This window comes from Bradyrhizobium sp. MI1.7 (assembly GCF_055811795.1).
On sequence record NZ_JBVVPO010000028.1, the window covers coordinates 1 to 44,629 of the forward strand.

The 44,629-nt window shown below is 62.6% G+C and carries 44 protein-coding genes and 2 pseudogenes; 17 read left to right on the forward strand and 29 right to left on the reverse strand.

Annotated elements, in window-relative coordinates; translation table 11 throughout:
* Positions 1 to 159: 159 nt before the first annotated feature.
* The gene (gene radC, locus AC0L3X_RS23935) at positions 160 to 873 is read left to right on the forward strand and encodes a RadC family protein (RefSeq protein WP_354131628.1); all 714 of its coding nucleotides are present in this window, start codon (positions 160 to 162) and stop codon (positions 871 to 873) included.
* Positions 874 to 1,151: 278 nt separating this feature from the next.
* Complete coding sequence (locus AC0L3X_RS23940) at positions 1,152 to 4,076, forward strand: autotransporter family protein (RefSeq protein WP_245328525.1); 2,925 nt, start codon at positions 1,152 to 1,154, stop codon at positions 4,074 to 4,076.
* Positions 4,077 to 4,522: 446 nt separating this feature from the next.
* On the opposite strand, the gene AC0L3X_RS23945 is transcribed toward AC0L3X_RS23940, so the two are convergent.
* Complete coding sequence (locus AC0L3X_RS23945; RefSeq protein ID WP_135215889.1) at positions 4,523 to 4,768, reverse strand: hypothetical protein; 246 nt, start codon at positions 4,766 to 4,768, stop codon at positions 4,523 to 4,525.
* 835 nt (positions 4,769 to 5,603) lie between these two features.
* On the opposite strand from AC0L3X_RS23945, the pseudogene AC0L3X_RS23950 reads away from it, so the two are divergent.
* Positions 5,604 to 5,765 (forward strand): annotated as a pseudogene (locus tag AC0L3X_RS23950) (JAB domain-containing protein); the annotation flags it as partial.
* A 27-nt stretch (positions 5,766 to 5,792) separates the two neighbouring features.
* On the forward strand, positions 5,793 to 6,581 hold the full coding sequence (locus tag AC0L3X_RS23955; protein WP_063980707.1) for a bestrophin-like domain: 789 nt from the start codon (positions 5,793 to 5,795) through the stop codon (positions 6,579 to 6,581).
* A gap of 29 nt (positions 6,582 to 6,610) precedes the next feature.
* Here AC0L3X_RS23955 and AC0L3X_RS23960 read toward each other — a convergent pair whose 3' ends face one another.
* The 3 genes from AC0L3X_RS23960 to AC0L3X_RS23970 all read right to left on the reverse strand — a co-directional run bounded on the left by AC0L3X_RS23960 (position 6,611) and on the right by AC0L3X_RS23970 (position 8,439).
* The gene (locus tag AC0L3X_RS23960; protein ID WP_231143808.1) at positions 6,611 to 7,474 is read right to left on the reverse strand and encodes a DUF1444 domain-containing protein; all 864 of its coding nucleotides are present in this window, start codon (positions 7,472 to 7,474) and stop codon (positions 6,611 to 6,613) included.
* A gap of 105 nt (positions 7,475 to 7,579) precedes the next feature.
* Positions 7,580 to 7,900 (reverse strand): hypothetical protein, encoded by a 321-nt coding sequence (locus AC0L3X_RS23965; RefSeq protein WP_063980706.1) that lies wholly within the window; start codon positions 7,898 to 7,900, stop codon positions 7,580 to 7,582.
* Positions 7,901 to 8,064: 164 nt separating this feature from the next.
* A complete protein-coding gene (locus AC0L3X_RS23970; RefSeq protein ID WP_063980705.1) occupies positions 8,065 to 8,439 on the reverse strand; it encodes a hypothetical protein in 375 nt (124 codons plus the stop codon).
* Between the two features lie 267 nt (positions 8,440 to 8,706).
* On the opposite strand from AC0L3X_RS23970, the gene AC0L3X_RS23975 reads away from it, so the two are divergent.
* Positions 8,707 to 10,095 (forward strand): peptidoglycan-binding protein, encoded by a 1,389-nt coding sequence (locus AC0L3X_RS23975; RefSeq protein ID WP_063980704.1) that lies wholly within the window; start codon positions 8,707 to 8,709, stop codon positions 10,093 to 10,095.
* Positions 10,096 to 10,109: 14 nt separating this feature from the next.
* On the opposite strand, the gene AC0L3X_RS23980 is transcribed toward AC0L3X_RS23975, so the two are convergent.
* The 7 genes from AC0L3X_RS23980 to AC0L3X_RS24010 form a co-directional block, all read right to left on the reverse strand.
* On the reverse strand, positions 10,110 to 11,390 hold the full coding sequence (locus AC0L3X_RS23980) for an RNA polymerase sigma factor (protein ID WP_063980703.1): 1,281 nt from the start codon (positions 11,388 to 11,390) through the stop codon (positions 10,110 to 10,112).
* Positions 11,391 to 11,523: 133 nt separating this feature from the next.
* Positions 11,524 to 11,931 (reverse strand): YciI family protein, encoded by a 408-nt coding sequence (locus AC0L3X_RS23985; protein ID WP_063980702.1) that lies wholly within the window; start codon positions 11,929 to 11,931, stop codon positions 11,524 to 11,526.
* Positions 11,932 to 12,030: 99 nt separating this feature from the next.
* Positions 12,031 to 12,723, reverse strand: a complete 693-nt coding sequence (locus AC0L3X_RS23990; RefSeq protein ID WP_063980701.1) for an AprI/Inh family metalloprotease inhibitor — start codon at positions 12,721 to 12,723, stop codon at positions 12,031 to 12,033.
* Entirely contained in the window at positions 12,723 to 13,712 is a 990-nt protein-coding gene (locus AC0L3X_RS23995; protein ID WP_063980700.1) for a 2-hydroxyacid dehydrogenase, read from the reverse strand. The genes AC0L3X_RS23990 and AC0L3X_RS23995 overlap by 1 nt, the downstream gene beginning before the upstream one ends.
* Positions 13,712 to 14,530, reverse strand: coding sequence for an ABC transporter permease (locus AC0L3X_RS24000; protein ID WP_063980699.1), 819 nt, complete (start codon positions 14,528 to 14,530; stop codon positions 13,712 to 13,714). The genes AC0L3X_RS23995 and AC0L3X_RS24000 overlap by 1 nt, the downstream gene beginning before the upstream one ends.
* Positions 14,527 to 15,342: an ABC transporter ATP-binding protein gene (locus tag AC0L3X_RS24005; protein WP_063980698.1), complete on the reverse strand. Its 816-nt coding sequence runs from the start codon at positions 15,340 to 15,342 to the stop codon at positions 14,527 to 14,529. Before AC0L3X_RS24005 ends, AC0L3X_RS24000 begins: the two co-directional genes overlap by 4 nt.
* Before the next feature lie 10 nt (positions 15,343 to 15,352).
* Entirely contained in the window at positions 15,353 to 16,375 is a 1,023-nt protein-coding gene (locus AC0L3X_RS24010; RefSeq protein ID WP_063986037.1) for an ABC transporter substrate-binding protein, read from the reverse strand.
* Between the two features lie 139 nt (positions 16,376 to 16,514).
* Between AC0L3X_RS24010 and AC0L3X_RS24015 the strand changes: the two genes are divergently transcribed.
* The 6 genes from AC0L3X_RS24015 to AC0L3X_RS24040 all read left to right on the forward strand — a co-directional run bounded on the left by AC0L3X_RS24015 (position 16,515) and on the right by AC0L3X_RS24040 (position 24,582).
* Positions 16,515 to 17,321 (forward strand): creatininase family protein, encoded by an 807-nt coding sequence (locus tag AC0L3X_RS24015; protein WP_063980697.1) that lies wholly within the window; start codon positions 16,515 to 16,517, stop codon positions 17,319 to 17,321.
* A gap of 139 nt (positions 17,322 to 17,460) precedes the next feature.
* Complete coding sequence (locus AC0L3X_RS24020) at positions 17,461 to 17,724, forward strand: hypothetical protein (protein WP_063980696.1); 264 nt, start codon at positions 17,461 to 17,463, stop codon at positions 17,722 to 17,724.
* Positions 17,725 to 18,120: 396 nt separating this feature from the next.
* Entirely contained in the window at positions 18,121 to 20,088 is a 1,968-nt protein-coding gene (locus AC0L3X_RS24025; RefSeq protein ID WP_063980695.1) for a carbohydrate porin, read from the forward strand.
* Between the two features lie 28 nt (positions 20,089 to 20,116).
* Positions 20,117 to 21,850 (forward strand): ABC transporter permease, encoded by a 1,734-nt coding sequence (locus AC0L3X_RS24030; RefSeq protein ID WP_354131630.1) that lies wholly within the window; start codon positions 20,117 to 20,119, stop codon positions 21,848 to 21,850.
* Between the two features lie 13 nt (positions 21,851 to 21,863).
* Positions 21,864 to 23,177: an ABC transporter ATP-binding protein gene (locus tag AC0L3X_RS24035; RefSeq protein WP_063986036.1), complete on the forward strand. Its 1,314-nt coding sequence runs from the start codon at positions 21,864 to 21,866 to the stop codon at positions 23,175 to 23,177.
* A gap of 109 nt (positions 23,178 to 23,286) precedes the next feature.
* Positions 23,287 to 24,582 (forward strand): hemolysin family protein, encoded by a 1,296-nt coding sequence (locus AC0L3X_RS24040; RefSeq protein ID WP_063980693.1) that lies wholly within the window; start codon positions 23,287 to 23,289, stop codon positions 24,580 to 24,582.
* A gap of 73 nt (positions 24,583 to 24,655) precedes the next feature.
* Here the strand turns inward: AC0L3X_RS24040 and AC0L3X_RS24045 are convergent, their stop codons facing one another.
* From AC0L3X_RS24045 to AC0L3X_RS24060, 4 genes are all read right to left on the reverse strand, one after another.
* Positions 24,656 to 24,895: a PilZ domain-containing protein gene (locus AC0L3X_RS24045; RefSeq protein WP_063980692.1), complete on the reverse strand. Its 240-nt coding sequence runs from the start codon at positions 24,893 to 24,895 to the stop codon at positions 24,656 to 24,658.
* Positions 24,896 to 24,996: 101 nt separating this feature from the next.
* Complete coding sequence (locus AC0L3X_RS24050) at positions 24,997 to 26,622, reverse strand: FMN-binding glutamate synthase family protein (protein WP_063986035.1); 1,626 nt, start codon at positions 26,620 to 26,622, stop codon at positions 24,997 to 24,999.
* Between the two features lie 202 nt (positions 26,623 to 26,824).
* Entirely contained in the window at positions 26,825 to 27,736 is a 912-nt protein-coding gene (locus AC0L3X_RS24055; protein ID WP_187387907.1) for a patatin-like phospholipase family protein, read from the reverse strand.
* Positions 27,737 to 28,043: 307 nt separating this feature from the next.
* Positions 28,044 to 28,817 (reverse strand): ferredoxin--NADP reductase, encoded by a 774-nt coding sequence (locus tag AC0L3X_RS24060; RefSeq protein WP_354131631.1) that lies wholly within the window; start codon positions 28,815 to 28,817, stop codon positions 28,044 to 28,046.
* A 374-nt stretch (positions 28,818 to 29,191) separates the two neighbouring features.
* Between AC0L3X_RS24060 and AC0L3X_RS24065 the strand changes: the two genes are divergently transcribed.
* Positions 29,192 to 29,989 carry an ATP-grasp domain-containing protein gene (locus AC0L3X_RS24065; RefSeq protein WP_354131632.1) on the forward strand — a complete coding sequence of 266 codons (798 nt, stop codon included), beginning with the start codon at positions 29,192 to 29,194 and terminating at the stop codon, positions 29,987 to 29,989.
* Positions 29,990 to 30,401: 412 nt separating this feature from the next.
* Entirely contained in the window at positions 30,402 to 30,602 is a 201-nt protein-coding gene (locus AC0L3X_RS24070; protein ID WP_354218177.1) for a hypothetical protein, read from the forward strand.
* A gap of 280 nt (positions 30,603 to 30,882) precedes the next feature.
* Here the strand turns inward: AC0L3X_RS24070 and AC0L3X_RS24075 are convergent, their stop codons facing one another.
* A complete protein-coding gene (locus AC0L3X_RS24075) occupies positions 30,883 to 31,521 on the reverse strand; it encodes a response regulator transcription factor (protein ID WP_354218176.1) in 639 nt (212 codons plus the stop codon).
* A gap of 142 nt (positions 31,522 to 31,663) precedes the next feature.
* Between AC0L3X_RS24075 and AC0L3X_RS24080 the strand changes: the two genes are divergently transcribed.
* Positions 31,664 to 31,819 carry a hypothetical protein gene (locus tag AC0L3X_RS24080; protein ID WP_473316861.1) on the forward strand — a complete coding sequence of 52 codons (156 nt, stop codon included), beginning with the start codon at positions 31,664 to 31,666 and terminating at the stop codon, positions 31,817 to 31,819.
* A 221-nt stretch (positions 31,820 to 32,040) separates the two neighbouring features.
* Here the strand turns inward: AC0L3X_RS24080 and AC0L3X_RS24085 are convergent, their stop codons facing one another.
* Positions 32,041 to 32,316, reverse strand: a complete 276-nt coding sequence (locus AC0L3X_RS24085; protein ID WP_473316862.1) for a hypothetical protein — start codon at positions 32,314 to 32,316, stop codon at positions 32,041 to 32,043.
* Between the two features lie 188 nt (positions 32,317 to 32,504).
* Positions 32,505 to 34,088 carry an MASE4 domain-containing protein gene (locus tag AC0L3X_RS24090; protein ID WP_354132924.1) on the reverse strand — a complete coding sequence of 528 codons (1,584 nt, stop codon included), beginning with the start codon at positions 34,086 to 34,088 and terminating at the stop codon, positions 32,505 to 32,507.
* A 125-nt stretch (positions 34,089 to 34,213) separates the two neighbouring features.
* Between AC0L3X_RS24090 and AC0L3X_RS24095 the strand changes: the two are divergent.
* The 3 genes and pseudogenes from AC0L3X_RS24095 to AC0L3X_RS24105 all read left to right on the forward strand — a co-directional run.
* Positions 34,214 to 34,336: pseudogene (locus AC0L3X_RS24095) on the forward strand (SOS response-associated peptidase); the annotation flags it as partial.
* Positions 34,337 to 34,524: 188 nt separating this feature from the next.
* Positions 34,525 to 35,967 (forward strand): SMODS domain-containing nucleotidyltransferase, encoded by a 1,443-nt coding sequence (locus tag AC0L3X_RS24100; RefSeq protein WP_473316863.1) that lies wholly within the window; start codon positions 34,525 to 34,527, stop codon positions 35,965 to 35,967.
* A gap of 6 nt (positions 35,968 to 35,973) precedes the next feature.
* Complete coding sequence (locus AC0L3X_RS24105) at positions 35,974 to 37,086, forward strand: SAVED domain-containing protein (protein ID WP_473316864.1); 1,113 nt, start codon at positions 35,974 to 35,976, stop codon at positions 37,084 to 37,086.
* Between the two features lie 349 nt (positions 37,087 to 37,435).
* On the opposite strand, the gene AC0L3X_RS24110 is transcribed toward AC0L3X_RS24105, so the two are convergent.
* From AC0L3X_RS24110 to AC0L3X_RS24160, 11 genes are all read right to left on the reverse strand, one after another.
* Positions 37,436 to 37,744: a hypothetical protein gene (locus AC0L3X_RS24110; protein ID WP_473316865.1), complete on the reverse strand. Its 309-nt coding sequence runs from the start codon at positions 37,742 to 37,744 to the stop codon at positions 37,436 to 37,438.
* A gap of 477 nt (positions 37,745 to 38,221) precedes the next feature.
* Entirely contained in the window at positions 38,222 to 39,388 is a 1,167-nt protein-coding gene (locus AC0L3X_RS24115) for a hypothetical protein (RefSeq protein ID WP_473316866.1), read from the reverse strand.
* An 85-nt stretch (positions 39,389 to 39,473) separates the two neighbouring features.
* Positions 39,474 to 39,815, reverse strand: coding sequence for a hypothetical protein (locus AC0L3X_RS24120; RefSeq protein ID WP_473316868.1), 342 nt, complete (start codon positions 39,813 to 39,815; stop codon positions 39,474 to 39,476).
* The gene (locus AC0L3X_RS24125) at positions 39,812 to 40,189 is read right to left on the reverse strand and encodes a hypothetical protein (protein WP_473316870.1); all 378 of its coding nucleotides are present in this window, start codon (positions 40,187 to 40,189) and stop codon (positions 39,812 to 39,814) included. The genes AC0L3X_RS24120 and AC0L3X_RS24125 overlap by 4 nt, the downstream gene beginning before the upstream one ends.
* An 88-nt stretch (positions 40,190 to 40,277) precedes the next feature.
* On the reverse strand, positions 40,278 to 40,481 hold the full coding sequence (locus tag AC0L3X_RS24130) for a hypothetical protein (protein ID WP_473316871.1): 204 nt from the start codon (positions 40,479 to 40,481) through the stop codon (positions 40,278 to 40,280).
* Between the two features lie 28 nt (positions 40,482 to 40,509).
* On the reverse strand, positions 40,510 to 40,740 hold the full coding sequence (locus AC0L3X_RS24135; protein WP_473316873.1) for a hypothetical protein: 231 nt from the start codon (positions 40,738 to 40,740) through the stop codon (positions 40,510 to 40,512).
* Entirely contained in the window at positions 40,737 to 41,132 is a 396-nt protein-coding gene (locus tag AC0L3X_RS24140) for a hypothetical protein (protein ID WP_473316875.1), read from the reverse strand. The genes AC0L3X_RS24135 and AC0L3X_RS24140 overlap by 4 nt, the downstream gene beginning before the upstream one ends.
* 11 nt (positions 41,133 to 41,143) lie before the next feature.
* Entirely contained in the window at positions 41,144 to 42,313 is a 1,170-nt protein-coding gene (locus AC0L3X_RS24145) for a hypothetical protein (RefSeq protein WP_473316876.1), read from the reverse strand.
* Positions 42,247 to 42,495: a helix-turn-helix domain-containing protein gene (locus tag AC0L3X_RS24150; RefSeq protein WP_473316877.1), complete on the reverse strand. Its 249-nt coding sequence runs from the start codon at positions 42,493 to 42,495 to the stop codon at positions 42,247 to 42,249. Before AC0L3X_RS24150 ends, AC0L3X_RS24145 begins: the two co-directional genes overlap by 67 nt.
* Positions 42,496 to 42,521: 26 nt before the next feature.
* Positions 42,522 to 42,776: a hypothetical protein gene (locus tag AC0L3X_RS24155; RefSeq protein WP_473316879.1), complete on the reverse strand. Its 255-nt coding sequence runs from the start codon at positions 42,774 to 42,776 to the stop codon at positions 42,522 to 42,524.
* Positions 42,777 to 43,144: 368 nt separating this feature from the next.
* The gene (locus tag AC0L3X_RS24160) at positions 43,145 to 44,341 is read right to left on the reverse strand and encodes a site-specific integrase (RefSeq protein WP_473316881.1); all 1,197 of its coding nucleotides are present in this window, start codon (positions 44,339 to 44,341) and stop codon (positions 43,145 to 43,147) included.
* Positions 44,342 to 44,629 lie beyond the last annotated feature (288 nt).

Here is a 44,629-nt window from a genome sequence, read left to right on the forward strand (position 1 = left end):
CCCCCGGGGCCATTGGCGGGGGGGTGGTCTCCCCCCCCGCGGGGGGGTGTTGGGCCGTTTTTCCCCGCGGGGCCCGGGGGGCCGGCCCAATTGCCCCCCCCGCGGGGGCCGGACACTTCCCGGTTGCAAAACGCGCGCCGTACGGCATGGTTAGGCCTGATGCCCGCCAAGACCGACCACGACAAGGCCAAGCCCGAGGACGCGCCGCACTATCACGGCCATCGCGAACGGCTGCGCGAGCGCTTCTACAGCGCGGGCGCAGATGCGCTCAGCGATTACGAGCTGCTGGAGATGGCGCTGCTTCCGGCGCTGCCGCGGCGCGACACCAAACCGCTGGCAAAGACGCTGATCAAGACCTTTGGCTCGTTCGCCGAGGTCGTCCATGCCCCGGTGGCGCGTCTGCGCGAGGTCGGCGGCATCGGCGAAGCCGCGATCCACCAGCTCAAGCTGATCGCCGCGGCAACGCATCGCGTCGCCAAGGGCGAGGTCAACAGCCGCAACGCGCTGTCGTCCTGGAACGAAGTGATCGACTATTGCCGCTCCAGCATGGCGTTTTCAGACAAGGAGCAATTCCGCCTGCTCTTCCTCGACAAGCGGAACCAGCTGATCGCCGACGAGGTGCAGCAGACCGGCACCGTCGACCACACCCCGGTCTATCCACGCGAGGTGATCAAGCGCGCGCTGGAGCTGTCGGCGACCGCGCTGATCCTGGTGCACAACCACCCCTCAGGCGATCCCTCGCCGTCACAGGCCGACATCCAGATGACCAAGGCCATCATCGACATCGCAAAACCGCTCGGTATCGCCGTGCACGACCACATCATCGTCGGCAAACGAGGTCACGCCAGTCTGAAGGGACTGAAGCTGATCTAAACGACGTCGCCTCTTGGGGGCTAAAGCGGACCTTACCGCGAACCTCGCAAAACGACGCGATTGCCCCAGAGCAGTCATCAGTCCCGCTGGCAACTCGAGGTTGTCCAGAGAGCACGGCGTGGATCCGTTGGATCAGCATTGTTGTCCCATGCGTGACTCGTAAGCGACAGTGGTCGGGATAATGGATTGCTGCCGCGATCGCCACAGATGCGGCGTCTTCGCACAACAATTCTGGTGCTCGTTGCCTTTCGCGATCGCGTGTGATCGGGCGCAACAAAATGGAACTGCGCAAGCCTTTGCGATTACGTGCCGGTCAGGCGCCGCGTCGGCACCCTCTGCGAGCACGGGTGCTTTCCGTTGTTCTGCCTTGCGTGATTATCATCGCCGCACCGCAAGCGGCCCGCGCTCAATGTACAACTGATCCTGTCAACGGCGGCATCCTTCAGAACGGCGGAACCTGCGTAGCCAATAATCCGGTGAGCACCGGTTTCAACATCGCGGTCAGCGCGTTGAACGGCGCAAACGTGACGACCAATGGCACGGTGACGGCCAATGGTGGTGGAACAGGAATCCAGGCCACCACCAACGCCACGGTCACCGCAAACGCAAATGTAACCGCCGCCAGCACTGGCCTGATTGCGAACACCGGCGGCACGATCATCATTAATGCGATCACCCTGGCGAATTCTGGCGGCGGCGGCGCGGCCATGATCGCCACCACCGGCACGATCATCGCGAATAGCACGACCGTGAATTGGAACGGCGGCGCCGCGGTCGGGGTGGGCGGGGTAGTGCAGGCCACGGCGGGAGGTCTGATTCAATTCACACCTGGCTCGTCGATCAATCTCAGCGGTGGCTTCGGCAAGTTGATGACCGCCGACGGTGCGACAAGCCAAATCATCGCCAATGGTCTTTCCGTGAACATGGGTGCTTCGGGCGGCATGACCGCGGCTACGGCGCAGAACGGGGGGAGTATCCAGCTTGCGAGCGGCAGCAGCATCACGTTCGCCGGAGGCGGCGGGAATACCGGCTTATCGGCAACAGGGACCAACAGTTCGATCACGGCGACCGATCTGAGCTTGTCGGTAGGTAATGGCGGTGGTGATGTCGGTGTGAACGCCGCGTCCGGGGGCCAGGTGACGTTGACGCGCGGCTCCGTTACCGTTCCGGGCATTGGCGGCGGGGAGATAGGACTTCGGGCGACGGGGGCGAACAGCCTGGTTACCGCAAACGATGTGGTCGTCAGCGTGACGGGAGGCGGTGGAAACGCTGGAGTGAATGCGACGACTGGCGGCACCGTTACGACGAGTGGTGGCTCGGTGTCCGTCGTCAACGGCGCGGGCGGGCTGCTGCAGAACGGCGGCAACGCAACCATGACCGGAACCGACGCGACCGCGTCAGGAAATGGCGGCTTCGGCTTTCTGTTCAACGGTAGCGGAAACACGTTGCAGTACAGCAACGCCACCATCGTGGCCAGCGCCGCCTCCTTCTCGGTGCAGGGCGCCGCGGCCAACATCAGTCTTAGTAATGCCGTCGCAGTAACAAATAACAACACCCTGCTCGAAACGGTGTCTGGAGCCAGCACGACGTTCAACGCACAGGCATCGACCTTGCGAGGGGTGATCACGACGGCGGCCGGCGGCATCAGCACAGTCACCCTTGCGCAGAATACCGTCTGGACGATGACGGGCAATTCGAACGCAACCAACCTGACCAACAACGGCAGTGAGATCATCTTCACCCCGCCGACCGCGGACCCCACACAACTGTCGAGCTACAAGACGCTGATTGCGAATAACTATGGGGGCGCAGGCGGCTTGATCACGCTCAATACTTTTCTCGGCAACGACACTTCGCCATCCGACAGGCTGGTCATTAACGGCGGCGCAGCGACGGGCTCGACAACGCTAAGAGTATTGAACACGACCGGTCCCGGCGATCAGACCGTTGCGAACGGCATCCTTTTGGTGCAGACCGTCAACAACGCCACCACGGCGCCCGGCGCTTTCTCGCTCGCCGGCGAGGTGCGCGGCGGCGCCTATGATTACTTCCTGTTTCGCGGCGGCATTAACGGCAATGCGCCCCAGGATTGGTTCCTGCGCTCGACTTTCGATTCGGGGCCGACACCCCCGGACCCGCCGATTATCCCGCCGCCGATCCTGCCGCCCGATCCGCCTCCGGACGGGCTGCCGCCCGGCTCCTACCCAATCATCGGGCCTGGACTTGCAACCTACGGGTCCGTTCAACCTATGGCCCGGCAAATCGGCCTCGCCACGCTTGGTACGCTCAACCAGCGAGTCGGCGACACGATGACATTGTTGAATGCGGGTACCGACCCTGATGGCTGGGGCCGGTCGGACTGGGCGCGCGTTTTCGGTCAGCAGATCAACGGCCACTACCAGGCCTTCGCCGACCCGCGCACCGATGGCTGGCTGGCGGGCTTCCAAGGCGGAATCGATCTCTGGCGCGGCAGCACCATCCCCGGTCACCGCGACTCTGCTGGACTTTACTTCGCCTATACCCAGGCGCGGGCCGACGTGACCGGGCTGGTCACAAACCCGGCCGCCACTGGCTACATGCTCACCCACACCGGGACCAACGACATCCAGGCTTACTCGGCCGGCGGCTACTGGACGCACTACGGTCCGACCGGCTGGTACCTCGACGCGATCCTGCAGGGGACGCTCTATCGCGGCAACGCGACGACGCAATTCACGCAATTGCCGCTCACGGGCGCCGGCTTCGTTGCCTCGCTGGAGACGGGCTATCCAATCCCGCTGCCGCTTGGCCCAGGCTTCGTGCTCGAGCCGCAGGCCCAGATCATCTGGCAACGGGTCTCGTTCGACGAAGCCAATGACGGTCTGGGCCCGGTCGGGCTGGGCACGACGTCGGGTCCGATCGGACGGCTCGGCCTGCGCGGGCAGTGGAATACCACGAGCAGCAACGGGATGCTCTGGCAGCCTTATGCAGGCGTCAATTACTGGCGCAGCTGGGGCGCGGGAGCGGACACCACTTTTGGCATCGATCAAGTGCTGCTGCTGCAGAAGATGCAGACGGTCGAAACCTTCGTCGGCTTCACCGGCAAGCTCGACAAGAGCTATAGCGTCTATGCTCAATTCGGTTATCAATTCGACGTCGGCAGCACGGTCAACGCGGGCCCGCAAGGCGCCAAAGGCACCGCGGGCATACGCTACAGCTGGTGAATAGGGTTCCATCAAGCTGCTTGCGATCTCTACGCGCAGCGAGGCCCGCATTCCGCGGCCTGCCGTATACACTATGTGCATGTCCGGATGCGGCCCTGTTTGAGACATGCCGACCGACCTTGAGAATGTCCGCGAACCGAGGAAGACCGGAAGTGGCCAGCGCACAAGGCAGGCCGCTTCCATGCGGCCGTCTTCGCTTGGTCACGAATGACCCGGATTGGCAGCCTACAACGCGCCGATCGCCTCGGCTAAAGCATGATCCGGAAAAGTGCGCAGCGGTTTTCCCTCGCGACAAACGCGGAGCGCGTTTGAGCGGAGATCATGCTCAAACAACAACCTAAAGCGCGATGACGATTCATCCCAATCTCATCGCGCTTTAGGCAAGATGACTGGCCAGCCGAAAGGTCTCTCGGCGAGCTCGGCAGGGCGGGCCGATGATCACTTCCTTACGGCAGCGACCCTCTAAGGTCCGCGACACCAAAATCTACCGTGGCCCCGCCACCGTTCTCAGAAGTCGTCTGGGTGCGGGCCTCGCTGTGCGCTGACACAGCGATGACCCGGTCGCCTTTCTTCTCCGCCAGTCCGACATTTCGAGCGAGGATCGCGCCAAGCAAAAGCATCGTGACCATCAGCCCGCTCACGGACGCAGTCACATAAACATTGGACCAATTGCGCATCACTACACCACCCATGCGCATCGCCCCGGCCCGATGCAACATGCGTCGTTGAGTCGTTAGGCGATTTGGTGGCGCGGCAGTGGCGTTCTGGAGTTCACCTCACTTGTTACGCGGTGGCGGCACTCGTTGCAGGTTCGTGGCGAGCGGATTGCTTTGAGCAGCCTTTCCTGTGGACCGCCGCACTTCCATCACAGGAGGCAGCATGGACTCAGGCATACTCCGAAATTGCGCGGCTTGCTCTCCCGGCCGCGCGGATCTCGCCTGGAGCCCCGGCTGGTACGGTCGGGGCTCTCTTTGGAGCGGCTCTCCGAGACCGTTCAGCTTGGCCTCGGGCGGCGGTCTTCGTGCTGCCAGTCGCCTAAGCACTAACCCGATCACTAGCTCCGTCAGAACTGCTGACGTTGCTATCCGCTTCCGGGATTTCAGCGCTGTTCGTCTGGATCAGAATAGCTGTTTCTGCATCTCGACGAGGCGCGCGCGGCTATATTGCCACCGGATAAAGCCGCAGCCGCGCCGTGCTAATTGTTGCGCGCAGCTCAAATGACGACCATTCCGGGCTGCATCGTGCGCGTCGGACTGAAGCATCACTTGCGCTGATCTGTTTACGGCGACTTCCGCTTCTGGCCCGTCTCGGACCTCACGACGCCGAAGCAGAATGTCCGCCACTGAGGTCAGAGCTGAAGTCCGCTGATGGTCCCTGGTGAGTGAAATGGCTTATAAAGGCGCTTCCACGTGTTAACGTGATCATCACGAACGATCACTGCTTACAGTCCCCTGTCTACGTCCCCTGCTACTACCCCACCTAAAAAATCTATTGTGTGTTCAACGCATTACGTGAAGCGATAGATTCATCCACAACCACCCCTCGGGCGATCCCTCGCCCTCGCAGGCGGACATCCAGATGACGAAAGCCATCATCGACATCGCAAAGCCGCTCGGCATCGCCGTGCACGACCACATCATCGTCGGCAAGAGCAGGCATGCCAGGCTGCGCGGGATGCGGTTGATCTAGAGCCTCAAATCAGATGACAAGGACACGATGAGCGACTGGCTGCACAATCTGCCGGTGCCTGCAATGGCGCTGGTGATCTTTGGATTCACGTACCTGCTCGCCGCGGCCATCTTCGCAGGCATCGCGAGGGCCGCGACGGAGGAGCGCGCGAAGTCGCTGAAGGCGATCTCGCCGGGCATGCTGCCGGTGCTCGGAATCATCTTCGGCCTGTTCGTCGCCTTCATCGCCGCGCAGGTCTGGGGCGACAGCGACCGCGCCAGCGCCGCGGTGAGCCGCGAGGCCAGTGCGCTACGCAGCGCCGTGCTGCTGGCCGCCGGCCTGCCGGCGGAGCAGGAGACGAAGCTCCGCGGCCTGGTGCGCGACTATGTCGGCCAGGCCGTCGCGGTGGAATGGCCGATGATGGCGCATCAGGAAGTGTCGCTGAAGGTCACGCCGCCGGCCCTCGCCGAAGCCCTGCAGTTCGTCGTCGCGATGACGCCGCAAGGCCCGGGGCAGGCGAATGTGCAGCGCGAGCTCATCGCCGCGCTGGAGCAGGCGCTGGACGCGCGGCGGCAGCGGATCATCGTCAGCCTCGCCGCGGTGAACCCGGTCAAATGGTGGTGCCTGTATCTCCAGGCGGCCTGCGCGCTGCTGGTGATCGGCCTCGTTCATTGCGACAACCGGCTGGGATCGGCGATCGCGATGGGCCTGTTCGCCACCGGCGTCGCCACCTCCGTCCTGCTCATCGCCGCGCATGACCGGCCGTTCGCCGGCCAGATCTCGATCCAACCGGAGCCGCTGCTCCAGATCATGCCGGCAGACCCCGGCAAGAGTTGAGCAGAGCGGCCGCCCCGCGTGAGAGCATCTCACCGGACGAGCTGCCACCCCTTCGGCGTCCAGCGCAGCAGCGTGCCGGACAGCGGCTTCGGCGCGCGCGCCATCATGTTCCTGGCCAGCGTCCGCAGCGCGTCGATCGCGGCACTGCTGTCTTCGCTTGCATAGAGCACGAGATCGGCCGACGGCGCCGCGACGATCAGGACACCGCCCTGGGCCTGCGCGAGCGGCGCCCAGCTGTCGATCAGCGCGAGCCGGCTGGTCTGATAATAGTCTCCCGTCAACGTGCCGAACTGTCCTGATGGGACCGCTTTTGCGACGGTCGTGAACGGCTTCACGCTGCTGCGCAGATTGGCGATGGCGATGTCGAAGACCTGGTCCTGCGTCAAGCCGAGCGCGGCACGATCCTTGTCGTTGAACACCCTGACCGCCCGCGGCGAATCCAGCACCGGGACGATCACCAGCCCCTCCGCCAGCGGCCGCGTCAGCGCCGGGCCGCGCGCGTCGACCTCCCGAAGCGCCTGCCGCATGTAGTCAGCCGAGCGCACGACCACGCGAAGGGCTGCTCGGGTCGGCGGATCATTCCGGCTGCTCGCCGTTGCCTTGACGCCGCTGACATAGGCGCCGATCTCCCTGGCGCAGCCGCCGGTGTTGGCCTTGCAGAAGGCGTAGATGCGGTCGAGGTTGGTTTGCAGAGGGCCGACCGACAGCGTCAGCGGTCCCTTGATCACGACCGGGGTGTCACGAATCTCGGCGCGGATGCGCTCGGCCACGAAAGCCGTAAACGCGGGTTCGTCGGTTGGAATCTGTTGCGCCCGGGCAGCCCCGGCTCCGACGAGATCGCCGGCCACGATCGCGGCGATCAGCCACCGGCATATGCGAGATCGGATGCTCATGCGAACCACCAGCTCGGGAGAGCGGCTCGCCGGCCGATACTCACCCCTCCGCGTCCAATCTACTGCCGGGCGCCGTCAATCCTGTGGGCGCCGGCGGTTGATCGATCAATAGCAATAGCGTTGGCTGACCCGGACGTAATAGCCGTCGGGACGCTGCACATAACAGCCGCGCTGATAGGCGTAGTAACCGGAGCGGCGGCGCTCGCCCTCGGAAGCGATCGCAGCGCCCGTGCCGGCACCGACGACGGCGCCGATTGCGGCGCCGCGGCCTCCGCCGAGCGCACCACCGAGGATCGCCCCGCCGACACCGCCGATGATCGCACCGCCGATGGCATCCTGGGCTGCAGCCTCATGCGCCGGCATCGCCATCGCGACCGTCAGACATGCCGCGATTCCAAAACTTCCAATGCGAAGACCTCGAAGCATGCTCGCCCTCCCTGTGATGAGCCAGTCATAGCGCCGGAAGCGGATTCGGACCAGACAAATAGCCGGCAGCGCGGCTCGCGACGCCTACGCGATGGCGCCGGAGGCGCAGCGCGAAGACGGCTCAAACCATGCCGCGAGCGACGCACAGGCCGGCCAATCGGACGTCAGGGATAGATCCAGCGCTGCACGGCCTCGGCGGTGTCGGCCGGCGTGGAGTTGAAGCAGATCGCGGCGTCAGGCGCCAGTTGATGGACGAGGTTGAGCACCTTCTCGAACAGCAGCGGGCGCTCTTTCGGCTCGCGCAGCCCCGCGCCGATCACGATGCAGTCGAAGCGCTCGTCGCGCAGTGCGGCCGTGACGCCGGCTTCGGCGGTCGCGTCGAGATCGATCAGGCAGCTCGTGACCTCGTAGCCGAGATCACGCAGGCGCAGCAATTGCGCTTCGATATAATGGCGCATGAGCTCCGGCGTGAGCTGCGGAAATGCGCTGTAATCCGCATTGCCGGGTTCGATGCCGATCGCGAGGACGCGCTTGGCCATGCAGGGCTCCCTACCGCATCGTCTAAAATGCTAACGGACGAACGACCATGCCGGTTCCCCCACTGGCGGGTCGCGCTGCCGGCGAAGGCGCGGGTCCGGCCCTGCGGCGCATTTTCGCGCCCAGGCTGTAAGCCATTTCACATGCGCCGGGCCGGCAACCTGCCACATTTGCCGGAGATCACGTTGGAGTCACACCCGATCACGGCACCTGGTCCATATCTGACTTGCACGAAATTTCGATAATTCATCAATTTTCGGGAGCGGAAGATGGTCTCATTCGAGAGTCTGAAAAGCGAGTACGAGCGGAATTGGGCCGATCTCGAGATCCGGCCTTCCCGCCTCGGCGACGCGAATGGCGTCGCGCGCAAGGCGATCAACGGCAAGGCGACCTATCAGCAGATCGAGCGGTTGACCGGAGTCCCCTGGTATTTTGCCGCGCTCTGCCACTACCGCGAATCCAACTTCGATTTCGACACCTATCTCGGCAACGGCGAAACGCTTCATCGCGTGACGACCATCGTTCCGAAGGGGCGCGGCCCCTTTACCACGTTCGTGGACGGCGCCGTGGACGCGTTCAGAATCGAGAATTTCATCGGCGCCCACGACTGGGGCATCGCGCGGATGCTGTTCCGGCTCGAGGCGTTCAACGGCTTCGGCTATCACTCGAAGGGCTGCAATTCGCCCTACCTCTATGGCGGTTCGACACTGTACGGCCCGCCCGAGGCGAGGGCCGGCAAATTCGTCCGCGACCACGTGTTCGACTCGAACCACGTCGATTCCCAGCTCGGCACGGCGGTGATCCTGCATGCGATGATGTCGCTCGATTCCTCGATCACCCTCGACGGCAGCCCGCAATTCGCCGGCCGCACCGAGCCCGAGGACGATGCGGCGTCGACGATTGTTCTTATGCAGCAGGCGCTCAACAAGCTCGGCGCCAATCCGCCGCTCGCCGAGGACGGCATCAGCGGACCGAAGACCGGGGCCGCGGTCTCGCAGTTTCAGCAGCAGAACGGCCTGAGGGATACCGGGCTTCTCGACGGGGCCACGGTCGCGGCGCTCACGCGTGCAACGCAGGCGGGAGGTTCCGTGCAGAGCGGCGATCTGTCCAAGATCCTGAAGCGGCTGGAGGACCTCGCACACTTGCTGCGACCGTCAGCCGGCGGCGTAACACCGGGAACGACGACACCGGGCAACACGCTGCCCGCCACCAACGATCCGATCAACCTGTTCGAACGGCTCTTCTCCCTCATCAACAAGACGGCGCCCGTGCCAGGACCGGTCAGCCCGACCAATCCAGCCCCCGTCGATCAGTTGAAGCAGGTCGTCGACCTGCTCAGCACGCTGCTCAACAAGGACGGCAAGCCGGTGCTCGGCCAGGTCAACGGCGCGCTCGGCGAGACCATCGGCAAGCTGCTCGACGGCAAGAAGACGGCACTCGGCATCGGCGGCTCGGTGCTCACTGCGCTGCTCTCTTCGGTGACCGCGAGCCCGAATGCAGGCGGTATTGCCGGACTGCTCGGAACGATCGTATCGGCGGTGCCGGGCCTCGGCCAGTTCGCGATGCCGATCTCGCTGGCGCTCACGGCCTGGGGCGTGCTCGGCAAGTTCGAGAAGTGGGCGCAAGGCACCGCGCCGCCGCCGAAGCCGACGACGTAAAGCCGTTTGCGTCTTCAGCCGTCGGCATCGGCAATGGCTGCCGCTCGCCGCTCCATCAACACGCGCTCGCGCGCATTGTTCGTGAGACGCGCTGCGGTCTCGAACGATCGTCGCGCCTCGGCGAAGCGACCGAGCTTCTCCAGGAGGTCGCCGCGGACAGAATGGAGATGGTGGTAAGTCCCGAGCGCCGGTTCGTCCGCGATCATGTCCACGAGATCGAGACCGGCCTGCGGCCCTTCGGCCATGCCAAGCGCGACCGCCCGGTTGAGCTCGATCACCGGCGAGCGCACCAGCGCCGCGAGCTGGCCATAGAGCTCCGCGATGCGGCGCCAGTCGGTGGCAACGGCCGTCTCCGCCGTCGCGTGGCACGCGACGATCGCGGCCTGCAGCGTGTAGAACCGTCCGGCACCGCCGAGCTCGCGCGCGCGATCGAGCGCGCGAAGGCCGCTGCCAATCTGGCGCCGGTCCCAGAGCCTGCGGTCCTGGTCCATGAGCAGGATGGGCTCGCCATCGATGCCCGTGCGCGCCTGCTTCCGCGCAGCATTCAGCTCCATCAGTGCCATGAGACCGTGGACCTCGGGCTCGAGAGGCGCGAGCCCGACCAGCACCCGCCCCATGCGCAGGGCCTCGTCGCAGAGCTGCGGCCGCAGCCACTCCTCGCCGCCTGAGGCCGAATAGCCCTCGTTAAAGATGAGATAAACGACCTCGAGCACCGAGGCGAGACGCTCCGAAAGCGCCTCGCCGCTCGGGATCTCGTAGCTCAGGCCCGACCGCGACAGCGTGCGCTTGGCGCGGACGATGCGCTGGGCGATGGTTGCCTCCGTGACCAGGAAGGCGCGCGCGATCTCGTCGGTGGTCAGGCCGCAGATCATACGCAAGGCCAGCGCCGCGCGGGCCTGCCGCGGCAGCAGCGGGTGACAGGCCGTAAAGATCAGCCGCAACCATTCGTCACCGATATCGTCGTCGAGGGCGGCGTCGAAATCCGGCATCGCGTCCTGCTCCTGCATCAGCTCGTACGTCAGCAGGTCCTGCTTGCGGGTGAGCATCTTTGCCCGGCGCAGATGATCGAGCCCACGGCGCTTGGCCGTCGCAACCAGCCAGGCGCCGGGATTGTCCGGCACCCCGCTGTGCGGCCAGGCTTCCAGCGCTGCGACCAGTGCGTCCTGGGTCAATTCCTCCGCCAGCGGCACGTCCCGCAGCATACGCGACAGCGTGGCGATCAGCCGTGGCTGCGCGACGCGCCAGGTTGCGTGAATCGCGGCGCGGATCTCGCGATCGATGTCGGCGGTCGTCATCGCCGCCGACCAGAGCCCTTTCCGTTCCGATGGAATCGGAACGGGGCTCTAGATTCTTGTTTTGACGCGTTTTCTTTGCGCGAACCGGTATCCACTTCGCTCGAAAACGCTCCAGGACGAGCGGTGGTGTCCATCAGGCGTGGGCAGCCACCCTGGACTGCGCGTCGACCTGGCAGGCGATCTCCACGCCCGGCGTGGCGAATGCCCGTAATTCGCAGGTACCCTCCCAGCCCGGCATGTGATCGAGGTGCAGCTGCATGAATTCCTTCGCCATGGCCACGGCTTCCGCCTTGTCGCGCAGCTCGAAAATGGCATAGCCGCCGATCACTTCCTTGGCCTCGACGAAGGGGCCGTCGATGACGCTGAGCTCGCCGTCCACGATTCGCACCCGTGCGCCGGTCGCAAGCGGCATCAGGCCGCCATTGTCGATCATTCGACCGGCCTTGATCTCCCGCTCGGATATGTTCTGCATGGCCTCCATCAGCGCCGGGCTCGGGGCAGCCATCGGCTGGCTGGAGGTGACGATGTACATGAAACGCATGAAAAACTCCCTTGGCGAGCAGCAACCGCTCCGGCTGCAAACCGGCTCGCTATGGATGTGACGATTGAGCCTTGGCTAAATCGACATCGACCGGAAGATTTATTGCCGCAGCATGATCAGGGGATCGGCGGTATCGGGGACGCGCCGCCATTGCGCGTTGTCATCGGCCTCGAACTGCCAGGCCTCGCCTGATTTCGACATCAGGACGATCTGGCCGCGCTCGAGCCGCCATTGCGCCAGATTGAACTGAGCAATCGCCGGATCGCATTTCGGCTTGACGAAGACCTGGAAATTGTCCGGGCCGGCTTCCGTGTTGGTCAGCGTCAGCCCGCACACCGGCTGGCCGTTGCCGCGCACCATCGACCAATCGCCGATCATCTGGTCCATCGACTTGGCCATCGAGCGGGCTGCGGCGAGGTCCTGGAGGATGTAGACGCCCTCGCCCTGCCGCAGGCCTTCGAAGATGCCGGCCTCGACCTCGGTGAAGTCGATCACGGCTTCACCGGTCGCGTCCTGCAAACGAACGATGTCGAGGCCCCTGACGCTCCAGGCGACGATGTCCTTCGTAAAGGGCAGCGTGGTCTTGCAGGCCGGCTCCAGCTCCAGCTTGAACCCCTGCGCCGCGGCATCGCCCTTCATCGTGACGACGCAGGTCTTGCTGCGCTCGGTGGTCGAGAGCTCCCACTGCCCGGGCATCGTCTTCTTCAGGGTCGTCGCATCCTGCGCATGCGCGATGCCGATCGCGGCCACAAAGGCCGCGACGGCGAATGCAACGAACCGAAGACCTCTCATCAGCGCCCCTTGAACGGCGTTTCCGCAACCGGCGTCAACGGCGCCTTGCCGGCGAACCAGGACTTGAGGTTGTCGACCACGAGCTGATCCATCGCGTTGCGCGTCACCACCGACGCCGAGCCGATATGCGGCAGCAGCACGACGTTCTGCATGGTCTTGAGCTCGTCCGGCACGCTCGGCTCGGCCGCGAACACGTCGAGACCGGCGGCGAGGATGGTGCCTGATTTCAGCGCCTGGACCAGCGCCGCCTCGTCGACCACCGAGCCGCGGGCCACGTTGACCAGCACGCCGCGCGGACCGAGCGCCTTCAGCACCTCGGCATTGATCATCTTGTTGGTCGAGGCGCCGCCGGGCACGATCACCATCAGCGTGTCCACCGCCTTCGCCATCTCGATCAGATCGGGATAGTGCTTGTAGGAGACGTCCTTCGACGGATTGCGGGAGTGGTAGACCACCGGCACCAGCGAGGCATCGAGCCGGCGCGCGATGGCCTGGCCGATCCGGCCCATGCCGACGATGCCGACCTTGCGGTCGCGCAGCGAGCCGACGCTGAGCGGATAGTTCTGCGTCTGCCAGAGGCCGGAGCGGACGTAGCGGTCGGCCTTGATGAACTCACGCACGGTGGAGATCAGAAGGCCCATCGCGACGTCGGCGACCTCCTCGGTCAGCACGTCGGGCGTGTTGGTGACGATGATGTTGTGCTCGGCCGCGTATTTGGCGTCGATATGGTCGTAGCCGACGCCGAAGCTCGCCACCATCTCGATCTTGGGCAATTGCGACAGCGAGTCCCTGTCGGCACGCACCGTGTGATAGGTCACCGCCACGCCGCGGATCTTTTCGCGGATCGCCGGTGTCAGCCGCTCGAGATCGCCCCGGGTCTCCGCCTTGTGCACGACGAAATGATCGGAAAAACCGTTGTCGAGAATTGGCCGCACCGGCCCATAGATCAGAAGGTCGATCTTTTCGGACGAAATCGAACCGGTAGTCATCAGTTTTCCTTTCCAAGCGCGCTCTCGTGCCAGCGCCGTAAAACGAGGTGGGAAACTAGCGCCAGCACCCCATAGATGACAATCCCGGCCAGCGACAACAGCAGCAGCGCTGCGAACATGCGGGGTATGTTCAATCGATAGCCGGATTCGGCGATCCTGTAGGCGAGCCCGGAGCCCGCGCCGGCGGTGCCGGCCGCGATTTCGGCCACAACCGCGCCGATCAGCGACAGGCCGCCGGCAATGCGCAGGCCGCCGAGGATATAGGGCAGCGCCGCCGGCAGCTTCAGGAAGCGCAGGGTTTGCGGCGGCGAGGCGCCATAGAGCTGGAACAGGCCGGCAAGGTTGCGATCGACCGAATTCAGCCCGAGCGTGGTGTTGGACAGCACCGGGAAAAAGGCAACGATGAAGGCGCAGACCACGACCGCGGTTTGCTGCTCCAGATAGATCAGAAGCAGCGGTGCAATCGCGATGACAGGAGTCACCTGGAGCACGATTGCATAGGGGAATAGCGAATATTCCACCCATTTCGACTGGTTGAACAGCAGTGCCAGCGCGATGCCGCCGATGCTGGCGGCGACAAAACCTTCGAGCGTGGTCAGCAGCGTGGTCGCGAGCGATTGTGACAGCACCGCCCAGTCCTTGATCAGCGTCAGGAAGATGACGGAGGGCGCTGGCAGAACGTAAGGCGGGATGTCCTTGATGCGGACGACCAGTTCCCAGGCCGCGAGTCCGGCTGCGAACACGATGACGGGAAGCACCAAGCGCATCGCGCGTTGCGCGCCTGATGGCTTTGCGGTGACGGTAGCTTGCGCGTTCATAGCATCGATTGCCCCGAATAGGACGGCGCCAGCGCGGCCGACACTTTCCGGCAATAATTGGAATAGGCGGCCGAGGTCCGAAACTCCTCACCGCGCGGCTCGACCGTCTCGATGCGGATATCGGCCTGGATGCGGCCGGGCCGCGCGGTCATGACCACGACCCGCTGCGACAGGTAGACGGATTCGAACACCGAATGGGTGACGAAGATGACGGTCTTGCCCAGGGCTCGCCACAGCGCGAGCAGGTCGTTGTTGAGGCGAAAGCGCGTGATCTCGTCGAGCGCGGCGAACGGCTCATCCATCAGGAGGATATCAGGGTCGGTGACGAGCGCACGCGCCAGCGACACCCGCATCTTCATGCCGCCGGAGAGCTCGCGTGGGAAAGCATCGGCGAAATCGGCAAGACCCACGCTGGCCAATGCCTCATCGGCCCGCGCGCGCGCCTCCGCCTTCGGAACGCCTGCGAGCCTCAAGGGCAGCCGCACATTCTCGCGCACGCTGGTCCAGGGCATCAGCGTCGGCTCCTGGAACACGAAGCCGATGCCATGACCCGGCAGCACATCGCCCTCGTGGCGCGCCACCCGCACGATGCCGGACGATGGCGCGCTGAGCTCTGCGATCAGGCGCAGCGCAGTGGACTTGCCGCAACCGGACGGGCCCAGCAGCGAGATGAACTCGCCCTTGCGAACGGCAAGGTCGAGCGGACCGAGCGCCATGACGCCATTGTCATACGCCTTCGTCACGCCGCGCAGGCTGACGGCGAGAGCCGTCAGTCCGGCCTCGACCCCGGACGAGCTTTTGACGGATGACATGGACCTTGCGCTACGGCTTGCTCGGGCGCAGCTCGACGCCGACGCCCTTGTTGACGAAGCGCAGCGTATAGGACTTGCGGAAGTCGAGATCCGCCTTCACGACGCCGGCCTTCACCATCTTGTTGAAGAAGGAGGTGTAGCGATCGTCGCTCATCGCGCCGATACCGTTCTTCAAGGACTCGCCGGAATCGACGATGCCGTATTCCTTCATCTTGGCGACGGAATAGGCGAGCAGCTCGTCAGTCATCTCCGGGTTGAGCTTCCTGATCATGGCATTGCCCGCGGAATTGTCGCGGTAGATGTAATTGTACCAGCCGACCATGGAGGCATCGACGAAGCGCTGCACCAGGTCCGGCTTTTTCTCGACCATGTCGCGGCGCGTCTCGATCAGGGTCGAATAGGTGTTGAAGCCGTAATCGGCAAGCAGCAGCACATTCGGCTTGAAGCCGGCGGCCTTCTCGACCGCGAAGGGCTCGGAGGTGACGTAGCCCTGCATCGCGCTCTTGGGGTTGGCGATGAAGGGCTGCGGATTGAAATTGTAGGGACGAACGTTCTTCTCGTTGAAGCCGTATTCGGACTTCAGCCACTGGAAGTAGCTGGTCATGCCCTCCTTGGAGACGAACAAGGTCAGCGGCTTGAGATCCTCGATCTTGGCGACCTTGGCGTCCGGCTGCGTCAGCATCACCTGCGGATCCTTCTGGAAGACCGCTGCGATGGTGACGACGGGGACGTTATTCGCCACCGCGTCGAACGACATCAGCGTGTTCGCGGCCATGAAGAAATCGATCTTGCCGGCGATCAGCAGCATCCGGTTGTTCTCGTTCGGACCGCCGGGAACGATGGTGACGTCGAGGCCGTATTTCTTGTAGGTGCCGTCGGCGACCGCCTGGAAGAAACCGCCATGCTCGGCCTCGGCGACCCAGTTGGTGCCGAAGGTGACCTTGTCCAGCGTCTCTGCACGCACCGGCGCGAGAGAGACGCAAGCGGCCATCAAGCCCGCCGTTAACGCTCGCCGCAGATGAGAGGGGGTCATGATGGCACTCCGTCGATCGTGGCTGGCCGATGTGAAGGCAACGCGATAGAACCGCATGAAGTTCGGGGACGCGAGCCGGCCAGGCCCGCGTCCCCTGATAACCCCAAAATACGCGACAAATTCGGGCAAAGAAACCACGATGACGCCGTCCCGCGACTGGATCGACATCAACTGGGCCGATGGGAGCCTTGCAGACGTGTCGCGCCGGATCGCGGTGCTGCCGCTGGCGGCGACCGAGCAGCACGGCCCGCATCTGCCGCTCGAGACCGACGTGCTGATCGCGGACGCGTATCTCGCGCGCGTGCGCGAGCTGTTGCCCGCAAATGTTCCGGCGACGTTCCTGCCCGTTGAACCGGTCGGGATTTCCACCGAGCATATCGACTTTCCGGGCACGCAGACGCTGCCGACCGAGGTGGCGCTGAAGCGATGGACCGCAATCGGCGAGGACGTCGCGCGGCGCGGCTTGAAGAAGCTCGTCATCATCACCAGCCATGGCGGCAACAGCGCGGCAATGATGCTGGTCGCGCAGGATCTTCGCGCGCATCGCAAGCTCTTTGTGGTGACGACGTCGTGGTCGCGGCTGTCGGGCGCGGAGAAACTGTTCCCGGCGGATGAAGTGCGCCACGGCATCCATGGCGGCGCGGTCGAGACCTCGATCATGCTGGCGCGCTATCCCGATCAGGTGCGCAAGGATGCGATCGCGGATTTTCCCGCGAGCAGCATCGCCATGGAAAAGCAGTATCGCTGGCTGTCGACGCAGCGGCCCGCACCGTTCGCCTGGCAGGCGCAGGATCTCCACACGAGCGGCGCGATCGGCAATGCGACGCTGGCTGTCCCCGAGAAGGGTGTGCAGCTCGTCGATCAGGGTGCGCGCGCCTTTTGCGAGCTGCTGGCCGAGGTCGATAACTTCGACGTGAAGAGGCTCGCCAAAGGGCCTCTCGGCTAGCTCGCATCCGACTGGAATCATTCGGGAAACAGCCGATCTGCACGCTCACTTTTGCTGGATTCGAACCGGACGCGGCAAGCCTCCGTCCAACTGGGCACGCGGGCCACAACGGACCGCCTCAACCCGGATGGAGTTTCACATGTCGATCAAGACCAGGATTGCCGCCGTCGCACTCGCTGCCCTCGCCGTCACCGGCAGCATCGTGTCCACCACCTCTTCGGCCGAAGCCAAGCAGCCCGGCTGGGTCTGGGGTGTGGGTGCCGGCATCGCCACCGCCGCCGTCGTCGGCTCCGCGATCGCCGCCAGCAACGACCCCTATTACTACGGCTATCACCGCTGCGGCTGGGTCGCCCAGTACAACGCCTTCGGCCAGTACGTCGGCCGCGTTCGTACTTGCTACTGATTTGAGTACCTGAGGCCGATCTCACGTGGATCCCGCGTTCGACACGGGCGCCTCATCCACCCCGTGTCGTGCCCCCGACCCGCCCGGCTGTCCCCCCGGGCGGGTCATTCATTTTGGACCTGAGAATTTGTTGCAGCTCCGTCACACAAGAGTGCGAACCATCCCCTGCGGCAATCCGTGCCAGTTGCTATTGCGAATTAATCGCAATAAGGTTTGTAACAAGCACAGGGGCTTGGGAAGAAATCGCGTCGAGTCGGGATCGTCTGGTCCGATCGCGTGAACAACCAAGACTTCGTGACAGGGTCGCCGCGAATCTGCAGGGATATCGCGGCGAATAGGACACATTCGCGTTTGGGGGCGTGCGTTTTGAAGTTGAGAGGTCACCGGCACCGGTATTTGCGAACGGCCGCGGCGATTGCCTCGGGCGTGCTGGCTTTTCCCGCCGCCGTACACGCGGCCGATCTGCCGCTGAAGGCGCCGGCGCTGAAAGCGGTCTATGACTGGACCGGCCTCTATATCGGCGCGCATGCCGGCTACAGCCGTGGCTCGTCCAGCTTCGCGCTGAACGACGGCACCGCGATCAACGGCAGCGGCGTCTTCAGCGGCATGATCGGCGGCGTGCAGGCCGGCTACAACTACCGGCTCAACTCCGGCTGGCTCGTCGGCGTCGAAGGCGATTTTTCGTTTCCCAATTACATCACCTCCAACTCGATCGTTTCCTTCCTCGCGACACCTGCCAACACGGTCATCCAGCAGTGGGACTACACCGCCAGCCTGCGCGGCCGCGTCGGCTACACCAGCGGTCCATGGCTCGTCTATGCCACCGGCGGCTTTGCGTGGATGGGCGAGCGCTATTTCGACACGCCGGCCGCGGGCGACGTCCCGAAAATCCTGAACACGCGGCCCGGCTGGATCGCGGGTGCCGGCATCGAATACGGCTTCGCGCCGCATTGGAGCGCACGGCTCGAATATCTCTATAGCCGCTTCGACGGCGCCAACGTCGCCTTCTCCACGGGGGCCCAATACACCTCCTCGTCGCTCGACTTCCAGTCGATCAGGCTCGGGCTCAACCGCAAGGTCGATTGGCCGGGCATGCCGAGCTACAATCCGAAGAGCTCCCTGATCGACACGGAATCGGATCGCTGGGAGATTCACGGTCAGAGCACTTATCTGCCGCAAGGCTATCCGTCGTTCCCCGCTCTCTACAGCGGAACAAACTCGCTCTCGCCTTCAACCCAGGCCAAGGCGACCTGGAGCAACAGCCTGTTCCTGAACGCGCGGCTGTGGGACGGCGGCGAGGTCTATTACAATCCCGAACTGCTCCAGGGATTTGGACTGAACGACACGGTGGGCGCGGCAGGCTTTCCCAACGGCGAAGCGCAGAAATCGAACTTCCCCTATCCGCATTACAACACCTCGCGGCTGTTCGTGCGCCAGACGTTCGGCTTTGGCGGCGAGCAGGAAGAGCTCGCGAGCGGCCAGTTGCAGCTTGGGCAAAAGGTCGACGTGTCCAGGCTCACGGTGCAGGCCGGCAAGTTCGCGGTGATCGACGTGTTCGACGGCAATGCCTTTGCCAAGGACACCCGCAAGGATTTCATGAACTGGTCGCTGTGGGCGCCGGGCGCCTTCGACTATTCCGCCGACAAGGTCGGTCTCACCTATGGCGTCACCGCCGAGCTCAACCAGAAGCAATGGGCGCTGCGCGGCGGCTATTTCCTGATGGTCGCGGAGTCCAATTCGAATCATTTCGACACCAGGGTCGGGGAACGCGGTCAGTACGCGATCGAGCTGGAGACGCGGTTCTCGCTGCTCGGCCAACCTGGCAAGCTCAGGACCATGGGCTGGGTCGACAGCGCCAACATGGGCAGCTTCCGCGAGACGCTGGACAATCCTGCGCTCAATCTCGACATCGCGCAGACCCGCCGCGGCCGCCTCAAGGTCGGCTACGTCGTCAACCTCGAGCAGGCGATCACAGAAGATATCGGGCTGTTCGGCCGCTGGAGCTGGAACGACGGCAAGACCGAAACACTCGCCTTCACCGACATCAACAGCAGCCTGGCCGGCGGACTGTCGATCAAGGGCACGAAATGGGGCCGGCCTGACGACGTCGTCGGCATCGGCGGCGCGGTCAATGCCATCTCGCAGGATTATCGCGACTTCCTGGCCGCCGGCGGCCTCGGTGTTCTCATCGGCGACGGCGCTCTCAACTACCGCAAGGAGCGCATCCTTGAGGCCTACTATGCCTATTCGGTGAACAAGAACGTCACGCTGACCGCGGACTATCAATTGATCACAAACCCGGCCTATAACGCCGACCGCGGGCCGGTCTCGATCTTCTCGGGCCGCCTGCACGCAGAGTTCTAGCCCAAAATTCCAGCCCAAGGGCGGGCCTATGAAGCCGAGAGATATCCGCACGGCCGCGATCGGCCGGGCGCTACTCCCCAATGTCTGGGATGTCGCGGCGCTGATCCTCGTGATCGGCGCCATGGTCCTGATCGTCTATGGCGGCGAGCAGACCACGGCGCCGCTGTCCGAGCTCGAGCGCGCACCGGTCACGCTCGATCCGGCAAACCTTCCGCTTTATGCCTTGCGCACCGTCTTGCGGATGCTGCTCGCCATCGTCTGTTCGACGGTCTTCACCTTCATCTACGCGGCGATCGCAGCCAAGAGCCGGCGAGCCGAATTGGTGATGATCCCGCTGCTGGATATTTTGCAATCCGTCCCGATCCTGGGCTTCCTCACCTTCACCGTCGTGTTCTTCATGAATTTGTTTCCGGGGCAGGTGCTCGGCGCCGAGCTCGCCTCGGTGTTCGCGATCTTCACCAGCCAGGCCTGGAACATGACGTTCAGCCTGTACCAGTCGATCCGCAACGTTCCGAAGGATCTGGAAGAGGCCACGCAAAGCTTCCATTTGTCCGGCTGGCAGCGCTTCTGGCGCCTCGACGTCCCCTTCGCGATGCCCGGCCTGATCTGGAACGCGATGATGTCGATGTCGGGCGGCTGGTTCTTCGTGGTGGCCTCGGAGGCGATCACGGTCGGCAACACCACGGTGACGCTGCCGGGCATCGGCTCCTATGTCGCGATGGCAATTCAGCAGCAGGATTTGCCGGCGATCCTCTACGCCATGCTGGCGATGCTGCTCGTGATCATCGCCTATGATCAGCTGCTGTTCCGCCCTATCGTCGCCTGGGCCGACAAATTCCGCTTCGAGCAGACCGCCTCAGGCGAGGCGCCGGCCTCCTGGATGCTCGACCTGTTCCGCCGGACTCGGGCGCTGCGTGCGCTGACCCTTCCTTTCGCGGCGCTGAACCGCGCGATCTCGAACTTGCGCATTCCGCTGCCGAAGCTGCCGCCCGCGGCACCAGGTAAAGACCAGACGTCACGCCTCGTCGATACGGTCTGGATCGCATTGATCCTCGGCGGCACGGCCTATGCCGCCTGGCTGACCTATCGCTATCTCTCGGCCAGTCTCGGAATGTCCGACGTTCTTGTCGTCATCAGGGACGGGCTCATCACGTTGTTGCGCGTCGCCATCCTGATCACCCTCGCCACGCTGATCTGGGTGCCGGTTGGCGTGTGGATCGGGCTACGCCCGAAGCTCGCCGAACGAATCCAGCCGCTGGCCCAGTTTCTGGCGGCCTTCCCGGCCAATCTCGCCTTCCCCGTCTTTGTCGTCGCCATTGTCAGCTTCAAGCTCAATCCAGACATCTGGCTGAGCCCGCTGATGATCCTGGGCACGCAGTGGTACATCCTGTTCAACGTGATCGCGGGCGCGAGCGCCTTTCCGACCGATCTGCGCGAAGCCGCCGGCAGCTTCCATCTCCGGGGATGGCGATGGTGGTTCAAGGTGATACTGCCCGGCGTCTTTCCTTATTACATCACCGGCGCGATCACGGCGTCCGGCGGCTCCTGGAATGCGTCGATCGTCGCGGAGGTCGCAAGCTGGGGCGACACGCATCTGAAGGCCACCGGGCTCGGTGCCTATATTGCTTCCGCCACGGAAGCCGGTGACTTCCCGCGCGTCGTGCTCGGAATTGCCACGATGTGCATTCTGGTGACGTTGTTCAATCGTCTGGTCTGGCGGCCGCTCTATGCCTTCGGCGAGCGTCGCCTGCGGCTCGGCTGACGAGGAGACCATCATGCTCGATCAACCCTCTGCGCTCATCGACATCCGCGGTGTCTGCCGATCCTTCCCGAAAGGCAGCGGCGAACAGCTCCTGGTGCTGGATAAGGTCGACCTGACGATTCGCTCGGGCGAGATCGTCGGCCTGCTCGGCCGATCCGGCTCCGGCAAGTCCACCTTGCTGCGGATCATCGCCGGTCTGGTCAGCCCGTCTGCGGGACAGGCGACCTGTCGCGGCGAGATCATCGTCGGGCCGCCGAACGGCGTCGCCATGGTGTTCCAGTCATTCGCGTTGTTTCCCTGGTTGACCGTGCTCCAGAACGTCGAGCTCGGGCTCGAAGCGCTGGGCGTCGATGCCACCGAGCGCCACAAGCGCGCTCTTGCTGCGATCGACCTGATCGGCCTTGACGGGTTTGAGTCCGCCTTCCCGAAGGAACTGTCGGGTGGCATGCGGCAGCGCGTCGGCTTCGCCCGCGCGCTGGTGGTGCATCCGGACCTCCTGCTGATGGACGAGCCGTTCTCGGCACTCGACGTCCTCACGGCCGAGACGCTGCGCACGGACCTGATCGACCTCTGGATCGAGGGCCGGTTGCCGATCAAATCGATCCTGATGGTGACGCACAATATCGAGGAGGCGGTCCTGATGTGCGATCGCATCCTGGTGTTCTCATCCAATCCGGGGCGTGTCGCCGCCGAGATCAAGGTCGACATGCCACATCCGCGCAACCGGCTCGACCCCCATTTCCGGCAGCTCGTCGACAACATCTACGCGCGCATGACCCAGCGCGCCGAACCGAAGGCGCCCCCCGTCGAAGGCATCCTGGGCTCCGGTGTCGGCATGACCCTGCACCACGTGTCGTCCAACGTGCTGTCGGGCCTGATCGAGACGCTGGCGGGGCCGCCCTATCACGGACACGCCGACCTGCCCGTGCTCGCAAGCCAGCTCCAGCTCGAGGCCGACGAGATCCTCCACCTCGGTGAGTCCCTGCAACTGCTGCGCTTCGCCCAGCTGAGCGAAGGTGACCTGATGCTCACCGACACGGGCAAGCGTTTTGCCCATCTCGAAACCGACGCACGCAAGAAGCTGTTCGCCGAACATCTCGTCACTTACGTGCCGGTGATGGGATTGATTCGCCGCGTGCTCGACGAACGTCCCTCCCATACCGCCCCCGCGGCACGGTTCCGCAACGAGCTCGAGGACTACATGTCCGAGGACTATGCGGACGAGACGCTCAGGACCGTCGTGTCCTGGGGACGTTATGGCGAGCTGTTCGCATATGACGAGCAGTCGGAGACGTTCAGCCTCGAAAACCCGGGCGAGAGCGCTTGATCCGCCTGCGGCAATTTGGTCGGGAACCGGACAAATTGTGCATCGAGTTCATATATAAGGGGCTTGGTCCGGCGTTCGCCGGGTCAAGTATCCCTTCTCCTTGCGCACAATGTTGTCCGTCGAAATCATCATCGTCGTCGTCCTGATCGTCATTAACGGCCTGTTGTCCATGTCCGAGCTGGCCGTGGTCTCGTCCCGCCCGGCCCGGCTGTCGCTGCTCGCGGCCAAGGGGGTGCGCGGCGCCGAGCGGGCGCTGACGCTGGCGGCCGACCCCGGAAAGTTCCTCTCGACGGTGCAGATCGGTATCACGCTGGTCGGCGTGCTCTCGGGCGCGTTCTCCGGCGCGACGCTCGGACAGCGGCTGACGCAATGGCTGGTCGAGCTCGGCCTGTCCTCGGGGATTGCCGACATCGTCGGCGTCGGCATCGTCGTCACGCTCATCACCTACACCACCCTGATCGTCGGCGAGCTGGTGCCGAAGCAGGTGGCGCTGCGCGACCCCGAGAGCATCGCGGTCAAGGTCGCGCCCGCGATGCACGTTCTGGCGCGGATCTCGCTGCCGCTCGTCTTCCTGCTCGATCTCTCCGGCAAGCTGATCCTCACGCTGCTCGGCCGCGGCGGCAAGGCCGAGGAGAAGGTCTCGGAGGACGAGATCCATCACCTCGTCAGCGAAGCCGAGAACGCGGGCGTGCTGGAGTCGGGCGAAAAAGAGATGATCGCGGGCGTCATGCGGCTCGGCGACCGGCCGGTCGGCGCGATCATGACGCCGCGCACGGAGGTCAACGAGATCGATCTGAACGATGCGCCGGAGGCCATTCAAGCGATCATCGCGAAGAGCCCGCATTCGCGCTTTCCCGTCTCGGACGGCGATCGCGACAAGCCGATCGGCGTGCTCCAGGCCAAAGACCTGCTGGTCGCCTACATGAACGAGCGCACGCCGGATCTGCGAGCGCTGGTGCGCGAGGCGCCCGGCATTCCGGCATCAGCCGACGCCCGCGACGTGCTGGCGATCCTGAAAGCCGCTCCGGTTCATGTCGGCCTGGTCTACGACGAATACGGCGCCTTCGAGGGCATCGTGACGACGGCTGACATTCTGGAATCGATCGTCGGCGCCTTCCATTCCGAGGAGGGACCGCCGGAGCCGGCCTATGTCAGGCGCGATGACGGCTCGCTGCTGGTCTCCGGCTGGATGCCGGTCGACGAGTTCGGCGAGTTGCTCGGCGTCGAGCTGCCGCCGCACCGCTACAACACGGTGGCGGGCCTGGTGCTGCAACAGTTCAACGTGCTGCCCAATGTCGGCGATGCCTTCGACTTCGCCGGCTGGCATATCGAGGTGGTCGATCTCGACGGACGCAGGATCGACAAGATTCTGGCGGGCCGGTTGAGTGAGGTCGAGACGGGGTGATTGCGCACCCAACCCTCCACCCGTCGTCCCGGACAAGCGCGCCCTAAGCGCGCGCCGATCAAACGCAGACCGCTCACCCGAACCGCACGCCGATCCGCTTCTCCTTGCGCCAGACGACCGTGCAGGCGAGATGCGTTCCGTCGGCCTGGATGACCAGGGTGAAGCGCTCCGGGATACCGACCGGACTGGTGACATCGAGCGCGGCACCCGTATCGGAGAAATTGCGGATGGTGCAGTCGATCGCGCCGCCGCCGAACTCGATGGTTCCGGCTTTCAGCACGCGGTGCCTGGTTTTGTCGCGTCGCTCGTCCATGGGGCCAATTTACACCCCAAGCTGACACAGACGTTAAAACACAACCACAATCCCCGATGAATTTTCACCGCCGCAGGATCCGGCGGATCATGCGGTGGCCCCTACGGCGCCGGCTGGAACGTCTCCGCCCGCGCCATCTGCCAGGCTTCACGGAAGCGCGGATCTTCGGTGCCTTCGAGCAGCTCGCCCGGACGCAGCGACGGATAGAGCTGCGCAAAGGATCGCACCTGGGTGGTCGATGTCCGCTGGCTGAAGTGGATCGGGCGCAGCTGCTGCGGATGTTCGAGACCGGCCGCGGCGATCAGCTCGGTGAGCGAGTGCAGCGTGGCGTGGTGATAATTATGCACGCGGTCGATCTTGAGCGGCACGTAGAGCGCACGCGCACGCGTCGGGTCCTGGGTCGCAACCCCGGTCGGGCAGCGGTCGGTGTGGCAGCTCAGCGACTGGATGCAGCCGAGCGAGAACATGAAGCCGCGCGCCGAGTTGCAATAGTCGGCGCCAATCGCCATCGCCCGCGCCATGTCGAAGGCGGTCGCGATCTTGCCGGACGCGCCGATCCTGATGCGGTCGCGCGCATTGATGCCGACCAGCGCGTTGTGGACGAAATTGACGCCCTCGCGCATCGGCATGCCCAGATGGTCCATGAACTCCAGCGGCGCGGCGCCGGTGCCACCTTCATTGCCGTCGACGACGATGAAATCAGGATAGATGCCGGTCTCCAGCATCGCCTTGCAGATCGCGAGGAATTCCCAGGGGTGGCCGATGCACAGCTTGAAGCCGGCCGGCTTGCCGCCGGACAAGCGCCGCATCTCGGCGATGAACTGCATCATGCCAACAGGCGTGGAGAAGGCGCGGTGCGAGGCCGGCGAAATGCAGTCCTCGCCCATCGTGACGCCGCGGATTTTTGAGATCTCCTCCGACACCTTCGCAGCCGGCAGCACGCCGCCATGGCCGGGCTTGGCGCCCTGGCTGATCTTGAGCTCGACCATCTTGATCTGGTCCTGGCTCGCGACGCGGGCGAATGCCTCCGGATCGAACGTACCGTCGAGATGACGGCAACCGAAATAGCCGGAGCCGATCTCCCAGATGATGTCGCCGCCCATCTCGCGATGGTAGGGGCTGAAGCCGCCCTCGCCGGTGTCATGCGCGAAGCCGCCCTTCCTGGCGCCGGCATTGAGCGCGCGCACGGCGTTCGGGCTGAGCGCGCCGAAGCTCATCGCGGAGATGTTGAACACCGATGCCGAATATGGCTTTGCGCAATCGGGGCCGCCAATGGTGACGCGAAACTTCTCCTCGGCGTGCGTCTTTGGCGAGACCGAGTGATGCATCCACTCGTAGCCCTCGCGGTAGACGTCCTCCTGGGTGCCGAACGGGCGCTTGTCGAGCTCCATCTTGGCGCGCTGATAGACCAGCGAGCGGGTATCGCGCGAGAACGGCATGCCGTCCTTCTCGCTCTCGAAGAAATACTGCCGCATTTCCGGGCGTATCTCTTCGAGCAGAAAACGGATATGCGCCGAGATCGGATAGTTGCGCAGCACCGCGTGACTCTTCTGCATGAGATCGCGGACGCCGAGCAGCGTGAGAGCGCCGAAGATCGCGATCGGGATCAGCAGGATGTCGAAGATCTTGCCATCGGCGAGGCCGATGCCAATCAACAGCGCGGTGACGACCGCGCAGATGGTCAGCACGATGAAACGCGGCGAGAACGGCAGCAGCAGGGTTTCCATCAGCCCTTCGGGCGAAGCTTGCGTCTTGTTATCGTTGGCCACGACCACATCCCTCTCGTCAGTCTGACAGGGCATGATACGCCCGCGCCACGTCCATGGTTATGACGCGGACCCCGCCTTGAGGCTACCGAATCCGGATGCCGCAAATCAATCCATCCCGCGGCGGGCTTCGCAGTGCAATAGATTCAAATGAAATGACAAATCAGTGACCATGAGGCTGCGCCTCGTGCGGAATGACGCCGTGCTGCTCGAGGCCGCCTCGCGCCAGCCAGGCATCGGTGCTCGCGACCGCACGCTCGATATGGTCGTCGGTCCGCGAAAAATCGTAGGGCGATCCCACCAGCGGACAGAGCGGCGGCACCACGACATATTCGATGTCGGACGCCACCCCCTCGAGCTCCGCCACCAATTGCCGGGCGATCAGCAGCGTCAGCGCATGCAGGGCATTGGCAACCGCGCCCACCGGCGGATCCTTCACCGCGCAGGCGTGCCCGGTCGGCAGCACGACCAGCCGTTTTGCGCCTTTCTTGATCGCGACCCGGACCGGGGTGTTTGAGGAGATCGCACCGTCGGCGAGGAACCGATTGCGGTAGTAGACCGGCGAGAACGCGCCGGGGATCGCAGTGGACGCCAGGATCGCGTCCACCGTCGCCCCCTCCGACAACACCACGCTCTCTCCGGAGACGAAATCGGTGGTGACGATGTGCACCGGAAGCGCGGCATCCTCGAGGTTGCGATAGGGGATGTGGTCCTCGACCAGCTTGCGGATGCCGTCATGGGGAATCAGGAAATCGCGCCGCCACATGAATCCGGCGAGGCTCTTCCAGGTGACCGGGAAGACATCATGACGCTTCAGGCCGCGCCAGACCGCTTCCAGCCCCAGCACGCCCTTGAGCGAGGGATCGCCGGCATAATAGGCGCCGTTGATCGCGCCGACACTGGAGCCGACCACGAGATCGGCGACGACCCCGTGGCTCGCCAGCGAATGCATCATCCCGACCTGGATCGCCCCGAAGCTGCCGCCGCCCGCCAGCACGAAGGCGGTCGGTTTCGGCGAACCATGGTCGATCACAGACAAGATTTGCGCAGCTCCCCAGCTCTCGCATTGCAACATCGCGGCGAGATTTTGGCGCGAGCTTATAACAAGGTGCGCGCGAGACGCGCCAATAACAAAGTCGGGGGAGGATGGTGAGGGACGTGGATGGCCTAGCGAGTGTGAGGCGAGATGCCAGCCAAACTCTCAACTGTCGTCCCCGCGCACGCGGGGACCCATAACCACAGGGAGAGGTTATGGAGCGAGCTGATAACCACTAGCCGTCGCTAAACCACTTCCTGTGGTTATGGGTCCCGGGCTCGCGCTTCCCGCGCCCCGGGACGACACCGATGTTGTGGCTAAAGCCGTCGCTCAGAAAACGAGCGGCTTACCGCTCGACGAACGCCTTCTCGATCACGAAATGGCCGGGCTTGTTGCCGGAGCCCTCGATGAAATCGCGGCCTTCGAACATCACCTTCAGCTCTTCCAGCATCGCCGGGCTGCCGCACATCATGATGCGGTCGGTTTCGATGTCGAGCGGACCCTGTCCGATATCGTTGAAGATCTGCTCGGAGCTGATGAGGTCGGTGATGCGGCCGCGGTTCCTAAACGGCTCGCGGGTCACGGTTGGATAGTAGATGAGCTTGTCCGCCAGCAGCTCCCCGAACAACTCGTCCTCGCGCAAGGAAGCAACCAGCTTTTCGCCATAGGCAAGCTCGGAGACCTGGCGGCAGCCATGCACCAGCACGATGCTGTCGAACTGGTCGTAGACCTCGGGGTCCTTGATCAGGCTGGCGAAGGGCGCGAGACCGGTGCCGGTCGAGAGCAGCATCAGCCGCTTGCCGGGGATGAGGTTGTCGGTGATCAGCGTGCCGGTCGCCTTGCGGCCGACCAGGATGGTGTCGCCTTCCTTGATCTTCTGGAGGCGCGAGGTCAGCGGACCGTCCTGAACCTTGATCGAGAAGAACTCGAGCTCTTCCTCGTGGTTGGCGCTCGCCATGCTGTAGGCGCGCAGCAGCGGACGGCCGTCGACCTCGAGGCCGATCATGGCGAACTGGCCGTTCTGGAAGCGGAAGCCGGTATCGCGCGTGGCACGGAAGCTGAACAGCGTGTCGGTCCAGTGCTGGACGGAAAGAACCTTCTCTCGGTAAAACGCGCTCATGATTTTCGATATTCCGAATAATTGCGGTTTTAGGGCAAAAGCATTGCCCGGCCCCTGAAAGCGGGGCGGACACCATTGCCATGGCGGAGGATTTCGCGTGTGTGATGTACGCCATTGAGGCCAATAATCAACCTCGTTCCGGATGCAATTGATGCCGCTCAAACCGGCATTTGCGGCGGAAATGGCCACATCATTAATGAATCTGCTGCCGGGCATGCGCGGCGGGCAATTTCTTTTCCCTTCAGGGGCTGATTGCAGCACTTAATTTCCGTCGCGCTCGCGAGAATTTCATTAAGAATAGCTCTGACTTTCACCCCGGTTTGGCGCCGTTTCCCGCATTTTTGCGGCTTTTGGCGACAGGAACGACTGAACACATGGCAAGCGGCGAGCGGATCTTCGTCCAGGCGATCAGGCGCTATTGCGCGACCCATGGCATCGCGCTCGATGTCCGCGCCGGCGGCTGGCTGCTCGCGATGCGCAGTCGCGCGAAGCGCCACTTCGCGTTCGGCTACGACATCGGCCTCAACAGCGCCATCGCGCACCGCCTCGCCAACGACAAATCGGCCACTGCCGAGGTGCTGGCGCTTGAGGGCATACCATGCGTTCCCCATCGCCTCTTCCTCAACCCGAAGCTGGGCAAGAACGTTGTTGGCCCCAATTGGCGAGACGCCATGCTCGAGCTGCTTCACGACCATCCGCAAGGCGTGGTGGTGAAGCCGAACGAAGGGACATCGGGGCGCTCGGTGTTCAAGGTGACGACAGAGGCGGAACTCGACCACGCGGCTGCCGAGGTCTTTTCGATGAGCGCCGGACTCGTGATCTCGCCCTATGTCGCGATCGAGCAAGAGGTGCGCGTGATCCTGCTCGATGATGTGCCACTCGTCGTCTACAGCAAGCAGCGTGGGTCGGATTGGCGACACAATCTCGATGCCGGCGCAAAGCCGGTGCTGCTGGAGGACGACAAGGTTCGAACGGCCTGCGTGAAGCTCGCGACCGATGCCGCGAGCGCCATCGGCATCGCCTTCGCATCGATTGACGTGGTCGGTGTCGATGGCGAGTGGCGGGTGCTGGAAATCAATTCCGGCGTGATGATGGAAGCGCTGGCGAAGCTGCATCCGGAGCTGGTGCAGGCGACGTACGACGCAGCGCTGGATCGGGTGTTTGGGGCATAACGTTGATTGAACGCTCGCGACAAAGTGCGCTGCGTCTCCTCTCCCCTTGTGAGAGAATGGGGCTCTATCTAACCGTTTGATCCGTCAAGGCAAACCAAAACGGGTGTCCCAATAGTGTCCCCTTCACGGGGTTCCCTGCGCGGGGCTTCGCAGGGACGCGCGCTGATGCGTCCTCGCGCCGACTATACCCGAATGCGTCGAGCGGCCCAGAGACGCACCACGCCCGTCCCCTGCGAGTCCGCGCATGCGATCGATCGGGTTGCCCTCTTTGGGCGCTGGCGGGGTTGTTCGGGCCGTCCTGTGACCTTGGTGTCTGACGCAACCGCTTTCTTCGGTTCACTTTTGTACTTTCGCTGCGGAACGGAAACTTAGGCTGCAGCGTTAGTGCGCCAAACTTTGGGGCTGGCGTACCTTGTCCAAGAACCACTACCACGCGCGCGAAGCGGCAGCGGCGCTGCTTAAAATGGCAAAGGCCACCTCCGATCCGGCTGTTGCTGTCGGGCTTATTGAAGCCGCCTCCAAACTTAAAGACGAAGCTGGCGAGTTAGCCCCGTCAGCGACTGTCCAAGCGCCAGACGTGTACCCTGACGACGTGCAGCCCAAGGAAGGTTGAGACGGTGCGAACCGCTCCGTGGTCCCGTCGTGGTGGCGTGACGCCCGTTATTGTCGGCTGTCGCGCGTTGTACTTCGGGACATCTTTCCCGTGGCCTTGTTTCCTGAGTTGATGGCTCAACTGCTTCGCCGTTCCCGGTCCCATTCGGCCCCCATGAGGTGCATCATGACACGCGCTCAGTTCTTGCGGATCAATGCTCTGATCTGGGCAATCGCCGCTCTTGGTGTGGTGTCAATCGTATCCTTGATCTGGCGATGACGCTGGGCGCGATCTTGGCCAACTAAGTCGTCGGTTGGACACGGTTGTGGTCGCTCAAAATGCCGACCCGCTCGGCCAGCGAAACAAGCTCCGCCAAGCTCTGAGCCTGCATCTTCTCCATCACCATGTGGCGATGGGCCTTGATGGTCCGCTCGGTCGCTCCCAGCGTGTGGGCGATCTGCTTGTTGAGTTTGCCGCGAATGACCAGTTCGAAAACCTGCCGCTCGCGCGGGGTCAGCGTCGCGAGACGGCCGCGAGCTGCCTCTAGTTTGCTCCGTCGCTCGTTAAGCGTCTGGTGATGTGCAAGCGCACGTTCAATGGCCGGGAGAAGGTCGCCGGATGAAACCGGCTTTGTAAAAAAATCCTCTGCACCCGCCTTGATGGCCCGCACCGTGGCCGGGATGTCGGCATAGCCGGTAAGAAATATGATCGGTAATGCGGAGTCGACTTCGCCTAATCTTCTTTGCAGTCCCGGACCGTCCAAGTCGGGGATTTGCACGTCGAGAAGGATGCACCCCGGAATGCTGTCGCTGGGCAAGCGATCCAGTAACTCTTGCGCCGTCGCATAGACCGCGACGTCGTACCCGGCGAGTCTCAGCCGTCTTTCCATCGCTTTCGCGAATGCCGCATCGTCGTCAACAATATGCACCCACCCCGCCAACCCAGCCACTTCCTCTGTCACGGGTGGAGGGTATCGACCAAGTCACGCTTGAGTAAGTTACCTTTGTGCGTCTCTCGGGCATGGCTGGTCTGCTCTACTGAAAGAGGTATATGCACTTTGTGCCAGAACTGGGATGGCGGCCATGAATGAGCGCGACCAAGCACGCTTCGCGGAGATGATCACCCGGTTCGTCGACGCACGCTGCACCGCCAGCGTCACGCGGTACGGTCCGCACGACGATGTCGAACGCATCAGAGCGGACGCGAAAGGCATCAGGTTGAACATGCTTCGCCGTTGACAGTGACGGTGATTTCGCAGGACGGCGTCGGAAAGTCGGCGCGGATCACGGTCGTGTGGCTCGCACCGTGTCGCAGTGAAGACGTGATGGCCGCCCCAAGAGATGTCAGGGCGGGGGTCCTCTGAAGGGCATAGAAATGTGGGGGGACCGCCGCACGGCAGATATTGAAAATATTAGCATTTTGGGTTTTCCGGGTTGCGTTGCGGATCGGTACAAAAATCTCAGCGCAAATCGTGGCTGTGAGGAACGGCGGCAGCCTCGTCCAAATCCGCAGTCAACTTCGGATTTGCTTTGCGCGCCGACCTCATGAGAGCCGCAATGTCGGTCTTCGAGATTGCGAAGCGGGCCGGATCGACCGGCGCGGCGAGCGGGGGTTCGCCTACGCGCCGCCGGAGCCATTCGCGGAATTCTTGCCGCTCAAGTCGCAGCGCCGCCCTCAGGCCCGCTTGGAAGAACCGCTCGCGCTGCTGCGGGTTGAGCCGCGCCCAGCCCTTCATCGTGACCTCGAACAGATCAGTGCGCCGCATCTCGCGAGCCCCTTTGAAAAGCAGATGCGGCAAACAAACATCGAAAAATGAAAAACGCAAATATGCTGAAGGGGCGCGCGTCTATCTATGCTCCCAGAGGGACCCGGACGACCGATTGCCGGAGTTCGTGACAGTCCGATTTAATCCTGAGCGACGGATTACGATTTGCGCAACGGCAGTCGAATACGGAACACCGCGCCCCCTCTGGGTTGATTGTGCGCCGATATCGTTCCGTTGTGGGCCTCGATAACTGATCGCGCGATTGACAATCCCATCCCCATGCCGTGCGCCTTAGTCGTGACAAACGGTTCAAACACGCCTTGGAGTTTGTCAGGCGGGATGCCCGGACCAGCGTCGGCAATTGCTACTTCGGCAAATTCGCCGCGAAGCGAGGTCTGGATTGTCAGCCTGCGGCGAGAGGCCGGAATTTCGGACATCGCATCCATCGCGTTAACGATCAGGTTCACTAGGACCTGCTGAATTTGAACCCGGTCCCCGCTGATCGGCAGCAATGGGGGTCCAATGGCAGTACTCACATCAACCTGCCGCGCAGCAGCTTGGCCGGAAAGAACTGCGACAGCCTGCCGGACATTTTCGTTGAGTTCGATGGGTTTTACCTCGAATGGCACCTTCTTGAGCAGGGTCCGAATTCGTCGAAGTACTTCACTCGCACGCACATCGTCGCGGTTGATGTCGGCAGCGATTTCTCGAATTTCACTGATGTTCGGCGTGGGGGACTCGAGCATCGACTGCATCGTTTCAACGTTAGTGAGAATGGACCCGAGAGGTTGGTTTACCTCGTGCATGATCAAGGCGGCCATCGCTTCCATGCTCGCGAGCTTGTTGTGTTGCTCACGCTGCAGCACATCGTTTGATCGAGCCAAGTGGACGTAAAGCCACGTCGTTTCCGCGAGCAGAATGATCAGGACAATACTCGACGTAATAAGTGAGAATACTCGCCCCGCGTAGAAGCCGGCACTGAAGCGAACGGTTGGCAGCAGGCCGCTGAAGGCAAGCTCCGCAATAAACACCGCAGCCACCACAATTAACCAAAGGTCGAGTACTGAACGCCGCCGGATTAACAAAACGGTGAGGCCAGCAGCGGTGATCAGTATCGTGAACCAGATTGGATAGATCACGAAGGGACTCAGCCGGGACCCGTCAAGAACGATTGGGGGTAGCAGCGCCTCACCTGCGGTAGTTAGCCAGGTGATCCCGATTACCAACGCAACCACGGTTGCCGCGCACCAGCCGATCTCACGTCCGACAGGTGCTTCGGAGGCGAGCCCGTCGTGTTTCGCGTCCTTCGATATCGCGTAACCCAACAGAGCCACTGCGAAGCCAACATGCCAGAAGATGAAAAGCCATGATCCCGTCTGCGGGCCTGCACCGAAGAGTCCCGTTGGCGTGAACGCGCCGGTAAAAGTAAGTGCATGAGGAATGACGATGAATGCCGTGAACAAATAGCCGCTCGCCAGCGCAAGGAGCGAGCGCGAACGGGAAATCGAAAACTGGGCGTACAGCAGAACGGCTGTAATCAGGTCGGTGACCAGAACAATGGCATCAAGTGAGGGAAAAAAGGCATTGAGTGCGACTACCGGTCTATCGGAGAACGGAACTACTGCCGCAAAGCCAACCAATACTATTAATAAAACGGCGATCGCCGCCCGCGTCTGACGCCTTGTCGGCGGCAAGTCCGTGAGCAATATCTCGGAAACAGCCGTGCGGTCTTCCGTAACCATCGTCGGTACCAAGAATATCCGATCGGCATTCCGAAGCAAGCCAGTTGCAACAGTCAGCACAGAACGATCAGACCCGCGCAGAGATGGAGGTCGGCTAGTTTTGGGCCAGCCGCGCAACTCATGGCCTGTTCCGCGTCGTCAACCGCCGTGTCGGCAACCTCGCGCCGATGCCGGGCGTGTTTCCAGATTATCCGGCCCCGGTGGTGCGCAACACCGACACCGGGCGCGAATTGAGCATGATGGGGTGGGACATAGGCAAAACGCCGGGCCGCACTAATCGGAGTGGCCTCCCGGACGTTCCTGCTACTGGGGCCCCCTGTGTATATGGCACATTCCCGCGCAGCATAGGGTTCGTCCACATGGCCGACTCACTGTAACATTGCGTTTTGGTCCTTCGACCATTTTCGCGCGAACCGGCTTTTTGTGGAATTTCAAGATGAAGCACCTTGCCGAGTTCAACACCTTCCTAGAGAGGGAGGTCAATCTCAACAACACTCGAATCAAAACCCTTAGTGATCGCGTCGAGACGATTGAAAGCTTTCTCTGGCGCAGCGACTGGGGCCAAATCATCAAGCGGTTTAGCTCGCAAGGATCATGGGCGCACAAGACAATTATCAAACCACCGGGCGAAAATGGCTTTGACGCGGACTTGCTCATGTTCGTTGATCCTGTCCCGGGCTGGACGGCCAACGATTACATTCTCGGGCTGTGTGGCCTTTTTTTAGAGTCCAAGACCTACAAGGATATAGTCGGGCTAAAAAACCGGTGCGTCACCTTGAATTACGCAGGTGATTTCGAACTCGACGTTGTTCCGTGTGTCGTGGAACGACCCGGACGGATTTATCCGTATGAAGTTTGTAATCGAACGGATGACCGCTTCGAACCCACAGATTCGGAGCGATATACAGAATGGTTTCAACACGCCAATAACTTGGTCGGCAGCGATCACCTCATCCACGCCATGCGCCTCATAAAGTATCTGCGCGACACCAAAACCACTTTCTCATGCAAGTCCGTCCTGTTGAACACGCTAGTAGCCGACCAAATTAGCGAGGCGGACACCCACTTCCGGCCATCATACTTCCCGGATTTGCCGACCGCGTTTCGTACTCTGATTTCGCGTCTCGACCATTATCTGCAAGATCGACCCCACCTACACAAGGTCACAAACCCCGTCTTGCAGATCGAGAATTTCAACCGGCACTGGGATCAAGACAAGTACGAGAATTTTCGGGCTATGATCCATAAATACCGTCAGTGGACTGATGAGGCCTACCTCGAGACCGACGAAAAGCAGAGCATCAAGAAGTGGCGCTGGATATTCGGAGACGAGTTCGCGAAAGGCGCGGACATTCTGACTGAGGAGGTCAGCGGCTCGCTTGTTCCCATTCCCAACTTCAATGTGCAGAGGTTTGCGGACACCGTACAGGCGATCAAGCTAATGGGCCTGAGCGTACTCGGTTTAGTTCGGCGGGATTTGCCTTGGGTACAACGAGCGCCGTTCGTGTTTAGCAAACAAGCCATTCCCATTTCGATCAAGGCAACGGTTCACCTACAGGAAAATGGATCAGCAGCCGGAAGCGTCGCCTCTGGTCAAGTTCTTCCTGCGGACCGTCACATACGCTTTGAGGCGGTTGCAGGGACCGGCCTTCCTTTCACAGGTAAGGATCACGATGTCCAATGGCAGGTGGTGAATACGGATCGCTCCGCAGGCTATGCCAAGGCACTGCGCGGCGGATTTTATCCATCGAAGCCGCGCAGCGTTAGGTGGGAACGCACTGAGTATCGCGGCATCCACTGGGTGGAGGCATTTCTCATTCGCAAACGCACGGGCGCATGTGTCGGCCGTAGCGACCGTTTCTTCGTCGTCATAGAGTAATAGCCAATGGTTTCCTATCCCGCTCGTATCATCATTTGGACCCGCTCAGGAGGCCGCTGTAATTTTCCCGGCTGTAACGAGTATCTTCTCGATGACTTCATTGCGGGCAAGGAGAATAGAAACTATGGCTTGATCGCACACATCATTGCCGAAACGCCCGGCGGCCCTCGCGGCGATCCCGGTCGCTCTCCCGAACTCGCGGATGATCCCAGCAATCTAATGATGATGTGTTACAAGCATCACAAGATCATTGACGATGAAGAAGATCGCTATCCTGAGCAGCTTCTTCTCGACATGAAGGCTGGGCACGAAGAACGTGTAAGTATTGCTACTGGCATCACGGAAGATCGAGCCACATATGTTCTTCGGTACGCCGCGAACATCGGAAGTCACTCCTCGCCAGTGTCCTTCCCGAAGGTCCGCATCGCCACCTTTCCGGACAGATACCCTGCCGATGGCCAATCAATCGCTATCGAAGTAAAGGGGAGCATACAAACAGACGCGGCCGATCTATTCTGGAAACTTGAGCCCGAAAACCTTCGCCAGCAATTCGCAACGCTCGTAAAGTCGCGCATTGATACCGGCCAAATCCATCACCTTTCTGTCTTTGGTTTAGCGCCTATTCCGCTGCTGATCGAACTCGGTCGCCTGCTTGGCGACATAACGCCCGCTGATGTGTATCAGTTGCATCGCGAGCCAGCGGGATGGCTTTGGGCCAAGACGGGCCCACGCATCTGCTTCAAGACGACTACGCCCGCCAACAAGAGTGGTCCTGTCGCTTTGAAGCTCGGTCTCAGCGCCACGATTACCGACGACCGGATCACATCAGTTCTCGGCAAAGATGCATCTACGTGGAGTATCCACTCCGATGCTCCGGGGAACGACATCATGCGTTATCCCGAAGATCTTTCTGAATTTCGTCGGCTTCTGCGACAAACCTATGAAGCGATTAAAGCGGCTCATGGCACGAGTGCTGTAATCAACCTGTTCCCCGCAATCCCTGTCTCTGCTGCAATCGAGGTCGGACGCGTATGGATGCCGAAGGCTGACTTGCCACTGACCATCTTCGACGAAATACGAGGCGAAGGCTTCGTTCCTCGTCTCACAATCGGGCACTAACGGGCTCGCTAAAGGTCGCGGCGTCAACGTGTCCGCGCGGTCGATCGCCGCCGCCGATACCTTGGCCGCAGAACCTGCCAGCGGCAATTGTGAGGCGAAAACTCGGCGCCGGTGTCGGTTCTGACCAGCAGGTGTCGCCATGTCGGTGGCTTGCCGACATCGAAATAGAAATTCGAAAATGATCGCCAGCGTTCGCACACCGGGCCGCGCGATTGGATCGCGAGCCACGCGCTGAAGATGGGCGAACGTCGCCTGCGTCGAGGATAGGTTTTGCGCGTCCTCGTCATCCGTCCGGCCCTTCCATACCCGGTCGCGGTTTCGAACGATGAAACCGGCCTTAGGTGCCCTCCTAGATGGCCTTCTGACGAAGCCAGTAGCCGTGGTCGGGTCCAACATTCCGGGTCTGGCGAAGCCCGATGTAGCGCCGCAGCGTTTCGACCTCGCTTTCGGACGGCATCCGCCTCAGCAGCAGGATGCCCTCGTTGTCGCCGTCCTGATGGGCCATCGCGAAACCGGCGAGTTGCTTCTTGGCGTAGGTCCAGTGCATGGGAGAGCGACACTGGACGTAGACGTGGAACGTCCCGCCGCAGGCGCGGATGTGGCCGCGCGATCCGGCAATCGTCCAGTCGCCGCGCTCGTCGCGATGGAGCGCGTTCATTGCACCATGCAGGACGCCCAGCAGCGTCGATAATTCGTCACGATCCTGCGCACGCAGGCGGTTCAGTCCGGGTTGATCTATGTTGCTTCCCCTCCGGGTTTCGATTGAGGCGGGCCGAGATGCCGCGTCAGCAGCACCTCGACCCTGACGCGACGCTCCGCCGCAAAGCCGGGATGGCCGTCGCGTTCTGAATTGGGCGAGCGACGCAGCCCCGACCTGTGACCGCGTCGCCCGACGTGACGGTCTCGACACCGGGTGCCGCCGTCGCGTTGGTTGGGCGGAGCAGAAGGAGCAACCGCTCCGCCCGAGAGCCAGGGCATCCGCTGGCGGATGCCTCGCCCTGCGCGCTGCCGGGCATGCTGCGTGTCCGATCGCGCGGTTCGTGGTAGAGGGTGGCGCGGGAGAGGCGATCACCCGTCCCGCGCCCGTGCACGCCGGTGAGGAAGCAGGCAGCGAGCCCAGCGGCTGCACGAACTCTCACCGCCCGCCGATGAGGTTGTAGCCAGCAATCTCCGGCGACGATGGTCCGCTGGGCGCGCGTGGTACTAACCGAAGCGCCACGCCAAGCACTGCTTGCGGTGATGTCGTCGGTCTAAAATCAATGACCTCGCCGCGCTCGGCGGCAACGTGCCAGACTAACGAACACTCGGCTCTCTGCGCCGCCAGATCGTCCGCGTCGATGATCGCAAGCATCTCCTCGCGCTGGCGCTGGTCGAGGGCATTCTTGTCATCGCCAATTTCACGGAAACCGGCGCTGATCTGTGCCAGTAGCTGATCGCGAAACATCCAACAAATCAGACCAATGGCGTCCGGCATTTCCGCGTATGCGACGGCTCCGTGCGCATCGACGTTGTAGACACTTGAAGTCAGCCGTGTCGTCGCGAACGTGATCGGCAGATTATGCTCAATCGCGTTTTCGAGGACGGGCCTGCCAGCATCTGCAAGCCGCTCAATCAGCGCTCGCGCATCGGCCTCAGCGCCCGAAATCGGCCATTGCTGCGAGTTCACGCGGTGCCGTTCGGCGGCACACTCTCGCTGCCGCAACCGGTAACGCTCGACCGCCGCCTCGATGCGACCACCGTCAGCCTTCGTCAGCAGTTCGCTGAGCGCCTGATCCTCGACCACGTCTAGCACGCAGTCGCCGGGAATTCCGCGCAAAACCCAATCGTTGACGGATTGACGTAGTTGTCCGGCAACAGTCGATCTGACCGTGCGGGCTTCCTTCAACTCGATCACCCGCGCGAGTTCTTTTTCAGCGCGTTCCAGCTTGCGCTCAACGTCGGCAACCTGCCACGTGGTTGCGGGCACCGGACTGCCTCCCTCGCTCAAGGGTCGCTTTAGATCAGCAAGACGATTTTTGAGGCCAGTGACTTCGAGCCGCAATTCCTGCACCTCATCGAACGTCGGCACCGCCGCGAAAAGATCAGCCGCCCGCTGTCCTATCGCGATCATTTTTGTGGCGGCCGGATCGGGCAGCCGCGCCGCCGCATCGTCAGGTGATCTGTCGCCGCGAAAGGTGATCGGCGCAAAGCCACCCGCTGTTGCCGGTTGAAAGGCGGTTAGTTGTTCTGCGGTCGCTTCCATTTGCGGAAGCATGCCGAGTACGTGTTGTCGCCAGCCTTGGTCGGGTCCGTGTTTCGCCATGGTCTTCTCCATCGTGCGCGATGATGATCGGAGACACGGTGGCGAAGGGCGTGGGCAAAAAATAGCGGGGTTGGCAAATTGGCCGTTAGGATCGCGAAATAGCAGCCAGCGCCGCCCGGATCGTCCTATCGCCCGGCACTCGATCGCGCGATTTCAACAGGCACCACAATGCCTGCTTCAGCGTGCCCCGGTATCGCACCGGGCACAGATTTTCGTTTTGATCTCGACGCCATGCGCCCGCGCGATAGGTCAGCAATGCCTTGAGCAATTGCCGCGCAATCTCGCGATCACCGCAGCCGAGATAGAACGTCGCCGCCTCGCGCAAGTATCGATCGCGCTCGTCTCGGGACAGCATTTCGGTGGGCGTGGGATGACCGGGGCCGATCGGAAACGCGCCTGCAAATGTCGCTGGTCGATGCGGCTTCATCGTGAGTCAAGCCATTTGCCGTCCGCGATGATGGTCCTAAGAACCCTTTCTGCCTCGCGTTCGACAACGTCCAGATCGTGCGAACATTGATCGCAAAATGCCGTCACGCTGGCATTTGTCGGCGCGATCGGCGTTGTCGAGAACAGGAACGCGCCGGGAAGCGCGCCATCGGCATAGTTCGCCTTGCACGCCGGGCAGAATGGCCGACGCTGCATGATGTTGCTGCGCCAGAACGATAGCGCCCGCGACAATAGCGGATGACGGTCGAGCGATGCTTCGTCGTCAGCATCGATCAGGAACGTCACAAGATGCCCTCGATGCGCATCTCGCTTGAAGTCAGCCAGATCGCGGCGGCGCTGGTGCCGGTTGCTCACAGTGATGCTCCCTGATGTTCGATGCCGGTCAGCGCGGCGATCCGCTCCAGCACCGGCCTGCCATCGGCGGCCATGATGTCGGCTGAGGTCACGACGGCTTGCCTCCTTCCTCGCGGAAGGTCTCAAGGTCCTCGTCGGCCTGCGTCAATGCCCTGTTCATTGGGCTGTTGATGCGCTCATGGATATGTTCGCTGCACAGCCAGTTGTCGTTCTCGACGTTGATCAGTCCGACCTTGGTGCAGCCGGGGGCGAAACAGAGTTGCGGCTTCTTCTCCGTGCTGTTGTCCGTCATGGTGTCCTCCTTGGTTTGGGTCTGGTCGTCACTGCCTGCCGGTCCAGCTCACCTCGCCGCGCTCATCGATCACCAGCACGCTGCCGCCTGTCATGGTGGTGATCGAAATATCGGGCACGCAATTGCAGGGCTGACGCTGAAAGATCGCGCAGCCGTCATCGTGCAGGACCACGCAGTTCGACAGGCCGGGCACGGCGGCCAGATCGGGACCGGCGGCGAGCAGGCGGTGGATATAGCCCGGCTTCGTGGCGCGGTTCATGTGACTGGCTCCTGTACTTTCCCGACCACCGGCTCCTGATCGCTTGGATGGTGGTCTTGCGCGCGACGACGCTCACGAAGTCGCCTGACACGCAACCGCGTCTGTTCGCGGATCATCTCTTTCGACTGACCGATGCCAAGTTTTCGGCGCAGGTCGCGGATGTACATGCTGCAAAGCGCTCGATCCTGCAAATCCAGACCGTCCTGATTGATGCCTTCAACAAAGCCAAGCCAGAACTCCCGCTCCTGGCTGGCAACGGTTGCGGCAGCCTTTGCAGCGGCGTTTCTCGCAAGGGTCTCAGGACCACCAGCTGCGATCAGGTCGTGCAGGTTTACCGGCAGGTGCTTGGGCAGCCGCCGCTTGGATCGTGATCGCTTGGGGTGTCGTGCCATTGGTCGGCTCGCTAGTAACGGTTGCCGCGCAGATGTGGCGCGTTACCCGTTCCCGCAAAGCAGACGCCGATGTTGCGGTTGGCCGCAGAGATGATCCCGCGACGAGCGGCAAGCATCATCATCGCCCGGAATTTCACGGGGACGCTGATCGTGAAGCGGTTGGTGCCGGAAAGCTCAGGAACCACGAACTCAGGCTCGATCCGCGCCGGGCCACCCGCGCGCGGCCTCAGTGTCGGCGGCCCAGCGCCTTGGCACTGTTTCGCGTCCCTCACTATGTCCTTCGGACATGCTGTACCCGAATTAGTGCCACCAGTGCCATTTAGCCCTCTGCGATAGTAGGTCCGGCGGCTGATGCCGAGCGCCATCCACGGCTTCGATCTTGCGGCTGACTTCGCATGTGACACAGCGCCAGCTTTGGCCCGGCGTGCGCGCTTGGCCGCGTTGTTCCGCTTCCTGCGCAATGCTGCGCGCTTGGCTTTGCCGCAGTCGGTCGCACCGATTGTGGTGACCTTGAGCCGCGTTCGGGTCGCCAAGTCGAGCCCGATCCGCTGAGCCAGTGCGTCGGCGCGCCATTTCATGGGTCGCGGCACCACCATCTCGATCAGCTCGTCGGTCTGGTCGTCGCCGTGCCATGGCGCCCAAAGCCGCACCCATGCCCTGATCCGCCGATCGGGTGCGTCGAGGTGAGCGAGATGGTTGGCTATGACGAAGATGTCGTCCAGCCCGGCGTCATCGTTCGGCAGCACCGCGCCGTAGCGATCTGCGAAAACGCACTCAAGGTCGCGGATGCGAAAGTACGCCTTCGGATTGTTGCGCGACTTCCGTCGCCGGTTCCGCTGTCGATCGCGCCAAGCGATCTCACGGTGCTTCAACCGCTGCGCGGGCGTCTCATTGGCAAACGATTTTTCGAAGGGTGGCAACGGGCGCGCTTGCGAAGTGACGCGACGTTGACTATTGATCTGACCGTGCATGACGGCCTCCGATTGGGTTGTGGTGACTTCGTGAGGGTGGCCCAGAAAGTTTTCGTTCGGTTGATCCGCTGGAGGCGGGCTGGTCGATCGAAAGCACAAAGCAAAACGCTGCTGCTCTTGATCGAGCAGCGGCGTTTTCGTTTTCAGGTGGTGGTCGTCGTCTCGGTCTGCGGCTGCTTTTTCGCCACCTTCGGCAGCGACTTGAGCCATGCCTTCAGATCGTCCGGCAGGATGATCGTGCGCGTGCCGTGCTTGCGGGCTTGCAGATCGCCGTTGGCGGCAGCCTCGCGAATGCGTGTCGTCCCGATCCCGGTCAGCGCGCTCGCTTCCTCTGGTGACAGCGAAAATCGATCAGCCAGTGGCACCATTTCATTTTGAACGTCGTCGCGCATTTTGCCCTCATCGTGGCTCATGGGCATCACTTCGCGGCATCAGCCGGAGGCGTCGTGGCCGCTTCTTCCTCCATGCGGGCGCGGCAACAGCGGGACACCTCAGAACTGATCGTCGCGCCAAAATAGGCCGCGCGACGGTTCAGCCATTGCTTGATGTCGGGCGGGATTTTGACGACCAGCTTGACGGTGCCCGCGACACGCCGTGCGGGTTTGCTGGGCGCAGCATCGCCGCGCGCTGAACGCAGCACGGCGGAGGACGAACTGATGGATTGATCGGACATGGACTGAACCTCTCCGGGCTTCCGCGTGTGGAAACTTCCGTGCGTGTTGGCGCACGGCCGGACAGCTCAGTCAGCCACTCAGGGGCTCCGCAAGCCGCTATCTCATCGAGCCGTTGGCTCTGATGCAGTCCGCGTGGAGCGACCCAATGATCGCTCTGCTCCGTGGCATGGCCGCAACAGACCGTCGCCGGTCAATTGCTAGCGTCATGATAATAAAGTCGGGCCACGGAGATGGTCAAGTGGTGTCGCTGTTAGGAACTCGCCGATCGACCCGGCGAATTCCAATCTCACAGAAAGATGTGGCTGTGAGGTTTGATCGCTGTCCCCTACGCCGCCCTGTAGGAGACCGCATCAAGCCCAGTCGCTGTTCATCCTCGCGCCAATCGCACCACGTTGTCCGCTGGCGGCATCTTGTCGGCGAGCAATCCCTTCCGCGCGTCGTCCGATGCGTGGTTCAGATAGCGCGCATAGGTGCGCTCGATTTCGGCAACGCTGGTATCGTGCGTGAAGGCGATAAGGCGCAACGGCGTGTTGCTGCGGATTTGCCGGATGATGGAGCTATGCCGCAACGTGTACGGCGTCAGCGTCAGGTCGAGGTCGAGCCGTTCCAGAACGACCCGGAAGCGCGCCGACAAGTTCCAGATGCGATCGAACAGCAGGCGGTTCGAGCCTCGCGCAATCGCCCGCGCCCTCAGCGTCTGTGCGAGCTTCGGTGTGATCGGCAGCGCGCGCTGTTCGGGATCGCGATCCCTGCCTTTGGCGGAGCAGTGCATCATCAGGCGCGGCGCTTCGATGTCGGCGTCCTGCAGATCGTCGGGCCACAGTTTCAGTGCTTGGCTCTCGCGAACGCCGGTCCCGGCCAGCGTTTCGATGAGCGCGCCGAAATCGGCATCCTCGACGTAGCATTCGCGCACAATCGCGAGGATGGTGCCGTCCGGCAGATAGTAGTTATCGCGCGGCGGGGCGTTGCTGCCCTTCGCCTTCAGCGGCTTCAGGCCGTTCTTCCATGCGATGCCGTTGGTGATGCGCTTGTCGCGCTTGGCGCTCAATGCCAACGCCGCCTTGAAACTTTTCCCGATCCTGTTGGCGGATGACAGCTTGAGGCCCTTGCTGATCAACGAATTGCGCCAGTCGAACAATTCCGTTTCGGTCAGCAGCATGACGACCCTCGACGCCAGCGCAGACGATAAATGGCCCCGTACCGATGTCGCGTTCCACTTGTTGCCGCCGCGTGCCGCGAGGTCGGTCTCGTAGGCGTCGATCGCTTCGCTGACGGTCACCGGCTTATCGCTGTCGCCTTCGCTGCCGCGAGCCATCTTCAGGGCGTGCGCCTGCGCCTGAAAGAACGACATGACGGACTTGTTGTTGGCGTTCTCGTAGTCGTCGGCGACGGCGAACCGCTTCAGCCATCCGGCTTGAACGCTCCATGTGCCGGGTCCTTCGTTGCGCCGGTAGCAAAGGAAGATGCCGGGAGCGACCTGCGCCTTGTAGGGTTTCTTCCTGATCGCGAGCTTGAGCCTGTTCGTTCTGTTCTTCAATTTGTCGGAATAGATGCTGCGTGCCATGATGATCGTGGTCCCGTCGGGTGTCCCCCAAAATGTCCCCAATGCGTGAGTATCAACGCATGATAGCTCGTGATACGCAGTGGGAGATAGTTATGAGAGTTCAATGAGTTACAATGGAGCCCATGATATATCATGATGCCCTGTGGGACGCAAAATCTCCCCTTGTGGGAGAGGGTGGCTCGCCCCGGGGCGGCGGGGCGGGGGGGGGGGGGGGGGGAAAAAAAAAAAAATTTAGGGGGGGGTAAGGCCCCGCCACCGCGCGCTGGGGCCCCCCAAGACCACAAACGG

Coding starts and splice junctions, on each gene's coding strand:
- radC (WP_354131628.1), top strand. CDS start 160: ATGCCCGCCAAGACCGACCACGACAAGGCCAAGCCCGAGGACGCGCCG.
- AC0L3X_RS23940 (WP_245328525.1), top strand. CDS start 1,152: ATGGAACTGCGCAAGCCTTTGCGATTACGTGCCGGTCAGGCGCCGCGT.
- AC0L3X_RS23945 (WP_135215889.1), bottom strand. CDS start 4,768: ATGGGTGGTGTAGTGATGCGCAATTGGTCCAATGTTTATGTGACTGCG.
- AC0L3X_RS23955 (WP_063980707.1), top strand. CDS start 5,793: ATGAGCGACTGGCTGCACAATCTGCCGGTGCCTGCAATGGCGCTGGTG.
- AC0L3X_RS23960 (WP_231143808.1), bottom strand. CDS start 7,474: ATGAGCATCCGATCTCGCATATGCCGGTGGCTGATCGCCGCGATCGTG.
- AC0L3X_RS23965 (WP_063980706.1), bottom strand. CDS start 7,900: ATGCTTCGAGGTCTTCGCATTGGAAGTTTTGGAATCGCGGCATGTCTG.
- AC0L3X_RS23970 (WP_063980705.1), bottom strand. CDS start 8,439: ATGGCCAAGCGCGTCCTCGCGATCGGCATCGAACCCGGCAATGCGGAT.
- AC0L3X_RS23975 (WP_063980704.1), top strand. CDS start 8,707: ATGGTCTCATTCGAGAGTCTGAAAAGCGAGTACGAGCGGAATTGGGCC.
- AC0L3X_RS23980 (WP_063980703.1), bottom strand. CDS start 11,390: ATGACGACCGCCGACATCGATCGCGAGATCCGCGCCGCGATTCACGCA.
- AC0L3X_RS23985 (WP_063980702.1), bottom strand. CDS start 11,931: ATGCGTTTCATGTACATCGTCACCTCCAGCCAGCCGATGGCTGCCCCG.
- AC0L3X_RS23990 (WP_063980701.1), bottom strand. CDS start 12,723: ATGAGAGGTCTTCGGTTCGTTGCATTCGCCGTCGCGGCCTTTGTGGCC.
- AC0L3X_RS23995 (WP_063980700.1), bottom strand. CDS start 13,712: ATGACTACCGGTTCGATTTCGTCCGAAAAGATCGACCTTCTGATCTAT.
- AC0L3X_RS24000 (WP_063980699.1), bottom strand. CDS start 14,530: ATGAACGCGCAAGCTACCGTCACCGCAAAGCCATCAGGCGCGCAACGC.
- AC0L3X_RS24005 (WP_063980698.1), bottom strand. CDS start 15,342: ATGTCATCCGTCAAAAGCTCGTCCGGGGTCGAGGCCGGACTGACGGCT.
- AC0L3X_RS24010 (WP_063986037.1), bottom strand. CDS start 16,375: ATGACCCCCTCTCATCTGCGGCGAGCGTTAACGGCGGGCTTGATGGCC.
- AC0L3X_RS24015 (WP_063980697.1), top strand. CDS start 16,515: ATGACGCCGTCCCGCGACTGGATCGACATCAACTGGGCCGATGGGAGC.
- AC0L3X_RS24020 (WP_063980696.1), top strand. CDS start 17,461: ATGTCGATCAAGACCAGGATTGCCGCCGTCGCACTCGCTGCCCTCGCC.
- AC0L3X_RS24030 (WP_354131630.1), top strand. CDS start 20,117: ATGAAGCCGAGAGATATCCGCACGGCCGCGATCGGCCGGGCGCTACTC.
- AC0L3X_RS24035 (WP_063986036.1), top strand. CDS start 21,864: ATGCTCGATCAACCCTCTGCGCTCATCGACATCCGCGGTGTCTGCCGA.
- AC0L3X_RS24040 (WP_063980693.1), top strand. CDS start 23,287: ATGTTGTCCGTCGAAATCATCATCGTCGTCGTCCTGATCGTCATTAAC.
- AC0L3X_RS24045 (WP_063980692.1), bottom strand. CDS start 24,895: ATGGACGAGCGACGCGACAAAACCAGGCACCGCGTGCTGAAAGCCGGA.
- AC0L3X_RS24050 (WP_063986035.1), bottom strand. CDS start 26,622: ATGGAAACCCTGCTGCTGCCGTTCTCGCCGCGTTTCATCGTGCTGACC.
- AC0L3X_RS24055 (WP_187387907.1), bottom strand. CDS start 27,736: ATGTTGCAATGCGAGAGCTGGGGAGCTGCGCAAATCTTGTCTGTGATC.
- AC0L3X_RS24060 (WP_354131631.1), bottom strand. CDS start 28,817: ATGAGCGCGTTTTACCGAGAGAAGGTTCTTTCCGTCCAGCACTGGACC.
- AC0L3X_RS24065 (WP_354131632.1), top strand. CDS start 29,192: ATGGCAAGCGGCGAGCGGATCTTCGTCCAGGCGATCAGGCGCTATTGC.
- AC0L3X_RS24080 (WP_473316861.1), top strand. CDS start 31,664: ATGAATGAGCGCGACCAAGCACGCTTCGCGGAGATGATCACCCGGTTC.
- AC0L3X_RS24085 (WP_473316862.1), bottom strand. CDS start 32,316: ATGAAGGGCTGGGCGCGGCTCAACCCGCAGCAGCGCGAGCGGTTCTTC.
- AC0L3X_RS24090 (WP_354132924.1), bottom strand. CDS start 34,088: ATGGTTACGGAAGACCGCACGGCTGTTTCCGAGATATTGCTCACGGAC.
- AC0L3X_RS24100 (WP_473316863.1), top strand. CDS start 34,525: ATGAAGCACCTTGCCGAGTTCAACACCTTCCTAGAGAGGGAGGTCAAT.
- AC0L3X_RS24105 (WP_473316864.1), top strand. CDS start 35,974: ATGGTTTCCTATCCCGCTCGTATCATCATTTGGACCCGCTCAGGAGGC.
- AC0L3X_RS24110 (WP_473316865.1), bottom strand. CDS start 37,744: ATGAACGCGCTCCATCGCGACGAGCGCGGCGACTGGACGATTGCCGGA.
- AC0L3X_RS24115 (WP_473316866.1), bottom strand. CDS start 39,388: ATGGCGAAACACGGACCCGACCAAGGCTGGCGACAACACGTACTCGGC.
- AC0L3X_RS24120 (WP_473316868.1), bottom strand. CDS start 39,815: ATGAAGCCGCATCGACCAGCGACATTTGCAGGCGCGTTTCCGATCGGC.
- AC0L3X_RS24130 (WP_473316871.1), bottom strand. CDS start 40,481: ATGACGGACAACAGCACGGAGAAGAAGCCGCAACTCTGTTTCGCCCCC.
- AC0L3X_RS24135 (WP_473316873.1), bottom strand. CDS start 40,740: ATGAACCGCGCCACGAAGCCGGGCTATATCCACCGCCTGCTCGCCGCC.
- AC0L3X_RS24140 (WP_473316875.1), bottom strand. CDS start 41,132: ATGGCACGACACCCCAAGCGATCACGATCCAAGCGGCGGCTGCCCAAG.
- AC0L3X_RS24145 (WP_473316876.1), bottom strand. CDS start 42,313: ATGGCTCAAGTCGCTGCCGAAGGTGGCGAAAAAGCAGCCGCAGACCGA.
- AC0L3X_RS24150 (WP_473316877.1), bottom strand. CDS start 42,495: ATGCGCGACGACGTTCAAAATGAAATGGTGCCACTGGCTGATCGATTT.
- AC0L3X_RS24155 (WP_473316879.1), bottom strand. CDS start 42,776: ATGTCCGATCAATCCATCAGTTCGTCCTCCGCCGTGCTGCGTTCAGCG.
- AC0L3X_RS24160 (WP_473316881.1), bottom strand. CDS start 44,341: ATGGCACGCAGCATCTATTCCGACAAATTGAAGAACAGAACGAACAGG.